This window comes from Candidatus Hydrogenedentota bacterium, assembly GCA_019637335.1.
Taxonomy (GTDB): Bacteria; Hydrogenedentota; Hydrogenedentia; order Hydrogenedentales; family JAEUWI01; genus JAEUWI01.
Genome location: JAHBVV010000014.1, coordinates 115,343 through 158,108, shown reverse-complemented (window position 1 = coordinate 158,108; position 42,766 = coordinate 115,343). Strand labels below are relative to the sequence as shown.

The following is a 42,766-nucleotide window of genomic DNA, read 5'->3' as shown; positions in this document are numbered from 1 at the left end:
TCTTCCAATCTTCGTCCATCATTGGCCGTCCTCGCTTCCTGATGGGAAGTATAGCACGCGGCCTGCGGCGGATTGCAAACAAGTTAGCGCTTATGGGGCAACGCCCAGGGTTTGAGCGGTGGGTTTCTTAAACGCCCTGAAAGGGCTGCGCAGTTGAACTTCAGAAACGCTGGACTGGCTCACCACTGCGCTGCCCTTTCAGGGCGGGGAAGGTGGCGCCCCCGTATTCCCCGGGCGTTGCCCGGGGCTGTGAGCTGCACTGGCCCTTCGGGCCCGGAAGAGCAGTCGATACGATTTCACCAACTGAGGCCCCAACCGGCATACATGGGCGGTTCCGGATAATTCGGACACGGAGAAACGCTTATGAATAATCCCGTACGCTCAAACCGGACGAACCATTTAAACTCCATCGCGGCATTTGGGTGAAAACTTGGGTCGATTTGGAACCTTTAATCAACGAAAGTGAGCGGCTTGGAGCGCCGGCATCGCCGGCGGCCCGCCGGCAGATTGCGCCGCAGGCGCAAGACAGCGATCCAACTCGCGCCCGTTCTAACATTGAAGGGTTCGTATGCCGCTCGGCTTGGGCTGGGAGTCTAAATGCGATTGCCCTGACCGGCGGGATGAGTCCCGCGCCGCGGTTGCGCTATACTTCGCGTTGGCAAATCCCCCGGAAAGACCGCTACCTTTGACCATTCTTACCCGCTATACCTTCCGCCAGATTTGGGTCCCCGCGCTGATGGCCGCCGTGGTCATCAGTTTCGTTGTCATGATCGGATCCATTGGCGAGGCCGTCGGCAACCTGCTCGATACGTTGCCAATCGCGCGGATCACCCCGCTCGACATCGCGCGCCTGTCGGTGTATTCGCTGCCAACGATGGCGGGATTCATTCTGCCCGTGACCTTCCTGCTGGGGATCATGATGACCTTCGGGCGCATGGCGCAGAGCAGCGAGCTGACTGCCGCGAAGGCGGCCGGCGTGCCCTTGCGGCGGCTGGTGCTCCCCGTGGTGGCCATGGGCGGGGCGCTCAGCGTGGTGTGCTTCGTCATCCTGGATCAGGGCCAGCCCTGGGCCTACAGGCAAATCAACCAGCTCATCGGCAGCGAGATGCCGCTCCGGGTCACCCTCGACGCGGCGCCGACCGGGGTTATGCACCAATACGGAGACTGGCGCGTCTACATCGAGCGCCGCACGCCGGACCGCACCCTCCACAATGTGATCGTGCTCCAGGATCAGCAGGACGGCGTCCAGGCCTTCTATGCGCGCTCCGCGCGCGTCTTCCGGCAAGCCGGCGTGTCCCGCCTGGAGATGGAAGATGTGCGGCGTATAGAAGACGACACCGTGACGACGCGCGTCAACTCCCTGACGCTCACGTTGCCGCGCCTTGATTCGTTCGCGCGGGCCGAGTCCGCGGAGGGGTGGCCGTTCCGAAGGATGCTCGCGGAAGAGCAGCGTCTGATTGCGGAATACCAGCAGACCAACAACTTTCGGACCTCGCAAAGCATTTACACCCTTCGTACGAAGATCGGGGATCGTTTCTCCTTTCCCCTGATGTGCCTGGCGGTTAGCGTCGTCGCGGCCCCCGTTGGGGCGCGGGCCCAGCGATCCGGGCGTTCCTACACCTTCGCGAGCGGCGTACTCATCATCGCCGGTTACTTCGTGCTCCGATCGCTGGTCAAGGATATCTACATGCCCAACATCACGCTCGCGATTCTCGTCGCGCAAGTTCCGAACCTGGTGCTCATGGCGGCGGGCGCCGTCTTCATCTGGCGGGTGGACCGCATATGACCGCAATCGACCGTTACCTCGGGAAGCGGCTTCTCGCGACCCTCTTCAAGACGCTGCTCGCGTTCGTCTTTCTGTACGTGCTCATCGACCTGCTCACCGCCCGGCAGAGCGACATCGAACGGTACGACATTCCCTGGACGGTTGTCGTGCAGTACTACGCGACGCAGGCCCCGAACTTCATGTTCAAGTTCCAGGCGCTCGCCCTGGCGCTCCTGGTCGCCACGCTGATGGTGCTCGGGCGGGCGGCGCAGGACTCCGAGATCACGGCGCTGCGCGCGGGGGGCGTCGGCCTCGGCCGCATCGCGCGTATGCCCATCGCCATTGCGGCCCTGCTCGCGGTGGCCGTGTTTGTATTCGAGAACACCCTGGGCGTGCGGTGCGCGGAACTGGCAAACCGCGTGGAGCGCGAATATTTCAAGCGATTCCAGCTGGAACCCGGAACCGGGCCGAGCTGGACCAACCTGGGGGACCGCCAGTGGACCTGCCACATCCTCCGGTTTAACCCGGTGGCGCTCACCGGCAAGAACGTATTCATCCACGCCTTCAGCGAGGACGGCATGGAGGAGATCCGGGCGAACCGCATCTATTGGGACCCCGAGCGGGACGCGTGGATACTGGAGGACGGACGGCGCATCGCCGAGCGCCACGGCGCCGGCGGCAACGGGCCCGCGCGAACCGTCGAACGGATCACGCAGCAGCCGGCGCCGTTCAACGAGTCGCCCGAGATGCTGTTTGCGCTTTCCAAGCCGCCGGAGACCCGTAGCGTCGCCGTGCTGTACCGCGACCTGCAGCGCGCGAAGGAGATGGGGCTGCCGGCCGCTTCGAGCTGGGTCGCGTTTCATACCAAGTTCTCGCGGCCCCTGATGTGCTTCGTGATCATATGGCTCGCGATTCCCTTCGCGCTCAAACTCCGGCGCGGGGGACCCTTCATCAGCTTTGGCGCAAGTATCGCGCTGGGGCTCGCCTATGTTATGCTCTACATCGTTTCGATCGGGCTGGGAACCATCGGGCTTGTCGCGCCGATGCCCGCGGCCTGGTTCGCCACCGTGGTATTCATGGCGGCGGGCGTGGTCTTATTTCGGCGCGCGCGGGCCTGAGATCGTCTGCGCCGCGAAAGTGCGAAATTCAATACAAGATGAAGAAGTAATAACTTGACACCCCACAACATGTAGTCTAAACTAAGCCGAGTGCGAGGGCGGATTCAGTCCGCCGGGAGTCCCGGCCGTAGGGGAGGGTTCGTACAGGTTCCCTTCTTCGTAGTGGAGCGCCGGGTTGTAAATTAGCGTTTTCTCCGACACGAATGTCTGAGACCCTGTTTTCTGGAAGAATTGTCGTTGACGGACAGTTCACGGCGCCGCGCCCTTCGGGGCAACGCGCTCCGGAGTTTGGTTGCCACGCGGAAGGAGTTTATCGCGGCATCGGCAACCTCGTTGGAAACCTGTACGGCGCACGCCGCGTCCATCGCGGCGGGGCATCACGAAAACCGAACTCGCCGTCAAGAAACCAAGGAGCTATTCGGCCTTCTATGAAAACCCTCAAAACCGCCGCCGCGTGTCTTGTCGCGATGACCCTGACCATCCTCTCCGGGTGCGCCACAACCAGCCAATCCGCCCGCAACGTGGAGCAATTCGATCCGGTTCCGCCGATGGCCGCGGGCGCCCAAACCCTCGACGCGGTGTCGCCCCGAACCGTAACGGATCTCCTTCGCGACGCCGATCAGGCCTTCCAGGCCGCCAACGCGGCACAGGAATCCGGCGACGAGGACGCGGCCCTGCGGCAGTATGTCCGGATGCTTGAACTGCTGACCGAAGCGGATCTGGATCCGAAGATTTTCTATGCGCTTCGCCAGGAGTTTGGCAACATTCTCAATACGTCCGCGCGGAACGCGGGGCTGTACCAGCCGCGCCCGCACAGCCCGCTGGATGCGGACGCCTACACGCCGAGCGATTACTCCGCCTTCGAGATCCCCTTCCCCCTGCCCGAGCGCGTGTTGCAGGAGATTGAGGAAATCCAGACGGGTTACCCGAAGAACTTCCAGACCTTCCTCGACCGGAGCCACAAGTACCTGCCGCACATCAAGAAGCGCTTCCGCGAGGAGGGGCTGCCCGAAGACATCGCGTACCTGGCGCTCGTTGAAAGCGGATTTCAGCCAAAGATAGTCTCGCGCGCGGGAGCCGGCGGCATGTGGCAGTTCATGCGCCCGACGGCGGGCCGCTTCAAGCTCCGGGTCGACTCCCATGTGGACGAGCGCTACGATTGGCAGAGTTCAACGGAGGCGGCGATCAAGTACCTCAAGGTGCTGCACGATCACTTTGACGGCAGCTGGCCGCTTGCCATCACGGCGTACAACATGGGTGAAGGCGGCCTCCAGCGCGCGATGGAATCCAACGGCGGCCAGCGCGATCTCTGGGCGCTGCTCGACACGCCCCCGGCCGCGCACCGCATCCAGACCGAGACCAAAAAATACTACCCGCGCTTTATCGCCACGCTGCTGGTGGCGCAGTCTCCCGAGCGCTACGGGTTTAAAATGAACGTCCAGCCGCCCGAGGATACTTTGCAGCATCCGGTGAACGGATTCTTCGCCCTCAGCGATCTCGACGCGATGATGGGCTACCCGAATGGCACGCTGGCCGCGCTGAATCCCGCGCTGCTCAATGAGACCACCCCGCCCAGCGGCTCGTATCACGTACTCGTGCCCGCCGCGGACCGGGACAAGTTCGCGGCCGTCATGACGAACGCCCCCAGGATGCAGTATGCCACGTCCACGCACAAGGTGAAGCGCGGGGAGACCGTCACCCAGATCGCCACCGCCCATGGCGTCTCGGCGTCGGAACTCATGCGCATAAACAACATCCGCTCGGCGCGGAGCCTGCGCGCGGGCCAAACCCTCAAGCTGCCGGGCGGCGGTTCCGCGCCAACCGCGCGCGGCGGCGCCGACACCCCGGCGCCCGCACCGGAACCGGCGCGCGAGACCGTCACCCTCGCGAAAAACACGCCAGGCCCGGCAACCCCCGCGCCGCGCGTGAAGTCGACGTATACCGTTCGGCCCGGAGACACCCTCTACGACATCGCCAAGGCGCACAACGTTTCGGTGACCGACCTGCAGAATTGGAACGATAAGGGCCGCCGCGCCCGCATCAAGGTCGGCGAATCGCTGGTCGTTGGGGAGACCGCCGCGGCGCCCGCGCCCGCGCCCGCGCCTGTCACCGAGACGGCCGCGACACTGGCAAAGTCCGAATACCATGTGGTTGGTCCCGGCGAATATCCCGCGAAGATAGCGCGTGACTACAACGTCTCCCTGAAGGATTTCCTCGCGTGGAACAACCTGGGGGCCCGTTCGACCATCAAGGTTGGCGACCGGCTGGTGGTCGCGGCTTCGGGAGCGCCGTCCCCCGCCGCACAGCCCGTGGAGGCGCGCTCCGAGGGCATCGTGGGCACGGCGGCGGATGTGCCGAGCCTGCCGCGGAAGCACACCGTGCGCAAGGGCGAAAGCGCCAGCATCATCGCGCAAAAGTATGGGATTAAAGTGAGCGACTTCCTGGCGTGGAACGGCCTGACGGCCAAGTCCGTGCTGCACGTTGGCCAGACCTACGCAGTGCACCCCACCGAGGGCGGCGCGCCCGGGAAGGCGCAGCCGGCGGCCAAGAGCAGCAACGAGATCGTTCACACCGTCGCCAAGGGCCAGAATCCCACCACCATCGCGCGGCGCTATGGCGTCAAGCTCAGCGACCTCTTCAAGTGGAACAACTGGCAGAAGAACCACGTGCTCCGCGTCGGCGACAAGGTCGTTATTCGCCAGGGCTAGTCCGCCGCGCGGCGGCATTTGCGAATGTATGTGGGCGGGACTCCGGGACACCCCGGCGTCCCGCCTTTTTACTTTATGGGAAGACGCCGCGCGTTCCCCCCAACCCGGGTTTGCACCCGGACCGGCCAAGCGGCTATCGTACCCACCGGGAAGTCCGGGGCCTCGCGCATCGCGCCCCGCCAGCGATCGGGGAGTGCGTATGAAGGTACTGGTTGTCGTCGGAACGCGCCCGGAGGCCATCAAGATGGCGCCGGTCATTCGAGAACTGCGCGCGCGCCCCGGCCGCTTCTCCACACTGGTCTGCGCGACCGCGCAGCACCGAAGCCTTCTCGATTCGGCGATACAACTCTTCGGCATCGGCGTGGACTTCGACCTGGACATCATGCGGCACGACCAGAGCCTGTGCCAGGCCGCAGCCGGCATGCTGCGGGGCCTGGACACGGTCCTCGCGGAGGCCTGCCCGGACGCGGTGCTTGTCCATGGCGATACCGCGACGTCCGTTTCCGCGGCGCTCGCCGCCTTCTACCACCAGATTCCGGCCGGCCATGTGGAGGCGGGGCTTCGCACGGCGGATCGCCAGCGCCCTTTTCCCGAGGAGATGAACCGGCGGCTGGCGGACCGCCTTTGCGCGTGGCACTACGCGCCCACGGAGCGCGCGCGGCAGAACCTTCTTGAGGCCCGTTTCCCGGAGGAACACATCCTCGTGACCGGCAATACCGTTATCGACGCCTTGCTGGACATCGCCGCGCGGCCGTATACCTTCACGGACCCGCTGCTGGATTCCCTGGGGCGCGAGCGGCGGCTCCTGCTCGTCACCGCGCACCGGCGCGAGAGTTTTGGCGCGCCGCTGCGCGAACTCTGCGCCGCGCTCCGGGCCATCGCGCGGGATCACCCCGATGTGGAAATCGTTTACCCCGTACACCCCAACCCCAACGTGCGGGAGACCGTGGAGGCGGCCCTGAAGGGGATCCCGCGGATCCATTGCATCGCCCCGCTGCCTTACCTCCCCTTCGTGCACCTGATGAAGCGGGCGACGTTGATCCTGACCGACTCGGGAGGCATTCAAGAGGAAGCGCCCGCGCTCGGCAAACCGGTGCTCGTCCTGCGCGATGAGACCGAGCGCCCGGAGGCTATCGAGGCGGGAACCGCGCGGCTGGTGGGAGCCCGGCGCGATCGGATCGTCGCGGAAACCCGCGGGCTGCTGGAAGATCCGGCGGCCCGCGCCCGGATCGCGCGGACGCCCAACCCCTTCGGCGATGGAAGGGCGAGCGCGCGGATCGTGGACCACCTGGAATCGCGCCTGGGAGCCGCGGCGCCGGCCGTGGCCGGAGGGCTCCCAGGGTGAGCCGGATCTGTGTGATGGGGCTGGGGTATATCGGTCTGCCCGCCGCGGGCATTTTTGCGACGAACGGGTTCCAGGTTCTCGGCGTCGATATCAATCCGCGCGTCGTGGAAACCGTCAACGCCGGGAATATTCACATCGACGAGCCCGGCCTGCGCACGCTCGTTCGCGCGGCGATCGGCTCGGGAAACTTGCGCGCATCACTCCAGCCGGAACCCTGCGACGCCTACATTATCGCGGCGCCCACGCCGCTCGCGGCGGGCAACAAGCCGGATCTGAGCCATGTGATCGCCACGGCGGAAGCGATTGCGCCCTGTCTTCGCGCCGGGGCGCTCGTCATCCTCGAATCCACGTGCCCGCCGGGAACATGCCGCGATATCCTCATCCCGATCCTGGAACGGTCCGGCCTGAACGCGGGTCGGGACTTCCGGCTGGCCCACTGCCCCGAGCGCGTCCTGCCGGGCCATATCCTGCGCGAGCTGATCAGCAACGATCGCGTTATCGGCGGCGTTGACCGCGCCTCCGCCGAGGCCGCGCGGGACCTCTACGCGAGTTTCGTCGAGGGCGAGATCTTTCTCACGGACCTGACGACCGCGGAGACCGTGAAGGTCGTCGAAAACACCTATCGCGACGTCAACATTGCGCTGGCGAATGAAACCGCATTGCTCTGCGAGCAGCTCGGCATTCGCTACCGTGACGTCGCGCGACTGGCGAACCGGCACCCGCGCGTGAACCTGCACCAGGCGGGGCCGGGCGTCGGCGGGCACTGCATTTCCGTCGACCCCTGGTTCCTGGTCGACCGCTTTCCCGAGGAGACCGCGCTGATCCGGCTTGCGCGGCATCGCAACAACGCCATGCCCCATCATGTGGCCGCGGGCGTCTGCGGGCTGATCCAGGGCGTGGAGCGGCCGAAAGTGGCGGCGCTCGGCCTGGCCTACAAGGGGAACGTGGGCGATACCCGAGAGAGCCCGGCCCTCGCCGTGATCCAGCTCCTGATGGATGCGGGCGTGGAGGTCGCCGCGCACGATCCGTTCGTCAAGGAGACGTCCGTACCCCGCCCGCCCCTGCCGGAATGTTTCGACGGCGCGGATTGCATCGTGTTGCTGACGGACCACACGGCGTACCGCAGCCTGGATATCGGCGAGGTGGCCTGCCGGGTGCGCGCGAAGAGACTGTATGACACCCGCAATCTCCTGGATCACGAAGCCTGGCGCGCTGCGGGCTTCACGGTCAAGGTGCTGGGAGAGGGCGGCTGACCATGGTCGGGACCGGGCCGTTGAGTGCTATACTGCGCGGGATTTGACCCTGCCGGAGCCGCCATCGTGATCGCCCATCGCATTGAGGATTTGAACCGCCCCGATTGGTCCCCGGGGAGGTGTACGCGCACGCTCGTGTCCGGAGGCGCGGCGTATGCATGAGCCGGCGCGACGGACGCCGCGCTGGGCGTGGGCGCTGATCCTGGGGCTTGCGGCGACACAGCCGCTGCTCTATGGGATAACGCGGCTGGCGCCGCCGGAGGCTACGGTTCCCACCGGGCTGACCATCCCGGACAGCGCACTTTTTCTCCACAGCCTGGACATGTTTCCCTCGGGTTTTCACTCCAATTATGCGGCGTGTCAGGCTCCGGAGGGGGACTCGTCGCTTCGCTACTATAGCGTGCCGCATCTCTGGCTGTATGGCGTTCTCGGCCCCCTCGTTCGCGCGCTACCGGGGGATGCGCTTTTTTACTACGCCCTCGCCAATGGGCTGGGCGCGCTGGCGCTCCTCTGGGCGGTCCACCGCTTTCTGATTGAGGCGATCCCGCGCCATGCGAACGCGGCGTTTGTCCTGTTTGCGCTTAGCGGCGGGCCCGGGGGTCTGCTGTTTCTCCTTTCCGGCCTCGCGGGCCTGCACGCGCACCCGGATTTCGATGCGCTGTTCTTCCGCTTCGGGGTGTATGACCTGTTTGAAGGCGCGCACGGCCCGCCGGTGCTTTATTACCCGCGGCTCTACTACACCCTGTCGCTCGCGGGCTGTCTCGGCGGTCTCGGGGCGGCGCTTCGGGCGGCGCGTGGCGGCGGCACGGTGTCGCCCGCGTGGATGGCCGCGATTGGCGTGGCGGGTTTTCTGAATGCGCGTTTCGCGGTGTTCAGCTTCGGGCTGCTGGCGCTTTTTGTGCTGTTTTCCGGGGCGCGGCTGGACGCCCGCGCGGCGCGCGCACTGGGTCGCTGGGCGATCCCGGCGGCGGCCGGCGTTCTTTGTTCGGCGCTTCTGATGCGCCTGAACCCCGCGACGGTCGAGAATCACCAGACCGCGGGCGCGATGGCGATCTGGTTTTCGCCGTTCGTGATAGCGACGGGGTTGCACTGGGTGGCGGCGTGGCCCGCAATCGCGCGGGGCTGGCGCGTGGCCCCGGCGCGGACGCGTGTGTTGTTGGGTGCGGGTATGGGCTATCTGGCGGCGTACGCAATCGGGTATGTGGTCTACCAGACGTACCACGGCAACCTGCTGGCGGGGCGCGATGGATCCGTCGCGGCCGCAATCTCCGATCCGGCGCTGTTGGGCGCGCTGGCGGGGGCGGCGTGGGCGTGGCGGCGCCGGGGCGCGCGGGAGACGACCGAACCCGACGAAACGCCGCCGTGGATCCTGGTCGCGCTGATCGGGTTTACCGCCCTCGCGCTCAGCGGCTTTGGCCAGGGGTGGTTTCTACGCTTCGGCCCGCAACGGATCCAGGTGCTGCTCTGGCTGCCGCTGTGCATGGCGGCGGCGGCGGGCCTGGCGCACTGGCGGATGCCGGCGGGCCGTGCGATCGGGGGCGCGCTCGTCGGAATGGGCGTCTTGTCGGCTGCTGTGGCTTTGCTGTTTTTTCAGTCGCCGCTTGGCCGGGCGGGCGCGGCGGGGCCGTATCCGGCGCTCCACACGGAGGTGATGCATGTGGACGACGCCGCGCTGATGGAGCGGATCGGCGGCGGAACCGTGCTGGCGCCCGCGCCCGCAAGCGACGTGATCGCGCTGCGGCGCGGCAACCCGGTGGTCTATGGAATCGGGAGCTTCAATCTCACCACGGTTCCGCATGCGCGCGTGCGCGGGGCGGTGGAGACCTTCTTCGATCCCGCGACGCCCGACGCGGAACGCGAGGCCATCGCGCGGGAATGGTGCGCGGCGTGGATCTACTGTCCGGCGACGTGGCCGGTCCCGGAGGCAACGCGGACCCGGCTTGCCGCGGCGGCCTGGCTGGAGCAGGTGGCGGATCGCGGGGCCGGGATGCTGCTTCGCGTTCGGGAGGCGGCCTCCCGCTGACGGCGGCGCGGCGCTATATGCCCGGTGGACGTTGCCACGGGACCGATCCGGCGCGCAGCACATGTTCCCGTAGCGCGCGGGCGAGTTCGGCGCGCATGGGGTGGTTGCCCGAGACGGGCGCGGCCTCCTTCGGATCTTCGGCGAGGTTGAAGAGCTCGAAGGTCTCGAAGGGGCTGTTCTGAACAAGTTTCCACGGGCCCCGGCGGATGGCGTAGTAATCCTGGCCGCCGTACTGCCCGCCCTCGCGCCGCATCCAGATCATGGTGCGGTCGGGGTCGACGCCGCCGTCGCCCCAGAGCGCCGGCGCCAGATCGACGCCGTCGGCGCGGGGATCGAAGGGCACGCCGGCCAGGCCGCACAGAGTGGGGTAGAAATCCATGGTCATTACGGGGTCGTCGCGCCGTTGCGCGGGCGCGATGCGCGCGGGCCAGCTGACGCAGCCGGGGACCTTGATGCCGCCCTCGTACATGTCCTGTTTCGCGCCGCGCACGGGGCCGTTGGTTCCGCCGGCGCTGGCCTGGCCGCCGTTGTCGGAGCAGAAGATGATCATCGTGTCGTCGTACTGGCCGGTATCCTTCAGGGCCTGCACGGTGCGGCCAATCCCATCGTCCATGTGTTCGATCAGCGCCACCAGCGCGGCGCGATCATCGGCAATGCCGGGCTCGCGCGCCTTGACGCGGGCCAGCCACTCGTCGGGCGGCTCGATGGGGGTGTGGGGTGCGTTGTAGGCGAGGTACAGGAAGAAGGGCGCTTCGGCCTCGGCCTGATAGCGGATGTAGTCGGCGGCCCAATCGCTGAAGATGTCCGTGGAGTGGCCCTCGGGGAAGACCGCGCGCTCGTTCTTGCGCATGTAGTGGATCCCGTGACGCCGGTGGTTGTAGTAGTCGTCCATCATGTCGCCGAGGAAGCCCTGGAAGTGGTCGAAGCCGCGCTCCCAGGGCCGGTTGGGCGCTTCGAGGCCGAGGTGCCACTTGCCGACCATGGCGGTGTGGTAACCCGCGCGGCGCAGCACGGCCGGCAACAGGTCGATGTCCTCCCGGAGGTAGCCCCAGGAATTGTCCCAATGGGTGCGAATGACGCCGGGGACGCCCGCGAGATCCGGATAACGTCCGCTCAGGAGGGCGGCCCGGGTCGGCGAGCACACGGGACAGTTCGCATAGAAGTTGTCCAGGCGCACGCCCGCTTCCATGAGCGCGTTGAGGTGGGGCGTCTTCATATCGGGGGCGCCATGGGATTCGAGGTCGCCATTGCCCAGATCATCGACGAGAATGAGCAGGATGTTCGGGCTGCCCGGGCGCACATCCGCGGGCCGCGCCACCGCGGTGGCCGTCATGGCGGATGCGGCGGCGGCCTGCAGAAAGGCGCGCCGCGAAAAAGATGTCGTTGGCATGGTGTCGCTCTCCCGTGCTTGTATCGGATCCCGTAACTCGGGCATCCTACCGGGGCGGGCGGATGGATTCAAGGCGCGATCGGGCGCGAAGGGATGTATGTGACGCGAGGTATACCACGCGGGGGCGTGCGCGCGGCGGTGCTGATGCCGCTGCTCGTTGTGCTTCTCGCCGGGTGTGGCGGCGCGGCCGATCCCCCAGCCGCGGCCACGTCGAACACGCGCCCCAACGTGGTGTTTATCCTCATCGACACGTTGCGGGCGGACCGTGTTCACGCGGTGCGCCATGGCCGCCCGGTGATGCCGTTTCTTTCGGGGATGGCCCGGGAAAGCGCGTGGTACCCCAACGCGATAAGCCCGTCGAGCTGGACGAAGCCGGCGCTTGCCTCGATAATCACGGGCGTGTATCCCTATGCGCACGGGATCGTGTACAGCGCGCGATTGGAGGATCCCGAGCGCCCCACAAGCGACCGCTTGGCGGAGTCGTGGACGACCCTCGCGGAGCGCTTCACGTCGGCGGGGTATACGACCTGGGCCTTTCAGACCAACGCCAACCTGGCGCCCGCGCTGGGTTTCGCCCAGGGATACGAAGCGGGCCACTACCACTTTCACAACGGGGCGCCCGCGGAGGCGGTGACGTCGGCCGCGATTGCGGCGCTGCCGTCGCTGGACCCGCCGTTCTTCCTGTATGCGCACTATATGGATCCCCATGCGCCCTACCGGCCCGATCCCGCCGTGGCCGGCGCGCTGGGGCCGATGCCGGATCTCCCGGCGTACGACCAGGCGCTTATCGACGATGACGCGCGGTTTATGGCCTACTATCTGGATCAGGTTCAGACCGCGATCGGGCTTCAGCCGGCGCACACGATACCCGATCTATCCGAAGCGGGTAAGGAGGCCGTGCGCCACCGGTACGACCTGGAGTGCCTGGCCGCGGACCGCGCGGTCGAGACGCTGGTGCGCGGCATCCGCGCGGTGGAACCGAACACGGTCTTCGTGGTGCTTTCCGATCACGGGGAAGAGTTCTGGGAGCGCGGCGGCATGGGCCACGGCGTGACGCTGCACCAGGAGCAAATCCGCGTGCCGTTGATCATCGATGCGCCCTTCGCCGGCCCCGCGGAGCACGCCGAGCGGGTGTCCGTGCTGACCGTGCTCCAGGATTTGTGGGGCCGCCTGGGCGTGGCGTCGCGGGAATCGCCCGGGGGAGCGGCGCTCTCGTTCACGCGCGGGCCGTGGGCGTCGCTGGGCGTGGATCAGCGGGCGATCGTGCATGAAGGCGCGGTCTGGATCGAGGACAGCGCGGGCGGCCGCCACTGGCTGTTTGATCTGGACGCGGACCCCGGCGAGCTGGACGACCGATCGGGCGCCGATCCGGATCGCGCCGAACGGCTGCGAAGCCTGCTGGAAGAGTCGCAGCCCCGATCCCCCGCCGGAGTCGTCGAAGGCGCCGCGTTAAGCGAGAGCGATCTGGAGGCCCTGGACGCGGTGGGATATCTCGGCGGCCGGGACTGATTGGCCGGAGAAACGGGCGCTTCCCGGGATTCAGAGGGTGGATTGATCGTAACACTTCAGCGGAATGAAGTGGGCTTGATTTCTCGACGACACAAACCTGCGCCACAACGGAAGTGCGGACCAATGGGAGCGCGGGCGGCCCGCCCGTCTCGCGCCGAAGCCGCGAATCGGATAGACGGCTGTGATCCGGGTCCAGCCGTCTCCCCGATCAATGGCGCCGATATTGCAAACGCGCCGCAAAGCCTCAGCGCAGAAGCCCCAGGAACTTGTGGTTCGCCTTCGGAAACGCGTATTCGTCAAACGCGTCCGGGCGCACCCACATCAACTCGCTGTGGGTGCGCGCGCGCGGCTTCCCCGAAAGAATCACGCACCGGTACACGTTCAGCGTCACCTTCAGGTGCGTGTAGGCGTGATTAAGCGTGGCGATCATGCCGCCGGCCTTCACCTCCACGCCGAGCTCCTCCCGGCACTCCCGCACAAGCGCGTCCTGGTGGCTCTCGCCGGCCTCAACCTTCCCGCCGGGGAATTCCCACAGCCCCGCGAGCATCCCCTCCGGCGGGCGCTTGCCAATGAGATAGCGCCCATCCTCGGCAATGACCGCCACCACGATTTCCTTGTGCGGAACCGTCTTCCGGGGTTTCCGCACCGGCCGCTTCTCCTGGACGCCGCGCGCAAAAGCCTCGCACTCGGATGCGATCGGGCAGGAGCCGCAATCGGGCTTCTTGGGCGTGCAGATGCGCGCGCCCAGCTCCATCATCGCCTGGTTGAAGTCGCCCGGGTCCGACTCCGGAACAAGCGCCTCCGCCAGCCCCCACAATTTCCGGTCGACCGCCGCGTCGTCAATCGGCTGGGCAATATTGAACACCCGGCTCAGCACGCGCTTCACGTTCCCATCCACCACGGGCGCCCGCTCGCCAAACGCGATGCTGGCGATCGCCCCCGCCGTGTACTTGCCGACGCCCGGCAGCAATTGAAGCAGCTCGGCCTTCTCGGGAAGCCGCCCGCCATACTGGTCCAGCACCTGCCGCGCGGCCTTGTGCAGGTTGCGCGCGCGGGTGTAGTACCCGAGCCCTTCCCACAACTTCAGCACCTCGTCTTCGCTCGCGCGCGCGAGATCCTCCAGCGCCGGCATGGCCGCCAGGAAGCGCTCGTAGTACGGGAGTCCCTGATCCACCCGGGTCTGTTGCAACAGGACCTCCGAGAGCCACACGTGATACGGATCCCGGGTCTTGCGCCAGGGCAGATCGCGGGCCTCTTCACGAAACCATCGGAGAAGGGATTTGCGGAGGGCCGGGGCCTTTTGCATAATGCAGTCCGTTTGGTGACGGCGCGGGGCCGAATAGCTTTGGGGTGAATGGTGTAGATTCTTCGCGCGGAGCCCGTACGGCGTCGCAACGCGTCTTACACGAGCCCGGATTGTGGACCATGAGCGAAAACGAAATCCAATCGCCCTTCAGGCGCTTCCAGCACCGGCTGCGCGTGATCATCTTCGAGGCCGACACCGCATCCGGCAAGTTGTTTGATGTCGTGCTCATCGCGCTGATCGTCCTCAGTGTCATTACGGTCATGCTCGACAGCGTGAAGTCCTACAACGCCGTTTTCGCGCATGAGTTCCACATTGCGGAGTGGGTCTTCACGATCGTCTTCACGATCGAATACATCCTGCGGCTGATCTGCATCGAAAAGCCGGCCCGCTACGCCCGCAGCTTCTTCGGTATCGTGGACCTCCTCGCCATTCTGCCCACCTACGTCAGCCTGCTGGTACCCGGCAGCCACTACCTCCTGGTGATTCGGCTCGTACGCGTCCTGCGCGTCTTTCGCGTGCTCAAGATCATGCAATACGTCGGCGAGGCCGATCTCCTCATGGTCGCGCTTCACGAGAGCCGCCGGAAAATCGCCATCTTCCTCTTCGCGGTCATCACGCTGGCCACGATCGCCGGCTCGCTCATGTATGTTATCGAGGGCGAGGCAAGCGGCTATACCAGCATTCCCAAGAGCATTTACTGGGCCATCGTCACCCTGACGACTGTCGGCTACGGCGATATCTCCCCCATTACGCCGCTCGGGCAGGCGGTCGCGACGGCCATCATGCTACTGGGCTACGGCATTATCGCGGTGCCCACCGGCATCGTAAGCGTGGAGCTGGCCCGCGCCACCGAACGCCAGGCCCGAAACCGCAGCGTGCGCGCGTGCCCCTCCTGTGGCGGCGAATTCCACGCGCTCGAAGCGAAATACTGCATGCACTGCGGAGAGATGCTGTAGCAATGCGCCGCTGGCCCGCGCCACGCGCCTCAGGAGAAAAGGCGTTCCACGCCGCGGATCGACTCGCGGTTGCACGCTATAAACAGGGTGTCCCCGGGCCGCAGGATCGTATCCCCGGAGGCAATAAACGCCGCTCCGCCGCGAACCACCGCCCCCACGAGCGCGCCTTCGGGGAATTTGATGTCACTCAGCGGTTTCTCCAGAATTCCGCCCGGCGCGGATGCCGGAACCTTGTACTGGATGATCTCGGCGCCACGATCCCCCAGGAGGAGCGTCGACTCCACGGAACCGCGGCGGACATACCGCAATATGGCCCCGATCATCGCCCGGTTCGGGCTCAGCACCGCATCCACGCCCAGTTTATGCGCCAGCGGCACATACCCCCCCTCATCGCACCGAACGACCACTTTCTTCGCGCCCAGGGACCGCGCGAAGATTCCGATCAGAAGCGACTCTTCGGGATTCTTGAGCAAAACGACCACCGCGTCGCTCCGGGTCTCCTCAATCTGGCGCTGAAGGAATTCCGGGCTGGATCCGTCGCCCTGAATCACGAGCGAGCGGCGCAACAGGCCCGCCACCTGTTCCGCGCGTTCCACGTCCTCCTCAATGACCGTGACATGCATGTGCCGTTCCTCGAGCGCGCGCGCCACGGCAAGTCCCGTGTTTCCGCAACCCACGATCATGATCCGGTGAACATGCGCCCACGGCTGCCCCGAAAGGATCGCAAGCTCCGTGGCGTACTTCGAAAGCGTCAGCACATAGGCCCGTTCGTCCGGCGCGAGATGATCGTCGCCCGATGGTATCCGTACCCCTTCCCTGCCCTGGACTGCGACCACGAGGAAGTCCTTCGCGAAGTCGCGCCGCACCCCCGCCAGGCTGTCATGTACGAGCGGTGAGTCCTCCGACAAGGACATCGCGATCAGCGCGACCTGGGCATCGGCCAGCTCCCAGACTTCCCCGCTGCCGGCGAACCGGAGCACGCTGACCGCCTCGGCGGCGATTTCCTGGCGCGGGCTGATGAGCGCGTCGAGGCCCAGATCGGCAGCGCTTAGCGCGGGCTCGCCTTCCCCCCGCCACGACCAGCGGACACGCGCCAGCGTGCGCAGTCCGGGCCCGCCGTGCTTCCGCGCGGTCATGCATGCTATCAGGTTCACTTCATCGGTGGCGGTCACGGCGAGCAGCAGGTCGGCCTGCGAGATGCCCGCCTGTTCGAGTACGGCCGGGTTTACCCCGGACCCGCAAACGACAATGGCGTTCATCGTCGCGTCCAGGCGCCGCGCCAGATCGCTGTCGGATTCAATCAATACGACGTCGTGGCCCTCCGCAACGAGCTCGCGCGCAACGAAGCCGCCAACTTCGCCCGCGCCGATGATGATGATGTACATGGCTTCAGCCTCTTGCCCGGCGAGAACACAGGGCCGTGAGTAGTATCAGGACGGGGAAGATCTCCAGACGCCCCACCCACATCTGAAGTATGAAAAGTACCTCGATCAGCGCCGGCATGCCCGGATCGGTGATTCCCGACGACAGGCCCACCGTTCCCTGCGCCGACGAACACTCGAACATGATCGCGCCCAGACTGAACCGATCGCCCAGCACCTGCGCCGTGGCCAGCACCGACGCCATGAGAATCACCGCGTAGAGCAGACAAAACGATGCCGCGTCGGCGACTTCCCGATGCGCATCGGACGCCGAAAGGTTCCGCTCGCCAACGCGGAATGGAAGAACACTGCCTTGCGGCAGGAAAATTCTCTGAACCTGCCGGATGACCGCGCGGCCGACGAGGTACGCTCGAATTAGCTTGACCCCGCCCACCGTGGACCCCGCCGAACCGCTCACGAACATCGCGCACCACGCCATTACGAGGAGGGATCCGCTGTTCCAGACCGCGATGTTCGAGGTCTGCCAGCCCGTCCCCGTGAGCCCGCTGACGAATTGAAAGATCCCCTCCCGGATCGGATCCGGGACCCCCGGATTTCCACGGAGCAGCGCGGAAAGCAGGGGCGCGCCGCCGAGACACATCAGGCACAGCAGGCGGAACTGCGGGTCGCGCCACAGGATGCCCCAGCGCCGCCCCCGGAGGAATTTGTAGTGCAGGGGGAGCGCGATCGCGCCGATCAGCATCGGAGCCAGATGCGCCATCTCCATGGCGTAGGAGCGGTATCCCGCTATACTGTCGTCCAGCGTGCTGAAACCGCCGGTCGCGAGCCCGGTCATCGCGTGATTCACCGCGTGAAACACGCCCTCGATCAGGCCCATGTCGGGGACGAACACGAACGTCGCGATCGCCAGGAACGCGGCCGCCAGCAGGGTCAGGCCCAGGTACACGCTCCAGATCGCGCGCGCCGTTCCCAGTATGCCGGGCCGAACCTTCATGCCCGCGGTCTCCGACTGGTAGAGCTCCAGCACGCCGTTGATCTGTGGCCGCGGGATGATCGCCAGGGAAAGCACGATCACACCGGCGCCGCCAACCCACTGGGTAAGCGAACGGTAGAACAGCAACCCGTAGCCCAGCGTTGGCTCGTGCACCGCCATACTTAAACCCGTCGTCGTGAAACCGCTCATACTTTCGAACAGGGCGTGCAGGGGATTGCGAAAATGGATCAAACTGGACGGCGAGGATCCGCCATCGATCGAGAGCGCTCGCGCGGCCTCATCCGCCGTGATATGCCCCGCAATCAAGTAGGGCAACGCCCCGAAACAGGCGCAGGCGAGCCACCCGGTCGCGGCGATCAACATCGCGTGCCGGCGGCTGGGCTCCGGGGCGTCGCGGCAGGCGCGATACGTCAAGGAGCCGGCCGAAGCCGTCACGGCGGCGGCGATCGCGAAGCTCGCCACGCTGAAATATTCGCCACTGACGAGAGAGACGAGCAGCGGCAGCAGCATGAGCGCCCCGGTAAGCGCCACCAGCGCCCCGGCATCGCGCAGCACAATGCGCGTGTTTCGCCACCGGTTCTCGGAACCGCCCGGAAGCGGCCCTGACCGAAGCGGCCACGGGGCGAACATTCAGCGCCCGTCCCGCTCGGCGACGCGTTGATAGATTGCCTCGGCCGTCTCTTCCAGAAGGAGCCGCCCACGGAATTCCGGATCCTTGAAGATCTGGCTGAAGCGCGCGAGGAGCTTGAGATGCTCGCCCGCCGATACCTGGGGCGAAAGCACAACGAAGAAAAAATGAACGGGCAGATTATCCGCCGCCCCAAAGTCCACACCCCGGCGCGATCGCGCGAGGCAGGCCGCGATAGTGTTCAGCGAGCCAAGTTTCGCGTGCGGAACCGCAACGCCCTCCCCAATCGCCGTTGTGCCCAGCGCTTCCCGAGCGATCAGCGCTTCGGCGATCGCGGCTTCGCCAGGCCCCCCCAACACGCCCGCCATGTGCCCCGCGATTTCCCGAATCACGTCCGCCTTGCGGGCGGCGCGGAGCGCCGGCAGAATGGACTCCGGGCCGATGAGGTCTACGAGGCGCATGAAAAAGGTTCCTTGATGCGGGTCGGAATCCCGCCCGGCGCAACAGGCGGCGCTCTCCGCGGGCCGCTTCCGGACCGCGGGCAGCGGGCGGGCAATATCAATACCCCACGCGCGCAGGGATCCGGAAGGCGCGACCCGGAAAGTACCAGTTCGATGGTTCGGGTTGCAAATCGCGGACGCGATTCACGGCCCGGGCGGCGTTGCCGCGCCCCACAGTCGCGCGATCTGGCGTCCGGTGAATCGCAGGTTGGATTCCACGTTCGCGCGCGCCTCCGCCAGGGTCTGCGGCCCGCGGCAGATCGGAAATAGCGCCGTTACCCCGCACGCGTACAAGGCCTCCGCGCCACCGGCGACCTGGCCGCCCACCGCGATAACGGGCACGCCGTAGGGCGCCGTGAGCTGCGCGATGCCGGCCGGCGTCTTGCCGAAAGCGCTCTGGCCGTCAAGGCTGCCCTCGCCCGTAATCACCAGATCTGCCCGCGCAATGGCCTGCGGCAGCCCGCAAAGTGTGCCGATAAGTTCGAGCCCCCGCTCAAGCGTCGCCCCGGCAAAGGCCATCAGCCCCCCCGCCAGGCCGCCCGCCGCCCCCGCCCCCGGAACCTCCGCAATCGAGACGCCCAGATCCCGCTCCACAATCCGCGCGAAATGCTCCAGCGCATGATCGAGGATGAGTACATCTTCCGGAGAGGCGCCCTTCTGCGGGCCGTACACCGCGCTCGCCCCTTCCGGACCGCACAGCGGATTGTTCACGTCGCACGCGACGTATATATTCACCTCATCCAGCCGCGGGTGGCGTCCGGAGGCGTCGATGCGGTCAAGTTGCACCAGCCGCGCGCCCCCGGGCCCGAGTTCCTCGCCGCGCTTGTTCAGCAGCCGGTACCCGAGCGCCTGCGCCAGGCCCGCGCCCCCGTCATTCGTGGCGCTCCCGCCAACCCCGATGATAATGTCGGAGACCCCCGAATCCAGCGCGCGAACCATCAGTTCGCCAACGCCCCGGGTGGAGGTCTTGCAGGGATCCCGCCGGTCCGCCGGGAGCAGCGCCAGCCCCGAGGCCGCCGCCATTTCCATCACCGCCACGTGGCCGCCCTGAATGAGCCCCCAACCGGCATCCGCCGGGTCGCCCAGGGGGCCCGTCACCCGATCCAGCATGCGCTCGCCGCCCGCCGCCTCGATCACCGCGTCCACCGTGCCCTCCCCGCCATCGGCCATGGGCAGGCAGACGATCTCCGCGCCGGGCATCCCCTCCAGCCAGCCCTGGCGCAACGCCTCGGCCACGCCCCGCGCGCTGAGGCATTCCTTGAACGAGTCGGGCGCTATCACAACGCGCATGGGCGATTTCCGTTTTGTGGTGGTACAATACGCCGCCCGCGCCCAGGCGGACGCGGACAGGCGAACAATACCCCGATCGGGGCGGGCGATACAAGGAGAACTTCAGATGGCCGTATCACGAAGGGCGTTCATGGGTATTTCGGCGCTGGCCGCGCTCTCGGGCTGCGCGCGGGTGAAACAGAGCCGGATCGGGCGGCTGGCGCCCGCACTCGAATTTGGCGGCGACGGCGTCGCGAAGTTCGCGGCGATCGGCGATCTCCACCTGACCGGCGCGCGCAGCACCGGCCTCGTCGGGCGCGCCGTGAACCGCATCAACAACGAACCCGGCGTCGATTTCGTCGTGGTGCTCGGCGACCTCACCGAGAACGGCGCGCTTTCCCAGATGAACCTGGCACGGCAGGCCCTCGACCGGCTCCGGATGCCCGTCTACGCACTGCCCGGTGAACACGACCTCGGCAGCGGCACGGAAGATCCATACGCCTTCTACACGCGGACCTTTGGCAAGTCCCAGTGGCGCCAGAACCTCGAGGGCTGGGCCTTTATCGGACTGGACACCTGCGATGGCGCCTCCGGCACCCCGGAAACGCCCGCCAGCCGCCTGGAATGGCTCCAGAATCAACTGAGCCACATGGACAAAAAGAAGCCGATCACCCTCTTCACCCACCACCCCCTCGAGCCCGGAATTCCATTCGGGCGCCCCGCCAACGCCGATGATATCCTCGCCCTCTTCGCCGCGCACAACCTTCGCATCTGCGCCTCGGGCCATTACCACGGCAACCGCGCCGAGGAGCACAACGGCATCCTATTCACCTCCACCGCCGCCGGCGGATCCAACGCGAAAAACGACGACGGCACGGACGAAAAAGGCTTCCGCCTCTTCACACTGAAAGGCGCCGAAATCCAGCACGAATTCATCGCCGTGACCTGAGCGCGGGGGGCATTTGGCCAGAGAACGGGAAGCGTGAGCCACGAATGGACACGAATCCAGGGGTTAGGCGGAGTGAAGGCGGGTTGCTCCCTCTTCGCCGCGATCCGGCGCCGCAACGAAAGCGTGAATCCGATGGGAGCGCAGGCGGCTCGCCTGAACCGCGCCAACGGCAGCACCGGCCTCTTCGCGGGCGCGATTTCCTTGCCGTTAAAATATCGTAAAGTAGTACAAATATGAATACTGTAAAACGCGGCGTAGAAAATGGTTGCACTGTACGGTGTTCTGTGCTAGATTGGGAGTCAATACGACTTCACTGGGAGTGCACAGCGGGTGGCGTCGGCGACTTGGGCTGGCAGGCGGTATCGCTTCCAAATTTCGCGTTAATTTCCGAATGGGGTCGATTTCAGGGTTCGAAGTGGCGCATTTCGCCGCTTTTCCATAACATGCGGTTGGCCGAACGCCGTCGGGCAATCGGTAGCTGTCGGGTTTGAGTGTGCGAGAGATAAACGAAAGGAAATGGGATGAAGAAGAAATTGCTTAGTAGTGTTGTGAGTGCGGGCCTGTTGATGAGCGGGACTGCGTATGCGTCCTCGTTGAATTTCGACGCATTCAATATTCGAGGCACCGGCGTAGCCACGGAATTGAGCGAGGGCCGGGTGGAGTTCGTAACGCCTGTTGCCGGAGACAAAGCGGGATACGGCACCTCGGATCTCGATGGGTTGACCTTCGGGGACTTGGTCGACGTTTCATTCCTGGTGGAGAACGCCGCTGGCCCCTGGATGCCGTATATCAATATCTGGATCGGAGATGGGACCAACTACGCGATAATCGCGAACGAACCATCGAACGCTCCGCTGTCCGCTTTTGTCACTGAGCCCAACAATCGGGTTGCCAACGGAACGACCGTCTCCGCAACGTTCGAAGCGATGGGCGATTTTTTCGTTTACGAGACCGGAGTCGACACGAGTTGGCTTACGGGAGCGTATTCGGACAGTGGCCGGCTCCGCATCAGCTACGATGACCTGGCGGCTGGCGGATGGGCCATCGGCGAACCCGGCGTTGCCTGGGGCGGAACCGGCGCGCCGCGGGGCGGATTCGGTTTCAACTTCGTCTATGGCGACACGATGAGCAATTATGTTAGCGGGCAAGACGGTTACATCATCAGCAACATTACCGTCGGGACGGTGGTGCCCCTTCCGGCGCCCGCCATGCTTACCTTGATCGGAATGGGCGTGGCCGGAATGGTAACCCGCGTTCGCCGCAAGCGGTCGCAGTAACGCGCCATACGGGCACGGCTTTCTATTAACGCCAGCGCCCCCGCGAAACAAGCGTTTGCGGGGGCGCTTCCATTTGGTTTTGCAGTTCGCTCCCGGACGTACCCGCCGCGTGAATAGCTCCGATGCGGTGGTTGTATACAGGTTCAGCGACATGGGTTTGATCAGGCAACAGGAGCGCGGCATGAAGAAAACTCGGCAAGCACGGCCCGGAGATTTCTGGGCGCATCTTCTGGCGGACATCGCCGCCCGCCTGGGCTTCTTCATCGTAACGGCTCTGTTTCTGATCGTGGGGTTCCACTTCATGGTAGTGGCGGACGCGGAGACAAGGCGCGCCGAGCTCTTGGCCGTAATCGCGCTCTCCACGCTCGCCGCCGTGGTCGGTCCCTGGCTCTGGCGGCAGGATGAGCACCGCGGGCGCGGCAGTCTCGCGGAGACACGCTCGCGCAGCCGCCGCGGGCCGCCCGGAGCGTGAGGCCGCCGGCTATTCCCGCGGCATGGACGCCGCGTCCCGCACGCGAAAGACGCGCCGGGCTTCGTCAACCTGCCCGAACATATCCGTCGAGCGCACCGTGAGCGTGTGCGTGCCCGGGGCGAGCCCAGCCGGCAGCGATCCCTTCCACATGTGCCGCGAAGGGCTTGGCGGGTCCATTTTCCAGCCGAAGACCGTGTCCAGCTTGCGGCCTTCGTGCTCCAGGTCGAGGTAGGGGCTCTGCTCGTGCATGCGCTGACATTCGGGATCGGGCGCGATCGTGTACTCCAATGGAATCCATTCGCCATCGCTCCCCGCGCGCATTTGCACCCGGTTCCGCTGGGATCCGGCGAACACGTTCACCAGCACTTCGGTCTCGGCCAGCGCACTCTCCAGAACATCGTCTGAAAGATAAATATTCATCTGGTAATCCGCCGGTCTTGAGGCCGCCTTGAACCTGATCGCGTACTTCGGGCCATCAAAGGTGATATACGAATAGCCGTTTGGCGCGCCGTCGTTCATCGTGGCGTGGGGGATGCCGCGCTCGTCAAAGCTCCCGCACCACCAGCTGCCGGAAACGGTCGCGCTCACGAAATGGTGGTGCGGCGCCGGCCCCGTCCAGCCCATCGACTCGTCCAGGAAAAGGTGGAACTGCACGTGCGTGTGGCCGGCGATGCTGAGCGTGTGGGGCCGGTCCGCGATCAGCGCAAGCATCTCATCGCGCTTGCCGCAGCGGACGATCGGCACGTGCATGAGCAACACCACCAGCTTTTCCCGGGGCACGCGGGCGAGATAATTCTCCACGAACTCCAGTTGCGCGTCCGTGAAGGAGGGCAGGTAGCGCCCTTCGCCCGGTGGGAAGTAGATATTGTTGAGCGCGATAAACGCCACCTCCCCGTATTCAAAGGCATACGTGCTCGGGCCAAAGTGTCGCTCGAAGGTGTCGTCCGACTCTTCGTGGTTGCGCGCCTTGCGGTTGTTGTCGTGATTGCCCATCACGTTGTACCAGGGAATCCCGATCTGCGCGATGCTCTGGCTGATTTCCGCGAACAGGCCCGGATCGTCCGCCACAATATCCCCCAGGGAGACGCCAAAGACGGCGTCCGTTCCAATGCACTCCTCCACGACGTCGCGCGTGATGAAGTTTACTTCGCGCAGGCCGCGGGCCTGGGTATCGCCGAAGATCAGGGCATTGAACGGCGCGTCCTCGGGGTGCGGGTACAGGGCGAAATCGATGGATTCCGGCAGCGGCCCGCTCGCCGGTATGCCGGGGGCGTCCAGCTCGGGCGATCCCGCCGGGTGGTGCAGGTAGAAGTGCCGGGTAATCTGCGCCTCATCCACGGGAAACTGGTAGCCAGATGGTTTGACCACGAAAACGTAACCGGGCGCCGTGATGGGAAGTTCCCATCGGCCGTCCGCGCCCGTCGCGGTTACGTCCCGGCCGTTCGAGACGGAAACGCCCGGGAGGCCCGCCTCGCCCGCGTCCCGGACCCCATTGCCGTTGTTGTCCAGGTAGACAATGCCCCGCGCGGTTTCGGCGGCGGCGGGTCCGATAAACAGGGCGGCGGCGATATAGAAGTGGATGAGGCGCATGGCGATTCCTTCCGGGGCGGCCCGGCGTCCAGACGATGCGGTTCGCATTGTGAACCCTTGAGTGATTACCATACCGGAATCACGCGCAAGAGATCATGCCCGGCGCCGGGCGCAACACAAGAGGCCCAATGAATTCGCCTACCGTTACGATTACGATCACCCCCGAGGAACGCGACATCATCCTGAACTACGCCGAGCTCCCGAAAGGCGTGGCGGCGCGCCTGCGATTCGCCATCCAGGGAGACGCTGAACTGGAGGTCCGCCTCTCGGAGCAGGAGCAGCTGGCCCTGGCGCAGTCGCTGTACAGCGCCATAGACAGCGCCCCCGACTCGGATACCGCGTTCGCAATATCACACCTGATCAGCCGCGTGGCGCCGCTCGAGATCCCCGATATGTCGGGCGAGTTCGACCGCTCGCTGTTTCCGCCCGATATGCCGGACGAGATCTGTCGCGAAATCTACGAGCGCCTGCATACAGGGGAATTCGAGAGCCTGGAGGACGCGTTTGAGGCGGTGGAGGATATCATCTACAAGCACAACGCCGCGCCGTTGGACGCCTACCACGGGCTCTCCACCGAAGCGGCGTACCACCTCGTCGGAAACGGATGGAACGAGCCGGGCGCAATCATCCAGCTCCGGGACAACTTGCCCCTGGAAGAACTGGCGGAGAGCCACTACTACCACAATGCGATGGCCCTCATGCGCGCGCTGGACGAGGAGGGCGGCGCCAAAGCGACCGCCCGCAAAAACCTCAACCGGTCGATGGTGGAGCGCATGACGCGCGAAATGCGCGGTGAGCGCATCGCGGAATCGCTCACGGTTTGCAACCCGAAAAACCGCAATGAAACCGATATCTGGCCCATTCATTTTGTCCGCGTTTTGCTGGAAGCCGCGAAGCTGATCCGGCTCTACAAGGGGAAGTTCCAGCTGACAAAGCTCGGCCGCCAATTCCTGGATCCGGCCCGCGCGGGCGCCTTGCAGGCCCACCTGTTCACCGCCTTCGTCCGCTCAATCAACATCGCCTACCTGGACCGGGCGCCCGAGTACGCCGGCGTACAGGCCACCTATCCGTTTATCCTCTTCGCCGTCCGCCAGATTGCCGCCGAGGAAGTCGGCATGGAAGAATTCGCCCAAAAGATATTTCTCCCGGCCGTGGAAGAGGAATTCGAGGAACACGAGTACTTCTCCGACCGGGATTTCGTGGCCCGTATACGCGTTGCGGAGCCGCTCGCGGACTTCGGCCTGCTCACGATCAAGACAATCAATCCGGAAGCGCGCTATTTTGATCGGGAGGAAACGGTCCGCATAACGCCGCTGTTCGATCGCATGATCCGCTTCGACTTCGAAAACGCCGCGGCGGCGGACTACTAACCACGCCGGAGCGCGATCCTACGGAACCGCGGGCGGCGTGAACGGGTCCTCCGCCTCCCGAAGCCAGCCGCGCAGCCGCCCCTCGAGTTCCTCCCGAAGCGCGGCGTACTCCCGGTCCGCGATCAGATTGTTCATCTGGTAGGGGTCGAGCTGGTTGTCGAAAAGGCAGAACGGCCCCTCCGGTCCAACCGCGTAGGTGTAGCGCGCCGTGCGTACGCCGCGGAAAATCGGCGCCGGGTGGTTGTTGCCGTGCGAGGCATTCTCCTTCGCAATGTGCATGATGAACTGCGCATCCCGCGCCGGCGGCGCCTCGCCCCGAAGTACGCCGCTGTAATCCCCGCCCACGAACGCGGCGGGCGGCTCGATCCCCGCAAGCCCGCACAGGGTCGGAGCCATGTCGATCGCGCCAATCAGCGCCGGGCTGGCGGCGCCCCCGGGAATGCGCCCCGGCCCGTAAACTATCATCGGGATACGAAGCGATTCCTCGTAAGGCTGGCGCTTGCTGCCCACCGCATGCGATCCGTGCATGCTGCCGTGATCGGACGTATAAATGACAATGGTGTCCTCCGCGATGCCCTCCGACTCCAGCGTGTCCAGCAACCGGCCCAGCTCGTCGTCGACCGCGCTGATGTGCGCGTGATACCCCTCGTAGAAGGGGGATCCGTTGCTCGCGAATATCGACCCCGCCTCGGCGTCGGAGGGCGCGAAATTCGGCCGGAACGGCAGCGAACCCTCGGGGTAAAGCGCCCGCTTCTCCGGCGGCGCGTCCGTGAAGTCCGCATGCGGCGGATTGATCGAGAGCATCAGAAAAAAGGGCCGCTCCCGGTTCTCGCGGATGAAGTCAATGGCCTGATCCGTCATCAGCGTGGCGTTGTAGCCCTTCGGCTGGACGGGTTCCCCCGCCGCCGGAAAGTACACCCCCTTATCGTAGTGGGTATTGATGCCCTCCCAGATCAACGAACGATCGAAGCCGAACGGCTCCGCGCGCGTACCCCCCAGATGCCACTTGCCAATGTACCCCGTGCGGTAGCCCGCCGCCTGAAAGGCCTTCCCGACCGTCATTTCCGCCGGAGAAAGGGGCAGCCCATTGTCGATCACCCCGGTCTGATACGGCCAGCGGCCCGACATGGCGATCGCGCGGTACGGCGAGCATACCGGATAGTTGCTGACACACTGCGTGAAGGAAAAACCCTCTGCGGCCATCCGGTCCATGACCGGCGTTTTCACCTCCGGCATTTCGGTGTGCCCCATCGACTGGTAGCGATGCTCGTCGGAGAACACATAGACGATGTTGGGGCGATCGCGATCCTGAGCATCCGCACATAGGCTCGCCAGGGGCACTGACGCAATGACAAGAGCGACACAAATGAAACGTTGTGGCGTGATGGGCATTCCGGCCTCCCGGGGGGATTGGAGTTAAAATATTGCCCCAGTGTACGGCCCCAGAGAACGTCGTGTAAAGCAATTGCGCAACGGTGCGCGTTTGCGCCCCATTCACCGGACTATTGCGCCGCCCTTCCCAGCATCCGGAATACGGCATTCAGGGGGTGCGGTTGCTCCGGACGATCACCCAGGGTCGTGTCGTTCCACGAAAGCACCAGATCGAGGCTGGGAATCACCGCGATGCCCCGTTGGCCATTCTTGTGGCCCAGCGCACAGAACACATCCAAGGGCGCATCCGGCCACATCCGCTTTCCATCGCGGTCGACGCCATTGACCCACCAGAGCCAACTGTAGCTGCCGAAATGATCGGTCTGGTTGTCGGGAATGCGCTCCGAGCCCAGGCTCGTCTGGCCGGGGATCATCTCGGCCAACTCCCCGGACGTCCGCGGCAAATCGGGCGGCAGTGGGCTCGAAACCGCCATCCGCGCATGTTCGGGCGTGAGCACCGGCTGGCCACGCCATGCCCCGCCCCGAAGGTAGAGTAATCCGAAGCGCGCGAAATCCCGGGGCGATATGCCGAGACGACCGCGTCGCCCCTCGGGTCCGAAGGCGATTAAGGTGGGGGCGTCTTCACATTCCAGGATATCCGCCAACAGCGGACCCAATACCACACGATCGGCGGTGTCCCAGGTCGCGCCGTAGATCTTTTCGATGAGGGTGCTGGAGAAGAGGGCCATCTGCCAGTCGTTGTAGTCGAAGGCGGCGCCGGGTTTTTCACGCACGCCATAACACGAGGTTTGATTGGCGGCGTGACGAAACGTGATTCCCCGATCTTTGTGGTCCAGGTCGGGATTGATTTCAGTCAGCCGGGGCTCGAAGCTGGCCATCGGCGTGTCGAGGCTTTCCAGGCGGCCGGATTCCACCGCGAGAAACAACAGGGTGCTGAACCAGGGCTTTACAGCGGAAGCTACATCGCCCCGTTTCGCGACATCCCCCCACGCATAGACCAGGTAGCCCGCGCGAACCACGCAGCCCCGTCCGCCCAGGTAGGTGGCAACGTCCTGCAGCACGGCGGGGTCGAGTCCGGCGTCCGCGGGGTCACGCTGTGCCCATTGGTCGTCCGGCCACACGGCCTCTGAATGCGCCGGCGTGGTCATGGCGCCCGAGACGATGAGGGCAATAACGCAACCTTGGCGAAAAGATGACATGACTTGAAATCCCCATACCCGTGGATGCACAAAGAGGTAGTCCAGTCTACGGGGCGTGGCGGTCTCCTGTAAAGTCGAAGCGCGTCCGCTGGACAAAGACAGGGGCGTTCCGTATACACTGGCAGGGCGGCGGGTTTACGCCATAGCCATCAATTCGGCTCAATTCCCCGGAGTAGTACCGTGTTTCGATCAAATTACGCAGCGCCCCAAGCAACGGGCTGCATGCGCCGGACTTGCTCCGCCGCCAGCGGAGAATTCCCGTGAAGAAATTCATTGTCGTTGCCGCCTTCTTCGCAACCAGTGCCGGGATCGGCTGGATACTTTACAATGGTTACTGGCGCGCAACGGAAATCACCGATGCCGGGCGCGAGGCCCCGCCTGCACCGGTAGAAGTCGCCCCCATCGCGCGCGGGCCCATCGTATTCCGGAGGACCTTCAGTGGAACCCTCGAAGCGACCTCCGCCTTCATCGTGGCCCCGAAAATCAGCGGCAGGGTGAAACGTATCGCCGCCGATCTGGCCGATCCCGTCGATCGCGGCCAAACCGTGGTCGAACTGGACGACCAGGAATACGTACAAGCCGTCTCGCAATCCCGGGCCGACCTGGCCGTCGCAAAAGCTACCCTCGCCGAGGCGCAGAGCACCCTCGAAATCGCAAATCGCGAACTGGGCCGCGTCGAGACGCTCCGGACACGCGGGGTGGCCTCCGAATCACAACTTGACGCCGCAAAGACCGCGCAACTCGCCGCCCAGGCCCGGCTGGAGGTGGCGCGCGCCCAATTGCAGCGCGCCGAGGCTTCCCTCGAAGCCGCCCGTATCCGCCTGGACTACACCATCGTCACCGCGGAGTGGAGCGGCGGCAGCGATCGCCGTGTCGTTGCGGAGCGCTTTATTGACGCGGGCGATACAGTATCGGCGAACGCGCCGCTCCTCTCCATCGTGGAGCTCTCTCCAATTACCGGCACTATCTTCGTGACTGAGCGTGACTACGCCCGGATAGCGGTGAATCAGGAAGCCACACTCCAGACCGACGCGTTTCCCGGTGAACAGTTCGCGGCCCGCGTGGCCCGGATCTCGCCCATTTTCCGCCAGGAATCGCGGCAGGCCCGCGTCGAACTACTGGTCGAAAACCCGGACGCGCGGCTCAAACCGGGCCTGTTCATTCGAGTCACCATCGAGCTGGCCCGCGAAACCGACGCCACCATCGTGCCCGAAGCAGCCCTCACCTCCCGCGCCGATGTCGATGGCGTGTTTATCGTCGAAGAGGAAGGCCCGTCCGTCGTGTGGCGTCCCGTCACCGTGGGCCTCCGGGAGGGCGACCGCGTCCAGGTCGCCGGCGAAGGCCTCCAGGGGCGCGTCGTAACCCTCGGCCAGCAACTCCTGGACGACGGCTCCGCGATTATCATACCGGCGGACGAAGACGAGGCGGGGAGCGCCGCCGTATGAATCTGCCCAGGTTCAGCGTAGGCCGCCCGATCCTCACCACGATGGTGACCATGATCGTGGTGTTGCTGGGCGCGGTCTCGCTCAGCCGCGTGCAGATCGATCTGCTGCCCGCTGTTGAAATGCCCACCGTTTCCGTCCGCACGTCCTACGCCGGCGCAAGCCCGGAAGTCATGGAGCAGCGGGTCACGCAAATCCTCGAAGAAATCATCGCCACCACGCCCGGTGTCGAGGAAATCTCCTCCTCCTCCAGCGAAGGCTCCAGCTCCATCGACGTTACCTTCGCCTGGGGCACGAATATCGACACCGCCTCGCTCGATATGCAGGGCCGCATCGAAGACGAGATCAACGAGCTTCCCGACGATATTACCCGCCCCCGCGTCCGCAAATTCGATATCACAAATTTTCCGGTCGTTATCCTCGGCGTCCTCGGCGATCTCGACCCCGTCGAACTCACCACGCTGATCGAGGACCAGTTGCGCTACCGCTTCGGCCGCATTCCCGGCGTCGCGCAGGTGGACCTCTGGGGCGGGTGGGTTCGCGAGATCCGGATCGCGCTGGACCCCGCGAGGATTAATGCCCTCGACGTGCCGCTGAACCAGGTGCTGGCCGCCGTGCGCAACGCCAACCTCGACCTGCCCGCCGGCAAGATCGAGCAGGGCCGCTACGAAGTCACCCTGCGCGCGCCCGCGCAATACGCCAGCGTTGACCAGATCCGGGAGACCGTCGTGGCCATGCGCGGGGGCGCCCCGGTCACGATAGGCCAGATCGCCGAGGTGCTCGATACCCACGAGAAGGAGTCGTCCATCGAGCGCATCAACGGCAAGCGCGGCGTCCGCGTCGGCATCCGGAAGCAGTCGGGCGCGAATACCGTCGAAGTGTCCAGCGCCATCCTCAGGGAAGTGGAGGCGGTCAACCGCGACTTCCCACAGATCGAGGTGATCGCCGTTAGCAACCAGGGCAACTTCATCGAGCGCTCTATTAACAACGTCGCGCAATCCGTCCTCTACGGCGGCGGACTGGCCGTTTTCGTGCTCCTCTTTTTCCTGCGCAATTTCCGCAGCACCGTGGTCATATCCCTCGCCATCCCCATTTCCGTCATTGCCACCTTCGCCCTGGTTTACTTCGGCGGGTTCACGCTGAATCTGATGACGCTCGGCGGCCTCGCCCTGGGCGTCGGCATGATGGTGGATAATTCGATCGTCGTCCTGGAAAACATCTTCCGCCGGCGCGACGAGCTCCACGAAGACAAACGCGCCGCGGCGGTCCGCGGGGCCGGCGAGGTCGCCACCGCCATCGTCGCCAGCACCATCACCACCCTGGTCATTTTCCTGCCCATGATTTTCGTGCAGGGCGTCTCCGGGATACTCTTCCAGGAACTCGCCTACGTAATCGTCTTCTCCCTGGTCTGTTCGCTGCTGGTGTCGCTCAGCCTCGTGCCCATGCTCGCCTCCAAGCTCGTGGAGTCGCCCGAAGAGCTGCACAAGAAACACAAGGCCCAGTTCAGCCTCATCGGAAGAGTCTCCGATGCCTCCGAACGGGCCCTGCGCAAGCTGGACAGCGCCTACCGGGACCTGCTCGGAAGCGTCTTGCGCAATCGCGCCCTGGCCATCGCCGCCGCCGCCGCCCTCCTCGGCATGTCGCTTTTCCTGATTCCCCTCCTCGGCACCGAGTTCCTCCCCCCGAGCGACGAGGGGCAGGTCCGAATTCACGGCGAGCTGGAGGTTGGCACGCGCCTCGATATCGTGAACGAGCAGGCGCTGCGGATCGAGTCGATCGTGTATCCAGCCGTTCCCGAGGCCATTTCCACGTCGGCCAGCGCAAGCGCGGGTGGAAATCTGTCGCTCTGGATGACCCTCGTGCCCGCCAGGGACCGCCAGCGCTCCAACACCGAAATTGCCAACGACCTCCGCCAGCGGCTGAGCGGCCGGATCCCGGGTACCGAGCTGCGCGTCCTGGCCCCACAGGGCCAGTTCCTACTCAACCGGATTCTCGGCGGCGAAGAGGGCATTACCGTCGAGATCCGAGGCTTCGATCTCGATACCCTCGATTTGCTCTCGCGGCGAGCGATGGAGGAAATGGCGGAGGTGCCCGGCGTCCTCGACATCAATTCCAGCATCGACGAGGGCATTCCACAGCAGGAGCTGACCGTCGACCGGGACAAGGCCGCCGACCTGGGATTCAGCGTCAGCGACGTCGCCCAGGCCATCGAAACGGCCTTCGCGGGAACGCAGGCCGGTGAATTCCGCGACGCGGGCAATTCCCACCGAATACTCGTTCAGTTTCGTGACGCCGAGCGGCTCACAATCGAGGAGGTGCTGGACCTGACGCTGACTTCCTCCGCGGGCGAACGCGTGGCCCTGCGCAATCTCGTGGCCGCCGCCGAGGGCCGGGGGCCGCAGGTGATCCAGCGAAAGGACCAGCAGCGTATCGCCACCGTGTCCGCCAACGTCGTCGATCGCGATCTCGGCTCGGTCGCGCGCGACGTGGATCGCGCGCTGGACCTGATCGCCCGTCCCGCCGGTTACGACCTTACCGTCGCCGGAAACTACGAGGAGCAGCAGGAGTCATTCCGGGAACTGCTTATCTCCATGATACTCGCCCTGATGCTCGTGTACATGGTGCTGGCCTGCCAGTATGAGTCCCTCCGCGACCCGCTCGTGGTAATGTGTTCCGTGCCCATGGCCGCCATCGGCGTCCTGCTCACCCTCTACCTCACGGACACCACCCTCAATGTGCAGTCCTATATCGGGTGCATCATGCTCGGCGGAATCGTCGTGAACAACGCCATCCTGCTCGTCGATCAGGCCGGTCGCCTCCGGACGGAAGACGGCATGAACACCCGCGACGCCGTCGCCGAGGCCGGGCGCCGCCGCCTCCGGCCCATTCTCATGACCACCCTCACCACCATGCTCGGCCTCATGCCGCTGGCCCTCGGCATCGGAGAGGGCGCCGACGCGCAGGCCCCCCTCGCCCGCGCGGTCATCGGCGGCCTCGCGGGCTCCACGCTCATCACCCTGGTGCTGATCCCCGCCGTCTACTCGCTCTTCCACCCGGACCCGAAGGGCGCGGCGGTGGATGAGAAGGTGAACGCCGGAGGCGGGGCCACCGCCTGATCAAAGACCGCCCAGATGGCGTCCGACCCCTTCCGGCTCGAGCCCGGCAATCCTGTATTCGGCCAGGGCCGGCGCGGAGATACGGGAGCGACCGAAGCGGGCGGAACGGGGGGAGAAGCCTCGCAGGGCGAACGGGACGCCGCCACGCGCTTATGGCGGCGGGCTGATATGTTGCTTGTAGAGGTCGAAGAAGGTATAGGGGTCGCAGAAGTCCCAATTCCGTTCGCCGCGGGTTTCCTTCAGGCGCTGGATCAGGGCGGCGACAGTGGAGGGCTTCTGCAAAATCATCCGAAAAATGAGAAACTGGGGCTCCGCGCCGTCCGCTGACGCCATGATTTCGAAAACAGCGCCATCGAGATTGCGAAGGTTGGGGTAGAGGTCCCGGGCATGGCGCAGGAAGGGCGCGCCATCGACCACAGGCTGGGCGAATCCGAGCTGCATGCCCACGCCGCGGGGCGAGAACTTCGCGTAGGCCCGCTGGACCGCCAGGGGCATGTCGCCGTGGAAGCCGTTGATCACGAAGCCGGTGATCGAATAGTCGAAGCGGGTGTAGTAGTGCTGGTTGTGGCGCACCCACAGATCGAGCGCATCCGGCAGGCCGGAGCCGAGCCGGTCCCCCGTGAGGAGGTTCGGGTTCAGGTAGCCCGCGCCGGAGTCGCCGCCGATGAACCAGTCCTGATCCGTCCTGGTTGAGAAGACGTGGTTGAAGATGTGTGGTATGCGATCCGACAGGTTGGGATTGAAGGCCCAGGCCATGGGGAGCGTGCCGCGCGCGGGATCGTCCCAAACCTTGGGGATATTGCGGGAGAGCCACGCGGAGGAATCGTAATCACCCATGTACACGAGCACGTAGGTTTTCGCCTCCAGCGCGCGGGGGGGCGGCGGCGTCTGGGTGTAGCGCTCGCGCAGCGGATAGTGCCGGTAGGCCGAAGCGTTCGCCAGGCCGGACATGCCCAACGCGTCCGCGTCCAGGATCGCGTTGTACGCGGAAACCAGCGCCACGTGCTCCCATTCCGTGTGCACGCCGCCGTGCTTCCCGCCTGCGTTGCCATGGTCCGTGTACTTCTGGTTCCACGGCGTGAACCCCGATACCGTCGCCATGGCGTCGCCGCCATTCTGCTCTGCGAGGGATTTCAGAATGGCCGTGAAGGTGGCCCGGTCCGTACCGGGTGGCTGGTTGGGGTCGTCGTTTGGCGTCTCGTCGGCCCAGGGGCTCAGATCAAAGAAGAAGGCCTGCTTCGCCACATAGTAGTCCTGATTCGCGAGCACGGCGTTGTCCAAGTCCGGATACTGAAAGCCGGGCTCCGTCGGTTTCTGAGAGAAGGCGTCCACACAATAGGCCAGCAGGCGGTCGTTGCAGCGGCCCGCATCCAGATACGCTCGCTTTGCCCAGAGGTAGGCGTCGCACTTCGCACTGCCCGACTCACCGCCATCGAAGCGGTCCACGAGCGACAGCTTCACCGGAAGCATCGGCCCCGCGGCGACGGCTTGATCATAGAGCGCGCCGCCCGCGCGAACCGGCAGCCATCCCTCCACGCCGCAGATGGTCGACGCCACATTCGAGGTGGCGGGAACCTTCGGATCCCAGAGCACCGCCCCCGTCAAGGCTTCCGGGAAGCGGGCGAAGAGCGCATCCAGGCTGTCGATACGAAGAATCTCCCGATCCTTCAGCCAGCCTTGCTGGAGAATCTCCAGCCAGTAGTCGTCCACATTCACGGGGCCCGTTTGCCCGGTCCCGCGAAGCAGGCGGATCGCCAGGCGCGGCGCATCACGATTGACGAGGCCCTGCAGCGAAGCCACCAGCTTCAGGGTATCGTATTGCAGGATCGTGTCGTCTCCGTAGCGCGCGAGCACCGGCTCCATATCCAGATAGACGAGCGGCTCAGCGAATGCGGGAACACAGAGCAGAAGGAGAGCGGCGAGGATACGTTTCATGGCGAAGATCCATCGGTTTGCGGGAAGGGGGCCCGGCGCCAGTACGGGCGCAGGCGCTCCCGAGCATGTTAACGCGGGACCGGAATGCCAGAACGGCGGCGGAAAGTCCCCGTGGGAACAGCATAGCATCCGGGGGCGTGGTGGGGCACGGTGCTCGCGTGTAACGATGGCGCTGTTGGGTAGTCGGGCTGGCGGCGTTCCGATTCAGGCGGGATCGGGATCGGGCGCGTCCGCGCCGCCGTAGTAGCGTTTCGTGTAGATCAATAGCGCCAGCAGGGCGACTACCCACAGCGGAATTCCAATCAACATGGGCTTCTGGAATCCGCCCGTCTCCAGGAGCGGCCGCATCATGTCCAGTTGCTGCGGGGGCACGCCCGCCTTCTCGTAGAATTCCATCAGGTCCGCGCGTATGAAGGTGACGAACGCGGAGCCGCCCCACGCGAGGACCAGGGCGGCGGAGCCCCATAAGGCGGCGGGCTTCAGTTTGTAGGCGCCCCAGGCCAGCCCGGCGCTCAACCCGGCAACGGTGATCGCCGCCGCGGCGCCCCCGGGTCCGCTCAGTATCACGCCGAAAAAGGGAAGCGCCCAGTTGTAGGCGCCCATCAGGAGCATGGACACAGACAGCGTGACAAAGAGCAGGACATGGGCGAGAACCGGCATCGGGCACGCATCGGTCCAGCTCGGCGCGGGATTGCGGTACTCGCAGGTCGCCCTCACGTCCGCGCCACGATAGAAAAGTACAAGGGCGCCGGGAAAGGCCACGTAGAACACCGCGGAGAAGACGATCATGGAGATCTTCATGGCCTGCGCGAAGCCCGGCGGGGTCTGTCCATTCGCGGCCATCATGTCGAACATGTCCCCCATCATCATTCCCAGGAATACCGTGCCCGATAAGCCGCAGACTAGCCAAATCCAGGCGCTGGTCAGAATGAGGGCGCGCGCCCACCGGCGCGCCAGGATCGAGCCCACGCCCATGGTGATGAACCAGGCCGCGATGGCGCAGTAGAACGCCATGCCCATGAGCGTCATTTGCGGGTTCATTCCCGCCGCCGTTTCTTGTCCCAAGGCGCGCATTGCGAACATGCTGAAAATGATCAGGACGGCAAAAAGGGCGCAAAGCGCGCCAAAGCACAACTGAACCACACCCAGCGCGATAAGCCGGGTGCGCCGATCCTTCACCGGCGGAAGGGGAGCGATCCGCGTATGGCCGTTCATCGATAAAGCCTCCCTGGGCGGGAATCGCCGTTTCGCGCGTCCCGGCGCCCTGGCAATGCACAGCGCCGGCGCTTGTGGGTGAAGCGCCCTTCTGTTTAGCTCAAATAAACCAGGGCGCCCGTTTGGCGCGGTTGATCAGCCGGTTCGCCTGTTCGTCTTCGGGGAAAACCTCCCGCGCCGGATCCCATTTCAGCGACCGCCCCAGTTTGCACGCGATGATCGTCAGGTGCCCGAGCGAAGCGCCCCGGTGCCCGATTTCCTCGTGCGAGGACGGTTTGCCCCGGGTCTTGACGCACTCCAGCCAGTTGGTGTGGTGGTCGCGGCTGCCGGGAGGCGGGTCGTTCTTCGGGTCGTCAAATTCCGCCATCAGCGCCTCGGGACCGCCCGCGATGCCGCCCTCGCCGTACAGCGCCGACAGCCAGCCGCGCTCGCCAACGGCCACACCGCCGAAGCTCCCGCTGACCTGCGCGCCTTCCGGGAGCGCGCCGTACAATTCCTGGAGCTGGCCCCAGCCCTCCACCAGGTGCAGCGTGACGCCGTTCTCGTACCGGTACGTCATCGTGGGGAACTCGCCGTCGTCCGGGTGCACGATCTCCACCGGGCCGCTCTCCTCGAAGCCAAGCGCATACTGCATCACGTCCGCCGCGTGGGAGTGATACCACGTCGACGCGCCCACGCCGAAATCCTCGCAGAACGCCCAAGGCACAACGCCCGGCATCGGGTTGCTGTGGTAGGCCGGGTTGTACGGGCGCCACGGCGCCGGGCCGACCCATAGATCCCAGTCAAGCCCGTCGGGAACCGGGGAGCCGGGCAGCGCAAAATCCAGCGGGATACTGGACGATCCAGTCGTGCGGCCGCGAATGATTCCGCAGTAGGGCTGAATCTGATCTGTCTTGCCCGCGCCGCCGATCCCGTTCCACAGCGTAAAGGCCGATTTAACCGGGCCCAGGCCGCCGTTACGGATGAATTCGCAGGCCCGCCGGATCCGCGGAATGGTCCGGTACTGGCTCCCATTCTGGAATACCCGCCCATTCCGGCGGATCGCCTCAACAAGCTGGCGGCCCTCGCCAATGCAGATGGAATTGGGCTTCTCGCAGTAGACATCCTTACCCGCCTCGGCGGCGTGGATGGATATGGGCGCGTGCCAGTGGTCCGGCGTCGCAATGGAGACCGCGTCGATGTCGTCCCGCGCCAGCAATTCCCGGTAGTCGTTGTAGATCGCGCAGCCGTGGTAGCTGCCGCTGGCCCGGGCTTCCGCATAGTGGCTCTCCACCTCCGCCTGGCCCTCCAGAAGCCGAACCCGGTCCACCTCCGCCAGCGCCACCAGCTGAACCAGCTTGTTCTGCGAGAAATGCGCCAGGTGCCCCCGGCCCATCATCCCCCGCCCGATCTGGCCCAGCACAACGCGTTCGCTCGGAGCCACCGCCCCGTCCCCGCCCAGCGCGGAAGAAGGGATGATCGTCGGGACCGCAAAGGCGCCCGCCGCCGCCGCCGACTGGCCAAGAAAGCGCCGTCGGCTGATCGGTGTTGCGCAAGAAACGCGCGCATCGGAAGATTTCTTCATCGCATTACCCAGTCAATAGCCAGGACAAAGCACGATAGCCGTCCCGGCTGTCCAAAATAAACTCGTTGCAAGGTAGGATAGCCGTCCCGGCTGTCCAAACAAGCCATAGTCAAGATCGTTGCAAGGTAGGATAGCCGTCCCGGCTGTCCAAATAAGCCATAGTCAAGATCGTTGCAAGGTAGGATAGCCGTCCCGGCTGTCCAAATAAGCCGCGAAGGTGCCGCCCCATTCCCGACCCCGATTCATACAGCCCCAATCTTACGCCGCGCCGACTGTATCGCCGCCCGCAAGACCAGATCCCCATCATCCGCCACCGCTTCCAACGCCGGTTTGCACCCCGGGTCCCGGCGTTCGCCCAGCGCGTTCACAATCCCAATCCGGGCCGCCCCCGTCGCGGCCGGCAACGCTTCCCGCAACGCGGACCCCGCCGCGCCGTCCGGGATGGCTTGGAGCGCATACAGGGCGCGGTCCAGCAACGCCGCGTCGGCCAGCATCCCGGCCAGGACAGGAACGCTCGCCGCCGAACCGATCAGCGCGAGCTGGCGGCAGACGTATTCCTTCGCCGGCACGGGCGCGTCCGATTGCAGCACCCCAATCAAGGCCCGCTCTATCGCCAGAAGCCGTTCCGGATCGCCATGCGCCTCCCGAACAGCGCCATCGATGGCGTAAAGGCTCGCACGCTCCCCACCCCAGTCATACCGCATCAGCGGTTCCATCAAATCGTCCATTGGCTTCCGCTTCTTTCATGCGCGTGCAACGCGCTCCCGGAAACACTCTACCACGTCCCCCGCCAACGTGTATACCCGGCTACACGATGCCCCGGAAATAGGATGCAGCCACCCACACGCCGCAAAAACCGAAAGTATTCTCTATCCGTACTACTATCCGTCAACTTCTTGTTTTCTTGGCAAGTTTATTCGAAAGTCACGCGGCAATCCATTCATACAAAACAGGTTACTTGTCTGCAACACGGGTTCGAAATTCGCCCCCTTTTATCGGCGGTGTTTTGAGAAAACGCCCCGAAGGGGCACGGCAGCTTCGAGCCGCGGGCAACGCCCGGGGTTAACGGAATAGGTTTCCTGTAAGCCCTGAAAGGGCGGCGCAGTTCATGCTCCTACGCTGAACTGCGCTGCCCTTTCAGGGCGAATAAAAACTACACCACGCTTCCCCTGGGCGTTGCCCAGGGCTCGAAGCTGCATTGGCCCTTCGGGCCGGAAGAGCGGGAAACCCGAGTCCACTACATTCATCACTGGCGCCTTGAACCACCATACAATTCGCGTTCATTCGTGTTCATTCGCGGTTCAAATCTATTCGGTTGCGGCCAGCGGCTGCGCTGTGCCCTTCGTGGTGATCATTCCCTCGGTTGCGGCCAGCGGCTGCGCTGTGTCATCAGTGTAATCCGTGGTCAAAACTCCGGATCACGGGCCGCAGCCGCTCCCAATGCATTCGTGTGTATTGGTGTTTATTCGTGGTCAAAAAATGCGCCCTAATTCAAGCATTCCTATCCCTACGCCAGCCCGTACAGCGGCAAATACTTCTTCTCCAGGTAGCGCATGAACGGATCCGCGCTCGGCGGCTGCCCCGTCACGTCGGTGATCAGCTCCACCGCCGTTTTCCGCCGCCCAACCTCGTGGATGTTTTTTCGCAGCCAGCCGAGCAGCGGCGCGAAATCGCCCGCCTCCACCTGCGCCCACAGGTCCGGCAGCGCCCGCTCCGCCGCTTCGAATATCTGCGCGCTATAGAGATTCCCCAGTGCATACGTCGGGAAATACCCGATGCTCCCGTGCGACCAGTGGATGTCCTGAAGGCACCCGAGCGCGTCATTGGGCACATCCAGCCCCAGGTACTGCTTCATCTTCGCGTTCCAGGCTTCCGGCACATCCGCCACCTTCAAATCCCCCTCTACCAGCGCCAGCTCGATTTCAAATCGCACTATCACATGCAGATTATACGTGCACTCATCCGCTTCGACCCGGATAAAGCTCGGCGTAACGTGGTTCACCGCGCGGTAGATCTCCGCAGGCGTGCGCCCGTCGAGCTGCCCCGGATACGCCTCCATCAGCGCGGCTGTGTGACGCCGCCAGAAGGCCAGGCTCCGCCCGATGATGTTTTCCCAAAGCAACGACTGCGATTCGTGGATCCCGAGCGAAATCGCCTGCCCCAGCACCGTCCGGCGGTCCTTCTCCAGGAAGCCCTGTTCGTAGAGCGCATGGCCGCCCTCGTGGATCGAACCCATCAGCCCCGAAAACAGATCCTTCGGATCGATCCGCGTCGTGATACGTACGTCCGTCGTGTCGAAGTTGATGCTGAACGGGTGCACCGACTTATCCTGGCGGCCCGCCTCGAAGTCGTAGCCCATTTCCTTCAGGATTCCGATGCCGAAGTCCCACTGCGCCGCCGGATCCCACTCCTGCTTCAGCCACGACAGGTCCGGCTGGCCCGGCGCGTTCACCAGCCGCTGCACAAAGTCCTGCTGGCGCGGGGCCAGGTCCCCGAATAGCGTCTTCAGGTACTCCGCCGTCATTCCGCGCTCATACTCGTCCAGCAGCGCGTTGTACGGCGACCCCTTGTAGCCCAGGTATTCCGCCTTCTCCAGCATCATATCGAGGATGCGTTGGAGATGCGGCTGAAACTGCGCGAAATCCGATTCCTTCCGCGCCTTCGTCCACGCCTCGAAGGCCTCCGCCCGCGCGATTGCAAACTTCTGGACAAACGCCTCCGGCAGCTTCATCGCGTGGTTGTAGTCGTGCGCCGCTTCCGACAGCAGCTTGGCGTCGTCCGCTTCGAGGTCGCCATCGTTCTGCAGGTCCAGAATCAGCCCGCCGATTTCCGGGTTCGTAAAGAGCCGGTGCGCCAGCCCCGAAAGCGTCGCCAGCTGCTGCCCACGCCCCGACGCCGCCTTTGGCGGCATGTAGACCTCCTGGTCCCAGTGCAGCAGCGAGATCGCGCTGTTGATATCGCTGATTTCGCCCAGCCGGGCCTTCAGGGTCTCAAACTTCGCCTGACTCATGGAGGGGACTCCTGATCGTGTTTTTGCTATACTCTGCGCCGGAACAGGCCCTGCATCGTAGCATGCCGTTCCGAGATGCCGCTACCTTCCACAAAAAAGGCCGCGCGATGCGGCCGGAGTTGCGTATGAGCCTGCTGGTCGCCGTGTACCTCCTCGTCCGGGACACCTTCTTCTTCGTCCTGAACTTCGTCACCGAACTGATCGCGTTTCTGAGCCTCCTCATCAGCAGCATCCTGTGAGCGCCGCCGATTCGCGCGGCTACACGTGCTTGAGGTAGGCGTTCTTGATCCGCTTGAGCAGCCGCTGCTGGTCCATCGCCCATAGATCCTCCGAAAAGATCTCCACCTCGATGAAGCCGCGGAAGCCCGCCTTCTCCACCCAGCCCCGGATATCGTTAATGCGGATGCACCCATCGCCCATCATCGCGCGATCCGTCAGCAGGTCCCGCGTCGGCACGCGCCAGTCGCAAACGTGAAACGCGAATATCGTCCCCGTCGCGCGCTCGATTTCCGCCTTCAGGAAGTGATCCCACCACACGTGGTACACGTCGATCGCGATGCCCACCTGCTCGCTGTCCAGCGCCAGGATGATGTTGTTCGCCTGGTCCATCGTGTTGATCGCCGATCGGTCCGCCGCGTACATCGGGTGCAGCGGCTCGATCGCCAACCGGACCCCCGCCGCCTTCGCGTGCGGGATGAGCGAGTGGATCGCCTCCGCGATCTGTTGCCGCTGGGTCTGCAAATCCAGCTCCGGAACCGCACCGCACACCAGCACCAGCACCGGCGCGCCGATCTCCGCCGCTTCATCGATGATCTTCCGGTTATCCGTCCGCGCCTGCTCCCGCGCCATCCCCGCCGTCGCCGGGAAAAAACCGCCCCGGCACAGGCTCACCACCTTCAGGCCGGAGTCGCGCAGCATTTTGCCCGCTTCCTTCGCGCCGTACGGCTCAATATGATCGCGCCAGACCGTGATCCCCGCCACACCCGCCTCTTCATAGGCCGGAATCGCGGACTTCAGGTCCAGCGGCTTCGTCGTCATCGTGTGCACGCAAAGGCGCGAGGTATCGGTAAGCGGATCGGGCATGCGGGATTCCTCCATGTCGTTTCGGCGGGCGCGGTCGGGTTGGCCCCAACCAGCGACTCGCGGCGGGCAAACCCCGCCCTCGCATCGGAACCGCGCCCATTTGGGAATAGCCGCAATAGTACCATGTAAACCCGCCGCGCGTCGCGATCACGAAGCGCAGACCAATGGGAGCGCGGGCGGCCCGCCCGCATCGCGCCGGCGGCGCAAATGTAGGATAGCCGTCCCGGCTGTCCACCGCGCCAACGGCGCGCTAGGCGCGGACGTTCCCGTGCGCGGCAAAGCAGGCCCGCATCGCACCCAATTTCCATGTCCGGTAAGTTTGTCATTCCCGCCCGCGCGCGGTAGACTATGAGGTGGTCGAACCGGGCGCAGTGCACCGGCCTATTCATGGAAGTTCCCGTTATGCCGCATAACCGTTTCCGGCGGATCCCGATCTTTCGATGCCTTCTCGCCATGGCCGCAATCTGGGGAGGAGGCGCGCCGCCCACAAGCGCCGATCCGCTCGAATACAACCGCGACATCCGCCCCATTCTCTCGCGCAACTGCTTCAACTGCCACGGGCCGGACTCCGCCGCGCGGAAGGCGGGCCTCCGCCTCGACGATCGCGATGCCGCGCTGGCCGAGCGCGCCATTGTCCCCGGCGACCCGGATGCCAGCGCGCTGGTCGCCCGCATCTTTGCGGACGACGCGAACGACCTCATGCCGCCGCCCGAGTCGAAACTGGGGCTGACGGACGCGCAGAAGGACACGCTCCGCCGCTGGATCGCCGAAGGCGCCGCCTACGAGCCGCACTGGGCCTTCCAGACCCCGTCACCTCCCGACATGCCCCAGGCTCCGGGCGCGCCGACGGCAATCGACGCCTTTATCCGCGCGCGGCTCGCCGAGGAGGGCCTTTCGCCCGCGCCGGAAGCCCCGAAGGAGACGCTGATCCGGCGCGTAGCCCTGGACCTGACCGGGCTCCCGCCCACACTGGAAGAAATCGACGCCTTTCTCGCGGACACCGCGC

The 42,766-nt window shown here is 65.1% G+C and carries 31 protein-coding genes (1 of these 31 only partly in view); 16 read left to right on the top strand and 15 right to left on the bottom strand.

The genetic code is table 11. The annotated features are described in order from the left end of the window. The first annotated feature begins 685 nt into the window (after nucleotides 1-685). From KF886_15925 to KF886_15900, 6 genes are all read left to right on the top strand, one after another. Nucleotides 686-1,786, top strand: coding sequence for an LptF/LptG family permease (locus KF886_15925; protein MBX3178843.1), 1,101 nt, complete (start codon nucleotides 686-688; stop codon nucleotides 1,784-1,786). Further along, nucleotides 1,783-2,883 (top strand): LptF/LptG family permease, encoded by a 1,101-nt coding sequence (locus KF886_15920; GenBank protein ID MBX3178842.1) that lies wholly within the window; start codon nucleotides 1,783-1,785, stop codon nucleotides 2,881-2,883. Before KF886_15925 ends, KF886_15920 begins: the two co-directional genes overlap by 4 nt. Nucleotides 2,884-3,311: 428 nt before the next feature. Then, nucleotides 3,312-5,591, top strand: coding sequence for a LysM peptidoglycan-binding domain-containing protein (locus tag KF886_15915; protein ID MBX3178841.1), 2,280 nt, complete (start codon nucleotides 3,312-3,314; stop codon nucleotides 5,589-5,591). A 199-nt stretch (nucleotides 5,592-5,790) separates the two neighbouring features. Beyond that, nucleotides 5,791-6,936 (top strand): UDP-N-acetylglucosamine 2-epimerase (non-hydrolyzing), encoded by a 1,146-nt coding sequence (gene wecB, locus KF886_15910; protein MBX3178840.1) that lies wholly within the window; start codon nucleotides 5,791-5,793, stop codon nucleotides 6,934-6,936. Between the two features lie 14 nt (nucleotides 6,937-6,950). Further along, nucleotides 6,951-8,189, top strand: coding sequence for a nucleotide sugar dehydrogenase (locus KF886_15905; GenBank protein MBX3178839.1), 1,239 nt, complete (start codon nucleotides 6,951-6,953; stop codon nucleotides 8,187-8,189). A gap of 154 nt (nucleotides 8,190-8,343) precedes the next feature. Beyond that, on the top strand, nucleotides 8,344-10,212 hold the full coding sequence (locus KF886_15900; protein ID MBX3178838.1) for a hypothetical protein: 1,869 nt from the start codon (nucleotides 8,344-8,346) through the stop codon (nucleotides 10,210-10,212). A 13-nt stretch (nucleotides 10,213-10,225) separates the two neighbouring features. On the opposite strand, the gene KF886_15895 is transcribed toward KF886_15900, so the two are convergent. Then, nucleotides 10,226-11,545 carry a sulfatase-like hydrolase/transferase gene (locus KF886_15895; GenBank protein MBX3178837.1) on the bottom strand — a complete coding sequence of 440 codons (1,320 nt, stop codon included), beginning with the start codon at nucleotides 11,543-11,545 and terminating at the stop codon, nucleotides 10,226-10,228. Between the two features lie 156 nt (nucleotides 11,546-11,701). Here KF886_15895 and KF886_15890 point away from each other — a divergent pair, with 156 nt between their 5' ends. Next, nucleotides 11,702-13,111 (top strand): sulfatase, encoded by a 1,410-nt coding sequence (locus KF886_15890; protein MBX3178836.1) that lies wholly within the window; start codon nucleotides 11,702-11,704, stop codon nucleotides 13,109-13,111. Nucleotides 13,112-13,355: 244 nt separating this feature from the next. Here KF886_15890 and mutY read toward each other — a convergent pair whose 3' ends face one another. Then, a complete protein-coding gene (gene mutY, locus KF886_15885) occupies nucleotides 13,356-14,417 on the bottom strand; it encodes an A/G-specific adenine glycosylase (GenBank protein ID MBX3178835.1) in 1,062 nt (353 codons plus the stop codon). A gap of 119 nt (nucleotides 14,418-14,536) precedes the next feature. Here mutY and KF886_15880 point away from each other — a divergent pair, with 119 nt between their 5' ends. Further along, nucleotides 14,537-15,373, top strand: coding sequence for an ion transporter (locus KF886_15880; protein ID MBX3178834.1), 837 nt, complete (start codon nucleotides 14,537-14,539; stop codon nucleotides 15,371-15,373). 29 nt (nucleotides 15,374-15,402) lie between these two features. On the opposite strand, the gene trkA is transcribed toward KF886_15880, so the two are convergent. The 4 genes from trkA to KF886_15860 form a co-directional block, all read right to left on the bottom strand. Next, complete coding sequence (gene trkA, locus KF886_15875) at nucleotides 15,403-16,758, bottom strand: Trk system potassium transporter TrkA (protein ID MBX3178833.1); 1,356 nt, start codon at nucleotides 16,756-16,758, stop codon at nucleotides 15,403-15,405. Between the two features lie 4 nt (nucleotides 16,759-16,762). After that, complete coding sequence (locus tag KF886_15870) at nucleotides 16,763-18,259, bottom strand: TrkH family potassium uptake protein (GenBank protein MBX3178832.1); 1,497 nt, start codon at nucleotides 18,257-18,259, stop codon at nucleotides 16,763-16,765. Nucleotides 18,260-18,379: 120 nt separating this feature from the next. Continuing rightward, nucleotides 18,380-18,838, bottom strand: a complete 459-nt coding sequence (locus KF886_15865; protein ID MBX3178831.1) for a PTS sugar transporter subunit IIA — start codon at nucleotides 18,836-18,838, stop codon at nucleotides 18,380-18,382. A 183-nt stretch (nucleotides 18,839-19,021) separates the two neighbouring features. Then, nucleotides 19,022-20,167 (bottom strand): glycerate kinase, encoded by a 1,146-nt coding sequence (locus KF886_15860; protein ID MBX3178830.1) that lies wholly within the window; start codon nucleotides 20,165-20,167, stop codon nucleotides 19,022-19,024. A gap of 106 nt (nucleotides 20,168-20,273) precedes the next feature. Between KF886_15860 and KF886_15855 the strand changes: the two genes are divergently transcribed. The 4 genes from KF886_15855 to KF886_15840 all read left to right on the top strand — a co-directional run bounded on the left by KF886_15855 (nucleotide 20,274) and on the right by KF886_15840 (nucleotide 22,844). After that, entirely contained in the window at nucleotides 20,274-21,095 is an 822-nt protein-coding gene (locus tag KF886_15855; GenBank protein ID MBX3178829.1) for a metallophosphoesterase, read from the top strand. Nucleotides 21,096-21,128: 33 nt separating this feature from the next. After that, a complete protein-coding gene (locus tag KF886_15850; protein ID MBX3178828.1) occupies nucleotides 21,129-21,332 on the top strand; it encodes a hypothetical protein in 204 nt (67 codons plus the stop codon). A 284-nt stretch (nucleotides 21,333-21,616) separates the two neighbouring features. Next, nucleotides 21,617-22,372, top strand: a complete 756-nt coding sequence (locus KF886_15845) for a hypothetical protein (protein MBX3178827.1) — start codon at nucleotides 21,617-21,619, stop codon at nucleotides 22,370-22,372. Between the two features lie 181 nt (nucleotides 22,373-22,553). Continuing rightward, nucleotides 22,554-22,844, top strand: a complete 291-nt coding sequence (locus KF886_15840; protein ID MBX3178826.1) for a hypothetical protein — start codon at nucleotides 22,554-22,556, stop codon at nucleotides 22,842-22,844. Between the two features lie 9 nt (nucleotides 22,845-22,853). Here KF886_15840 and KF886_15835 read toward each other — a convergent pair whose 3' ends face one another. Further along, nucleotides 22,854-24,434, bottom strand: coding sequence for a calcineurin-like phosphoesterase family protein (locus KF886_15835; GenBank protein MBX3178825.1), 1,581 nt, complete (start codon nucleotides 24,432-24,434; stop codon nucleotides 22,854-22,856). Nucleotides 24,435-24,562: 128 nt separating this feature from the next. Here KF886_15835 and KF886_15830 point away from each other — a divergent pair, with 128 nt between their 5' ends. Further along, a complete protein-coding gene (locus KF886_15830) occupies nucleotides 24,563-25,804 on the top strand; it encodes a hypothetical protein (GenBank protein ID MBX3178824.1) in 1,242 nt (413 codons plus the stop codon). An 18-nt stretch (nucleotides 25,805-25,822) separates the two neighbouring features. On the opposite strand, the gene KF886_15825 is transcribed toward KF886_15830, so the two are convergent. Together KF886_15825 and KF886_15820 are read right to left on the bottom strand one after the other, a co-directional pair. After that, the gene (locus KF886_15825) at nucleotides 25,823-27,196 is read right to left on the bottom strand and encodes a sulfatase (protein MBX3178823.1); all 1,374 of its coding nucleotides are present in this window, start codon (nucleotides 27,194-27,196) and stop codon (nucleotides 25,823-25,825) included. 110 nt (nucleotides 27,197-27,306) lie between these two features. Then, the gene (locus KF886_15820; GenBank protein ID MBX3178822.1) at nucleotides 27,307-28,395 is read right to left on the bottom strand and encodes a serine hydrolase; all 1,089 of its coding nucleotides are present in this window, start codon (nucleotides 28,393-28,395) and stop codon (nucleotides 27,307-27,309) included. Nucleotides 28,396-28,703: 308 nt separating this feature from the next. Here KF886_15820 and KF886_15815 point away from each other — a divergent pair, with 308 nt between their 5' ends. Beyond that, complete coding sequence (locus KF886_15815) at nucleotides 28,704-29,840, top strand: efflux RND transporter periplasmic adaptor subunit (GenBank protein MBX3178821.1); 1,137 nt, start codon at nucleotides 28,704-28,706, stop codon at nucleotides 29,838-29,840. Next, nucleotides 29,837-32,953 carry an efflux RND transporter permease subunit gene (locus KF886_15810; protein MBX3178820.1) on the top strand — a complete coding sequence of 1,039 codons (3,117 nt, stop codon included), beginning with the start codon at nucleotides 29,837-29,839 and terminating at the stop codon, nucleotides 32,951-32,953. The genes KF886_15815 and KF886_15810 overlap by 4 nt, the downstream gene beginning before the upstream one ends. Before the next feature lie 150 nt (nucleotides 32,954-33,103). Here KF886_15810 and KF886_15805 read toward each other — a convergent pair whose 3' ends face one another. From KF886_15805 to KF886_15780, 6 genes are all read right to left on the bottom strand, one after another. Next, the gene (locus KF886_15805; GenBank protein MBX3178819.1) at nucleotides 33,104-34,888 is read right to left on the bottom strand and encodes a hypothetical protein; all 1,785 of its coding nucleotides are present in this window, start codon (nucleotides 34,886-34,888) and stop codon (nucleotides 33,104-33,106) included. Nucleotides 34,889-35,092: 204 nt separating this feature from the next. After that, entirely contained in the window at nucleotides 35,093-36,103 is a 1,011-nt protein-coding gene (locus tag KF886_15800) for a hypothetical protein (GenBank protein MBX3178818.1), read from the bottom strand. 100 nt (nucleotides 36,104-36,203) lie between these two features. Then, the gene (locus tag KF886_15795) at nucleotides 36,204-37,667 is read right to left on the bottom strand and encodes a Gfo/Idh/MocA family oxidoreductase (GenBank protein MBX3178817.1); all 1,464 of its coding nucleotides are present in this window, start codon (nucleotides 37,665-37,667) and stop codon (nucleotides 36,204-36,206) included. 242 nt (nucleotides 37,668-37,909) lie between these two features. Beyond that, nucleotides 37,910-38,395, bottom strand: a complete 486-nt coding sequence (locus tag KF886_15790) for a hypothetical protein (GenBank protein MBX3178816.1) — start codon at nucleotides 38,393-38,395, stop codon at nucleotides 37,910-37,912. A gap of 779 nt (nucleotides 38,396-39,174) precedes the next feature. After that, a complete protein-coding gene (locus tag KF886_15785) occupies nucleotides 39,175-40,677 on the bottom strand; it encodes a carboxypeptidase M32 (GenBank protein ID MBX3178815.1) in 1,503 nt (500 codons plus the stop codon). A gap of 258 nt (nucleotides 40,678-40,935) precedes the next feature. Continuing rightward, nucleotides 40,936-41,760, bottom strand: coding sequence for a sugar phosphate isomerase/epimerase (locus KF886_15780; GenBank protein ID MBX3178814.1), 825 nt, complete (start codon nucleotides 41,758-41,760; stop codon nucleotides 40,936-40,938). 402 nt (nucleotides 41,761-42,162) lie between these two features. On the opposite strand from KF886_15780, the gene KF886_15775 reads away from it, so the two are divergent. Then, nucleotides 42,163-42,766, top strand: partial view of a DUF1553 domain-containing protein gene (locus KF886_15775; GenBank protein MBX3178813.1) — the 5' end (the start) only. Its footprint extends 2,552 nt past the window's final position; only the first 604 of its 3,156 coding nucleotides appear in the window; its start codon is at nucleotides 42,163-42,165; its stop codon lies beyond the right edge, outside the window.

Bases quoted from the DNA above. Each gene is read 5' to 3' on its own strand.
- trkA (MBX3178833.1), bottom strand. From the start codon at position 16,758: ATGTACATCATCATCATCGGCGCGGGCGAAGTTGGCGGCTTCGTTGCG.
- KF886_15785 (MBX3178815.1), bottom strand. From the start codon at position 40,677: ATGAGTCAGGCGAAGTTTGAGACCCTGAAGGCCCGGCTGGGCGAAATC.
- KF886_15795 (MBX3178817.1), bottom strand. From the start codon at position 37,667: ATGAAGAAATCTTCCGATGCGCGCGTTTCTTGCGCAACACCGATCAGC.
- KF886_15915 (MBX3178841.1), top strand. From the start codon at position 3,312: ATGAAAACCCTCAAAACCGCCGCCGCGTGTCTTGTCGCGATGACCCTG.
- KF886_15905 (MBX3178839.1), top strand. From the start codon at position 6,951: ATGGGGCTGGGGTATATCGGTCTGCCCGCCGCGGGCATTTTTGCGACG.
- KF886_15780 (MBX3178814.1), bottom strand. From the start codon at position 41,760: ATGCCCGATCCGCTTACCGATACCTCGCGCCTTTGCGTGCACACGATG.
- KF886_15800 (MBX3178818.1), bottom strand. From the start codon at position 36,103: ATGAACGGCCATACGCGGATCGCTCCCCTTCCGCCGGTGAAGGATCGG.
- wecB (MBX3178840.1), top strand. From the start codon at position 5,791: ATGAAGGTACTGGTTGTCGTCGGAACGCGCCCGGAGGCCATCAAGATG.
- KF886_15920 (MBX3178842.1), top strand. From the start codon at position 1,783: ATGACCGCAATCGACCGTTACCTCGGGAAGCGGCTTCTCGCGACCCTC.
- KF886_15840 (MBX3178826.1), top strand. From the start codon at position 22,554: ATGAAGAAAACTCGGCAAGCACGGCCCGGAGATTTCTGGGCGCATCTT.
- KF886_15865 (MBX3178831.1), bottom strand. From the start codon at position 18,838: ATGCGCCTCGTAGACCTCATCGGCCCGGAGTCCATTCTGCCGGCGCTC.
- KF886_15820 (MBX3178822.1), bottom strand. From the start codon at position 28,395: ATGTCATCTTTTCGCCAAGGTTGCGTTATTGCCCTCATCGTCTCGGGC.
- KF886_15835 (MBX3178825.1), bottom strand. From the start codon at position 24,434: ATGCGCCTCATCCACTTCTATATCGCCGCCGCCCTGTTTATCGGACCC.
- KF886_15805 (MBX3178819.1), bottom strand. From the start codon at position 34,888: ATGAAACGTATCCTCGCCGCTCTCCTTCTGCTCTGTGTTCCCGCATTC.
- KF886_15825 (MBX3178823.1), bottom strand. From the start codon at position 27,196: ATGCCCATCACGCCACAACGTTTCATTTGTGTCGCTCTTGTCATTGCG.
- KF886_15900 (MBX3178838.1), top strand. From the start codon at position 8,344: ATGCATGAGCCGGCGCGACGGACGCCGCGCTGGGCGTGGGCGCTGATC.
- KF886_15880 (MBX3178834.1), top strand. From the start codon at position 14,537: ATGAGCGAAAACGAAATCCAATCGCCCTTCAGGCGCTTCCAGCACCGG.
- KF886_15855 (MBX3178829.1), top strand. From the start codon at position 20,274: ATGGCCGTATCACGAAGGGCGTTCATGGGTATTTCGGCGCTGGCCGCG.
- mutY (MBX3178835.1), bottom strand. From the start codon at position 14,417: ATGCAAAAGGCCCCGGCCCTCCGCAAATCCCTTCTCCGATGGTTTCGT.
- KF886_15830 (MBX3178824.1), top strand. From the start codon at position 24,563: ATGAATTCGCCTACCGTTACGATTACGATCACCCCCGAGGAACGCGAC.
- KF886_15790 (MBX3178816.1), bottom strand. From the start codon at position 38,395: ATGGACGATTTGATGGAACCGCTGATGCGGTATGACTGGGGTGGGGAG.
- KF886_15845 (MBX3178827.1), top strand. From the start codon at position 21,617: ATGAAGAAGAAATTGCTTAGTAGTGTTGTGAGTGCGGGCCTGTTGATG.
- KF886_15870 (MBX3178832.1), bottom strand. From the start codon at position 18,259: ATGCTGCTGCCGCTGCTCGTCTCTCTCGTCAGTGGCGAATATTTCAGC.
- KF886_15860 (MBX3178830.1), bottom strand. From the start codon at position 20,167: ATGCGCGTTGTGATAGCGCCCGACTCGTTCAAGGAATGCCTCAGCGCG.
- KF886_15895 (MBX3178837.1), bottom strand. From the start codon at position 11,545: ATGACGGCCACCGCGGTGGCGCGGCCCGCGGATGTGCGCCCGGGCAGC.
- KF886_15810 (MBX3178820.1), top strand. From the start codon at position 29,837: ATGAATCTGCCCAGGTTCAGCGTAGGCCGCCCGATCCTCACCACGATG.